Source organism: Kitasatospora sp. NPDC059577 (assembly GCF_042735475.1).
GTDB lineage: Bacteria > Actinomycetota > Actinomycetes > Streptomycetales > Streptomycetaceae > Kitasatospora.
Window position 1 is genome coordinate 173,518 of the sequence record NZ_JBHWBZ010000002.1, and the last position, 47,918, is coordinate 221,435.

General features: G+C 73.4%; 45 protein-coding genes and 2 pseudogenes. 19 read left to right on the forward strand and 28 right to left on the reverse strand.

Translation table 11 applies throughout. From position 1 onward, the window contains the following. Positions 1–129 precede the first annotated feature (129 nt). On the reverse strand, positions 130–762 hold the full coding sequence (locus ACFV0O_RS03315) for a DUF4360 domain-containing protein (protein WP_380335667.1): 633 nt from the start codon (positions 760–762) through the stop codon (positions 130–132). Between the two features lie 419 nt (positions 763–1,181). Here ACFV0O_RS03315 and dnaE point away from each other — a divergent pair, with 419 nt between their 5' ends. Further along, on the forward strand, positions 1,182–4,745 hold the full coding sequence (dnaE, locus tag ACFV0O_RS03320) for a DNA polymerase III subunit alpha (protein ID WP_380335669.1): 3,564 nt from the start codon (positions 1,182–1,184) through the stop codon (positions 4,743–4,745). Between the two features lie 142 nt (positions 4,746–4,887). On the opposite strand, the gene ACFV0O_RS03325 is transcribed toward dnaE, so the two are convergent. The 9 genes from ACFV0O_RS03325 to ACFV0O_RS03365 form a co-directional block, all read right to left on the reverse strand. After that, positions 4,888–5,433, reverse strand: a complete 546-nt coding sequence (locus tag ACFV0O_RS03325) for a hypothetical protein (protein ID WP_380335671.1) — start codon at positions 5,431–5,433, stop codon at positions 4,888–4,890. Between the two features lie 4 nt (positions 5,434–5,437). Then, a complete protein-coding gene (locus tag ACFV0O_RS03330) occupies positions 5,438–6,301 on the reverse strand; it encodes a Crystal protein ET79 (RefSeq protein WP_380335673.1) in 864 nt (287 codons plus the stop codon). A gap of 183 nt (positions 6,302–6,484) precedes the next feature. Further along, on the reverse strand, positions 6,485–7,312 hold the full coding sequence (locus ACFV0O_RS03335) for a tyrosinase family protein (RefSeq protein ID WP_380335676.1): 828 nt from the start codon (positions 7,310–7,312) through the stop codon (positions 6,485–6,487). 53 nt (positions 7,313–7,365) lie between these two features. After that, positions 7,366–7,758: a tyrosinase cofactor gene (locus ACFV0O_RS03340; RefSeq protein ID WP_380335679.1), complete on the reverse strand. Its 393-nt coding sequence runs from the start codon at positions 7,756–7,758 to the stop codon at positions 7,366–7,368. A gap of 389 nt (positions 7,759–8,147) precedes the next feature. Then, complete coding sequence (locus ACFV0O_RS03345; protein WP_380335681.1) at positions 8,148–8,819, reverse strand: cysteine hydrolase family protein; 672 nt, start codon at positions 8,817–8,819, stop codon at positions 8,148–8,150. 98 nt (positions 8,820–8,917) lie between these two features. Then, on the reverse strand, positions 8,918–9,538 hold the full coding sequence (locus ACFV0O_RS03350) for a TetR family transcriptional regulator (protein ID WP_380335684.1): 621 nt from the start codon (positions 9,536–9,538) through the stop codon (positions 8,918–8,920). 278 nt (positions 9,539–9,816) lie between these two features. Next, on the reverse strand, positions 9,817–11,337 hold the full coding sequence (locus ACFV0O_RS03355; protein ID WP_380335686.1) for an FAD-dependent monooxygenase: 1,521 nt from the start codon (positions 11,335–11,337) through the stop codon (positions 9,817–9,819). Between the two features lie 54 nt (positions 11,338–11,391). Beyond that, a complete protein-coding gene (locus ACFV0O_RS03360) occupies positions 11,392–12,090 on the reverse strand; it encodes a TetR/AcrR family transcriptional regulator (RefSeq protein WP_380335689.1) in 699 nt (232 codons plus the stop codon). A gap of 563 nt (positions 12,091–12,653) precedes the next feature. Beyond that, positions 12,654–13,544, reverse strand: coding sequence for a LysR family transcriptional regulator (locus ACFV0O_RS03365; protein WP_380335691.1), 891 nt, complete (start codon positions 13,542–13,544; stop codon positions 12,654–12,656). Between the two features lie 121 nt (positions 13,545–13,665). Here ACFV0O_RS03365 and ACFV0O_RS03370 point away from each other — a divergent pair, with 121 nt between their 5' ends. The 5 genes from ACFV0O_RS03370 to ACFV0O_RS03390 all read left to right on the forward strand — a co-directional run bounded on the left by ACFV0O_RS03370 (position 13,666) and on the right by ACFV0O_RS03390 (position 17,578). Then, positions 13,666–14,859 carry an MFS transporter gene (locus tag ACFV0O_RS03370; RefSeq protein ID WP_380335693.1) on the forward strand — a complete coding sequence of 398 codons (1,194 nt, stop codon included), beginning with the start codon at positions 13,666–13,668 and terminating at the stop codon, positions 14,857–14,859. A gap of 55 nt (positions 14,860–14,914) precedes the next feature. Continuing rightward, on the forward strand, positions 14,915–15,769 hold the full coding sequence (locus ACFV0O_RS03375; RefSeq protein WP_380335696.1) for an SDR family NAD(P)-dependent oxidoreductase: 855 nt from the start codon (positions 14,915–14,917) through the stop codon (positions 15,767–15,769). A gap of 44 nt (positions 15,770–15,813) precedes the next feature. Continuing rightward, a complete protein-coding gene (locus tag ACFV0O_RS03380; protein ID WP_380335699.1) occupies positions 15,814–16,224 on the forward strand; it encodes a nuclear transport factor 2 family protein in 411 nt (136 codons plus the stop codon). 243 nt (positions 16,225–16,467) lie between these two features. Then, positions 16,468–16,602: a hypothetical protein gene (locus ACFV0O_RS03385; protein WP_380335701.1), complete on the forward strand. Its 135-nt coding sequence runs from the start codon at positions 16,468–16,470 to the stop codon at positions 16,600–16,602. 109 nt (positions 16,603–16,711) lie between these two features. Beyond that, a complete protein-coding gene (locus ACFV0O_RS03390) occupies positions 16,712–17,578 on the forward strand; it encodes an NAD-dependent epimerase/dehydratase family protein (RefSeq protein WP_380335704.1) in 867 nt (288 codons plus the stop codon). On the opposite strand, the gene ACFV0O_RS03395 is transcribed toward ACFV0O_RS03390, so the two are convergent. From ACFV0O_RS03395 to ACFV0O_RS03415, 5 genes and pseudogenes are all read right to left on the reverse strand, one after another. Next, the gene (locus tag ACFV0O_RS03395; protein ID WP_380335707.1) at positions 17,575–18,012 is read right to left on the reverse strand and encodes a MurR/RpiR family transcriptional regulator; all 438 of its coding nucleotides are present in this window, start codon (positions 18,010–18,012) and stop codon (positions 17,575–17,577) included. The genes ACFV0O_RS03390 and ACFV0O_RS03395 overlap by 4 nt on opposite strands. Positions 18,013–18,321: 309 nt before the next feature. Further along, a complete protein-coding gene (locus ACFV0O_RS03400; RefSeq protein ID WP_380335709.1) occupies positions 18,322–19,038 on the reverse strand; it encodes a flavodoxin family protein in 717 nt (238 codons plus the stop codon). A gap of 299 nt (positions 19,039–19,337) precedes the next feature. Further along, positions 19,338–19,931: pseudogene (locus ACFV0O_RS03405) on the reverse strand (cytochrome b/b6 domain-containing protein); the annotation flags it as partial. Further along, entirely contained in the window at positions 19,915–20,628 is a 714-nt protein-coding gene (locus ACFV0O_RS03410) for a molybdopterin-dependent oxidoreductase (protein ID WP_380335712.1), read from the reverse strand. The gene ACFV0O_RS03410 and the pseudogene ACFV0O_RS03405, both read right to left, overlap by 17 nt. A gap of 147 nt (positions 20,629–20,775) precedes the next feature. Continuing rightward, positions 20,776–21,573, reverse strand: a complete 798-nt coding sequence (locus ACFV0O_RS03415; protein WP_380335714.1) for a class I SAM-dependent methyltransferase — start codon at positions 21,571–21,573, stop codon at positions 20,776–20,778. A gap of 181 nt (positions 21,574–21,754) precedes the next feature. Here ACFV0O_RS03415 and ACFV0O_RS03420 point away from each other — a divergent pair, with 181 nt between their 5' ends. Then, positions 21,755–23,284 (forward strand): MFS transporter, encoded by a 1,530-nt coding sequence (locus ACFV0O_RS03420; protein WP_380335717.1) that lies wholly within the window; start codon positions 21,755–21,757, stop codon positions 23,282–23,284. On the opposite strand, the gene ACFV0O_RS03425 is transcribed toward ACFV0O_RS03420, so the two are convergent. Then, complete coding sequence (locus tag ACFV0O_RS03425; RefSeq protein WP_380335720.1) at positions 23,262–24,314, reverse strand: helix-turn-helix transcriptional regulator; 1,053 nt, start codon at positions 24,312–24,314, stop codon at positions 23,262–23,264. The genes ACFV0O_RS03420 and ACFV0O_RS03425 overlap by 23 nt on opposite strands. A gap of 234 nt (positions 24,315–24,548) precedes the next feature. Here ACFV0O_RS03425 and ACFV0O_RS03430 point away from each other — a divergent pair, with 234 nt between their 5' ends. Together ACFV0O_RS03430 and ACFV0O_RS03435 are read left to right on the forward strand one after the other, a co-directional pair. Beyond that, the gene (locus ACFV0O_RS03430; RefSeq protein WP_380335723.1) at positions 24,549–26,288 is read left to right on the forward strand and encodes an RNA ligase family protein; all 1,740 of its coding nucleotides are present in this window, start codon (positions 24,549–24,551) and stop codon (positions 26,286–26,288) included. Then, positions 26,288–29,128: an RNA repair domain-containing protein gene (locus ACFV0O_RS03435; RefSeq protein WP_380335725.1), complete on the forward strand. Its 2,841-nt coding sequence runs from the start codon at positions 26,288–26,290 to the stop codon at positions 29,126–29,128. The genes ACFV0O_RS03430 and ACFV0O_RS03435 overlap by 1 nt, the downstream gene beginning before the upstream one ends. Before the next feature lie 133 nt (positions 29,129–29,261). Here ACFV0O_RS03435 and ACFV0O_RS03440 read toward each other — a convergent pair whose 3' ends face one another. Beyond that, entirely contained in the window at positions 29,262–29,606 is a 345-nt protein-coding gene (locus ACFV0O_RS03440) for a hypothetical protein (protein ID WP_380335728.1), read from the reverse strand. A 133-nt stretch (positions 29,607–29,739) separates the two neighbouring features. On the opposite strand from ACFV0O_RS03440, the gene ACFV0O_RS03445 reads away from it, so the two are divergent. The 3 genes from ACFV0O_RS03445 to ACFV0O_RS03455 all read left to right on the forward strand — a co-directional run bounded on the left by ACFV0O_RS03445 (position 29,740) and on the right by ACFV0O_RS03455 (position 33,820). Then, complete coding sequence (locus ACFV0O_RS03445) at positions 29,740–30,333, forward strand: ArsR/SmtB family transcription factor (protein WP_380335731.1); 594 nt, start codon at positions 29,740–29,742, stop codon at positions 30,331–30,333. Between the two features lie 194 nt (positions 30,334–30,527). After that, on the forward strand, positions 30,528–31,832 hold the full coding sequence (locus tag ACFV0O_RS03450) for an MFS transporter (RefSeq protein ID WP_380335733.1): 1,305 nt from the start codon (positions 30,528–30,530) through the stop codon (positions 31,830–31,832). A 542-nt stretch (positions 31,833–32,374) separates the two neighbouring features. Beyond that, positions 32,375–33,820, forward strand: a complete 1,446-nt coding sequence (locus ACFV0O_RS03455) for a pyridoxal phosphate-dependent decarboxylase family protein (protein WP_380335736.1) — start codon at positions 32,375–32,377, stop codon at positions 33,818–33,820. Positions 33,821–33,896: 76 nt separating this feature from the next. Here ACFV0O_RS03455 and ACFV0O_RS03460 read toward each other — a convergent pair whose 3' ends face one another. Beyond that, positions 33,897–34,400 (reverse strand): DinB family protein, encoded by a 504-nt coding sequence (locus ACFV0O_RS03460; protein ID WP_380335739.1) that lies wholly within the window; start codon positions 34,398–34,400, stop codon positions 33,897–33,899. 167 nt (positions 34,401–34,567) lie between these two features. On the opposite strand from ACFV0O_RS03460, the gene ACFV0O_RS03465 reads away from it, so the two are divergent. After that, on the forward strand, positions 34,568–34,996 hold the full coding sequence (locus ACFV0O_RS03465) for a PPOX class F420-dependent oxidoreductase (RefSeq protein WP_380335741.1): 429 nt from the start codon (positions 34,568–34,570) through the stop codon (positions 34,994–34,996). Between the two features lie 156 nt (positions 34,997–35,152). Here the strand turns inward: ACFV0O_RS03465 and ACFV0O_RS03470 are convergent, their stop codons facing one another. From ACFV0O_RS03470 to ACFV0O_RS03505, 8 genes and pseudogenes are all read right to left on the reverse strand, one after another. Then, positions 35,153–35,956, reverse strand: a complete 804-nt coding sequence (locus tag ACFV0O_RS03470; RefSeq protein WP_380335743.1) for a putative protein N(5)-glutamine methyltransferase — start codon at positions 35,954–35,956, stop codon at positions 35,153–35,155. A 575-nt stretch (positions 35,957–36,531) separates the two neighbouring features. After that, positions 36,532–37,332 (reverse strand): TetR family transcriptional regulator, encoded by an 801-nt coding sequence (locus ACFV0O_RS03475; RefSeq protein WP_380335746.1) that lies wholly within the window; start codon positions 37,330–37,332, stop codon positions 36,532–36,534. A gap of 88 nt (positions 37,333–37,420) precedes the next feature. Further along, positions 37,421–38,284 carry a BTAD domain-containing putative transcriptional regulator gene (locus ACFV0O_RS03480; protein WP_380335748.1) on the reverse strand — a complete coding sequence of 288 codons (864 nt, stop codon included), beginning with the start codon at positions 38,282–38,284 and terminating at the stop codon, positions 37,421–37,423. Between the two features lie 303 nt (positions 38,285–38,587). Next, a complete protein-coding gene (locus ACFV0O_RS03485) occupies positions 38,588–39,304 on the reverse strand; it encodes a ScbR family autoregulator-binding transcription factor (protein WP_380336025.1) in 717 nt (238 codons plus the stop codon). Positions 39,305–39,943: 639 nt separating this feature from the next. Then, positions 39,944–40,195, reverse strand: a pseudogene (locus ACFV0O_RS03490) (transposase); the annotation flags it as partial. A gap of 51 nt (positions 40,196–40,246) precedes the next feature. Continuing rightward, the gene (locus ACFV0O_RS03495) at positions 40,247–40,438 is read right to left on the reverse strand and encodes an e9imm peptide (RefSeq protein ID WP_380335750.1); all 192 of its coding nucleotides are present in this window, start codon (positions 40,436–40,438) and stop codon (positions 40,247–40,249) included. Between the two features lie 279 nt (positions 40,439–40,717). Then, the gene (locus ACFV0O_RS03500) at positions 40,718–41,578 is read right to left on the reverse strand and encodes a hypothetical protein (protein WP_380335753.1); all 861 of its coding nucleotides are present in this window, start codon (positions 41,576–41,578) and stop codon (positions 40,718–40,720) included. A 51-nt stretch (positions 41,579–41,629) separates the two neighbouring features. Continuing rightward, complete coding sequence (locus ACFV0O_RS03505) at positions 41,630–42,655, reverse strand: DMT family transporter (RefSeq protein ID WP_380335755.1); 1,026 nt, start codon at positions 42,653–42,655, stop codon at positions 41,630–41,632. Between the two features lie 68 nt (positions 42,656–42,723). On the opposite strand from ACFV0O_RS03505, the gene ACFV0O_RS03510 reads away from it, so the two are divergent. The 3 genes from ACFV0O_RS03510 (at position 42,724) to ACFV0O_RS03520 (ending at position 44,662) form a co-directional block, all read left to right on the forward strand. Beyond that, on the forward strand, positions 42,724–43,584 hold the full coding sequence (locus tag ACFV0O_RS03510; protein WP_380335758.1) for a LysR family transcriptional regulator: 861 nt from the start codon (positions 42,724–42,726) through the stop codon (positions 43,582–43,584). Positions 43,585–43,709: 125 nt separating this feature from the next. Continuing rightward, positions 43,710–44,177, forward strand: coding sequence for an ArsR/SmtB family transcription factor (locus ACFV0O_RS03515; RefSeq protein WP_380335761.1), 468 nt, complete (start codon positions 43,710–43,712; stop codon positions 44,175–44,177). Then, positions 44,174–44,662 (forward strand): SRPBCC family protein, encoded by a 489-nt coding sequence (locus ACFV0O_RS03520; protein ID WP_380335763.1) that lies wholly within the window; start codon positions 44,174–44,176, stop codon positions 44,660–44,662. Before ACFV0O_RS03515 ends, ACFV0O_RS03520 begins: the two co-directional genes overlap by 4 nt. Before the next feature lie 17 nt (positions 44,663–44,679). On the opposite strand, the gene ACFV0O_RS03525 is transcribed toward ACFV0O_RS03520, so the two are convergent. Then, on the reverse strand, positions 44,680–45,084 hold the full coding sequence (locus ACFV0O_RS03525; RefSeq protein WP_360263481.1) for a RidA family protein: 405 nt from the start codon (positions 45,082–45,084) through the stop codon (positions 44,680–44,682). 209 nt (positions 45,085–45,293) lie between these two features. Between ACFV0O_RS03525 and ACFV0O_RS03530 the strand changes: the two genes are divergently transcribed. Continuing rightward, complete coding sequence (locus ACFV0O_RS03530) at positions 45,294–45,944, forward strand: NlpC/P60 family protein (RefSeq protein ID WP_360263483.1); 651 nt, start codon at positions 45,294–45,296, stop codon at positions 45,942–45,944. Between the two features lie 13 nt (positions 45,945–45,957). Here the strand turns inward: ACFV0O_RS03530 and ACFV0O_RS03535 are convergent, their stop codons facing one another. Continuing rightward, positions 45,958–46,437: a MarR family winged helix-turn-helix transcriptional regulator gene (locus tag ACFV0O_RS03535; protein ID WP_360263486.1), complete on the reverse strand. Its 480-nt coding sequence runs from the start codon at positions 46,435–46,437 to the stop codon at positions 45,958–45,960. Between the two features lie 184 nt (positions 46,438–46,621). Here ACFV0O_RS03535 and ACFV0O_RS03540 point away from each other — a divergent pair, with 184 nt between their 5' ends. Both ACFV0O_RS03540 and ACFV0O_RS03545 read left to right on the forward strand, forming a co-directional pair. Continuing rightward, entirely contained in the window at positions 46,622–47,032 is a 411-nt protein-coding gene (locus tag ACFV0O_RS03540) for a VOC family protein (protein WP_380335769.1), read from the forward strand. 178 nt (positions 47,033–47,210) lie between these two features. Next, positions 47,211–47,789, forward strand: coding sequence for a hypothetical protein (locus tag ACFV0O_RS03545; protein WP_380335772.1), 579 nt, complete (start codon positions 47,211–47,213; stop codon positions 47,787–47,789). Positions 47,790–47,918: the final 129 nt, after the last annotated feature.

Here is a 47,918-nt window from a genome sequence, read left to right on the forward strand (position 1 = left end):
GGGGCGCGGGGCGCGCGCCCCCCCCCCCCCCCCGCGCGCGCGCCCGCCCGCCCCCCCCCCCCCCCCCCCCCGCCCGCCCCCCCCCCCCCCCCTCGCCCGGTCACCCCCGCCGATCGCGGCGCCGGGAGGTCAGTGACACCGCTTCCAGGCGAGGCGGTACACGGTCTTGATGCTGCCGTCCGTCGAGTCCATCTCCAGGAAGCTGGTGGCGCCCGGGCTCGACGTTCCGGCCTCGACCCGCAGTTCCGTGTCGATGTCGAGGTTGCGCGCCTGCCCGCAGGGGGCGAAGACCCGGGCGGCGACGTCCACGGTGTCCGTCTCCTGCCAGTCGTTGGTGAAGCCGCCCTCGAAGTGATGGATCGATTCGGTGGTGCGGGCGCTGCCCTGGAAGTGGTAGCTGGCCCGCTGGGTCCCGGACGCACCGGGTGCCAGCGACGCGAAGCCGCGGTAGGTGGCGGACACGACCGCGTAGGTGTAGCCACCGGGGACGTGCACGAGAAGGCCGAGCTGACAGTTCTTCCGGGAGTCGGTCGGCGCCGTCCCGGGCCCCACCTTGGCGGTGTAGTTGCTGTAGGTGACGGTGAAGGCGGTGTTGTCCGGGGAGACGGACACGGCGGCCGTCCCCGCCGGGCAGCCGGACCCGTTGACCGCCACGCTGTCGATGACGATCGGGGTCGGCGGCGGGCCCGGATGGCCGCCGAGGCCCGATGAGCCGAACAACGATGCGGCGACACCAGTCGCGGCCAGCGCGCGGAGCACCATGGGATTCCCTTCCGTCGTCCACGGACCCGGGGCGGGCGTCGCGTTCCGGCCCGACCCCGGATTTCACGGGGGCATCGCATCACACGTTGCGCCCCCGCACACAGAAGGTGACGCCCCGGTCACTCGGACGGCCTTCGGGATTGCAGCCCGGCCGTACCCACGCGTCCCGGCCGTCCGCTCCGGCCCGACGGTGGCCCGCCGACCAGCCGGTACACGTGTGTCACCACCGGCGGTTCAGCGATGTGCGGGTCGCCCTCCCGGTCGCGGGTGGTCGGGCCCGCCCGGTCAACGCCCCGGCCAGGAGGTGGGAGAGAATCGTCAAGGTCCCGGCCCCGAAGGCCCGGCACCGGCGTGTCGTCCGGGCCGACCCACTAACCTGGGCCGCTTGCCAGCCCGAGCCCCCCGAGGAGCACAGCGCCGTGTCCGACAGCTTCGCGCACCTGCACGTCCACACCGAGTACTCGATGCTGGACGGGGCGGCGAAGAACGGCAAGCTGTTCGCCGAGGCGCAGAGACAGGGCATGCCCGCCATCGCGATGAGCGACCACGGCAACATGTTCGGCGCGTACGAGTTCTTCCACGCGGCGGCGAAGACCGGGGTGAAGCCGATCATCGGCATCGAGGCGTACGTCGCGCCGGCCTCGCGCTTCCTGAAGAAGCAGGTGTTCTGGTCGCCCGGCGGCCAGCGCCCGAGCGGCGCCGACGGCGAGGGCGGCAAGGACGTCTCCGGCGGCGGCCGCTACACCCACATGACCATGTGGGCGCAGAACGCCACCGGTCTGCGGAACCTCTTCAAGCTCTCCTCGCTCGCGTCGATGGAGGGCTACTACATGAAGCCCCGGATGGACCGCGAGCTGATCGCCGCCAACGCGACCGGCATCATCGCCACCACCGGCTGCCCCTCCGGCGAGGTGCAGACCCGGCTGCGGCTGGGGCAGTACGACGAGGCGGTCAGGGCGGCCGGCGCCTACCAGGACATCTTCGGCAGGGAGAACTACTTCCTGGAGCTGATGGACCACGGCCTCTCCATCGAGAGGGACGTCCGCGAGGACCTCCTCCGGCTGGCCAAGCAGCTGAACATCCCGCTGCTGGCCACCAACGACTCGCACTACGTGACCGCCGACCAGGCGGACGCCCACGACAGCCTGCTCTGCGTCGGCGTGGGCAAGAACAAGGACGACCCGAACCGCTTCAAGTTCAACGGCTCCGGTTACTACGTGAAGACCGCCGAGGAGATGCGCGAGCTCTTCCGCGAACTGCCGGAGGCCTGCGACAACACGCTGGCGATCGCCGAGCGGGTCGAGTCGTACGAGGAGGTCTTCACCTACGTCGACCGGATGCCGCAGTTCGACGTGCCCGAGGGAGAGACCCAGGCCTCGTACCTGCGCAAGAAGATCGAGGTCGGGCTGCAGCACCGCTACGGGGACAGCCCGAGCCAGGAGGTGCTGGACCGGATCGAGCTGGAGATGGGCGTGATCACCCCGATGGGGTTCGACGCCTACTTCCTCGTGGTCGCCGACATCTGCCAGTACGGGCGGGACAACGGCATCCCGGTCGGGCCGGGCCGTGGTTCGGCGGCCGGCTCGATGGTCGCCTACCTGACCGGCATCACCCAGCTGGACCCGCTGGAACACGACCTGCTGTTCGAGCGCTTCCTCAACCCGGAGCGCATCAACCCCCCGGACGTCGACATCGACTTCGACGACCGCCAGCGCGACCAGATGGTCCGCTACGTGACCGAGAAGTACGGCGCCGCGTACACGGCCCAGGTGAACACCTTCGGCACGATCAAGGCCAAGGCCGCCGTGAAGGACGCCAACCGCATCCTCGGCTACCCGTTCTCGATGGGCGACCGGATCACCAAGGCGATGCCCCCGGACGTCATGGGCAAGGGCGTCCCGCTCGCCGACCTCTTCGACGAGAAGCACGCCCGCTACAACGAGGGCACCGAGATCCGGGCGCTCTACCAGAACGAGCCCGACGTCAAGAAGATCATCGACACCGGGCGGGGCATCGAGGGCCTGATCCGCGGCACCGGTGTGCACGCCGCCGCCGTCATCCTGTCCTCCACCCCACTGCTCGACCTGATCCCGCTGCACATGCGGGACAAGGACGGCGTGATCATCACCGGCTTCGACTACCCGTCCTGCGAAGCCATGGGCCTGATCAAGATGGACTTCCTGGGTCTGCGGAACCTGGGCATCATCGACCACTGCATCAAGATCGTGAAGGCCAACCGGGGCATCGACGTCGACATCGAGAAGATCCCGATCGACGACCCCACCACCTACCAGCTGCTGGCCCGCGGCGACACCCTGGGCGTGTTCCAGCTCGACGGCGGCCCCATGCGCGCCCTGCTCAAGCTGATGAAGCCCACCGAGTTCGCCGACATCTCCGCCGTCTCCGCGCTGTACCGGCCCGGCCCGATGGGCATGAACTCGCACACCAACTACGCGCTGCGCAAGAACGCCCAGCAGGAGATCGTCCCGATCCACCCCGAGCTGGAGGAACCGCTCAAGGACGTCCTCGGCCCCACCTACGGCCTGATCGTCTACCAGGAGCAGGTCCAGCGAGCCGCCCAGGTGCTGGCCGGCTACTCGCTCGGCCAGGCCGACCTGCTGCGCCGCGCGATGGGCAAGAAGAAGAAGGAGGTGCTGGAGAAGGAGTTCGTGCCCTTCCACGCGGGCTGCAAGGAGCGCGGCTACTCCGACGCGGCGATCCAGGCGGTGTGGGACGTCCTGGTCCCGTTCGCCGGCTACGCGTTCAACAAGTCGCACTCCGCCGCGTACGGCCTGGTCTCGTACCAGACCGCCTACCTCAAGGCCAACTACCCGGCCGAGTACATGGCCGCGCTGCTCACCTCCGTCGCCGACGACAAGGACAAGATGGCCGTCTACCTGGCCGAGTGCCGGCAGATGGGCATCAAGATCCTCTCCCCCGACGTCAACGAGTCGGTGGTCGACTTCACCGCTGTCGGCAGTGACGTCCGCTTCGGCCTCAAGGCGGTGCGCAACGTGGGCGTGCCGGTGATCGAGTCCCTGGTGCGCACCCGCGGGGAACAGGGCAAGTACACCTCCTTCGCCGACTTCCTCGACAAGGTCGAGCTGGTGGTCTGCAACAAGCGCACCGTCGACTCCCTGGTCAAGGCGGGCGCCTTCGACTCGCTCGGCCACACCCGGCTCTCGCTCAGCACCGTCCACGAGAGCGCCATCGACGCCGTCACCGGGGTGAAGAAGCAACAGGCCATCGGCCAGGACGACCTGTTCGGCGCCCTCGACACCGGCGACGACGGACCGGGCATCGGACTGGACTTCCAGCTCAGCGAGAACGAGTGGCCCCGGCGCCAACTCCTCGCCCTGGAACGCGAGATGCTCGGCCTCTACGTCTCCAGCCACCCGCTCGACGGCGCCGAGCACATCCTCTCCCAGAACCGCGACACCTCGATCGCCGAACTCCTCGGCTCCGGCCGCTCCGAGGGCGAGGTCCGCCTCTCCGGCCTGATCACCGGCGTCGACCGGCGCATCAACAAGGCGGGCAACGCCTGGGCGATCATCACCCTCGCCGACCGCGACGGCTCGGTCGAGGTGCTGTTCTTCCCCGCCACCTACAACCTGATGGCCGAGCAGATGATCGAGGACAACGTGGTCTCGGTCCGCGGCCGCCTCAACGAGCGCGACGGCTCACTGAGCGTCTTCGGCCAGGAGATCACCACCCTCGACGTCTCCTCCGCCGAACTCGGCACCAAGCCACCCGTCCACATCACCGTCCCCGCCTCCCGGATCACCCCCGACGTCGTGGCCGAACTCAAGCTCGCCCTCCAGGCCCACCCCGGCGACGTGCCCATCCGGCTGCTCACCACCAACTGGGACAAGAACACCCTCTACGAGCTCGGCTTCCTGGTGAACCCCGACAACGGCCTGGCCTCGGACATCAAGACCCTCCTCGGCAACCGCGCCTGGGCGGGCGCGGCCATCAGGTCCTGAGCCCCGCCGCGGCGCCCGTAGCCGGCCCACCGGCGTTCGGCGTCGAGGGCCGGGGAACGGGCGTACGTGCTCCCGGAGGACGTCCCGGGAACGCACGGGTGCCCCCGACCGCGTGGCGCGGTCGGGGGCAGCGGGAGATCCGCTACGCGTGGGCGTTGACGAGGTACCAGTAGTAGATGCCGGTGGCCATGACGGCGGCGTTCGCGGCGTTCAGCGCGAGGTAGCGGCCGGTGGCCCGGTTCTGGAGCGCGACGGAGCCGCTGGGGCCGGCGACGGCCGTCCAGCCGAACGCGTCACCGTTGCCCCAGTTCGCCTCCACGGCCCCGTTGTCGTCCTGGAGGCTGCCGTGGAACTCGGCGTTCTCGAGCCCGACGACGCCGCCGCTGACCCGGGCGGTCCACAGGGCGTGGCTGTACTGCTGCGCCCCGTACCAGAGCCTGCTGGTCTGGGCGACGATGTCGTTCCAGCCGTTCTCGCCCAGCCACTGGTCGGGCGCCTGCTGCGGTGCGAGGACGTAGGACTGGCCGTCGTCGATGTTCGCCTGCGCGACGGCGGCCTGGACCCGGACGGCGGGCGGCGCAGGGGCGGCAACGGCCTCGGCCGTGGCCACCGGCACCAGGGTCAGGGCGGCGACGGCGGCCGCGGTCAGGGCCTTGAAGCCCGGGCGGGTACGGAGGAGACCTCGCATCGGATCAGCCCTTCTGCACGGTGAAGGTGACGAAGGCGTTGTCGCCGCTCCCGCCGTCCTGGCTGCAGGTGTAGCCCTGGGGGACGGTGCAGCTGTACTTGTTGCTGCCGACGTACGGGTTGTCCCACCAGATCTCGACGTTGCCCACGTTGAACATGTTGTAGACGGCCCTGCCCTCGGTCCCGGTCATGAGGCCGTTGGACTCCGACTGCCAGCGGCCGTTGTCCATCGGGAACACCCGGTCCTGCGGCAACAGGTTCTCGCTCCAGGTGCCGTGGTCGAGCACGGCGGAGGTGCGCTCCAGCACGCTCGGCGTGCGGTTCTGCAGCGTCACGAAGGTGCTCCTGACCGCCGAGGCGACGGCGGGGGCCTGCTCGGCCGGGCGGTCGGCGGCGACGCCGGCCGGGGCACCGCCGATGGTGAAGGCGACCGAGGCGTTGTCGCCCTTGCCACCGGTCCAGCTGCACGTGTAGCCACCGGGGACGGTGCAGCTGTAGCTGTTGCTGCCGGCGAACGGGTTGTCCCAGTGGATCACCGCCTCGCCGGTGCGCAGCTGGTACCGCACCTCGCCCTCGGTCCCGGTCATGAAGCCGGAGGACTCCGAGCTCCACGAGACCGTGTCGGCGGCCTTGATGGCGTCCGGCGGGGTCACGCTGCCCCAGACGCCGTGTGACAGCGAGGTGTAGTTCCGGTAGATCACGTCCTTGGTGCCGTTGTAGAGCGACACGTCGGTGCTGCGCGCCGCCTGCGCCACCGCCGGTCCCTGGGCCGCTTGCCGACCGTCGGCGGCCGAGGCCGCGGGGGCGGCGGAGAGCAGCAGCGCGCCGACGGCCACCGAGCCGAGCACTGCCTTCTTGATCGTGTTCACGGAGCGGATCCTCCTTGATCGGTGCTGCGCCGACCGGGTGGTCCGCGCTGAAGTCCACGGTGGCCGACCGTCATTGACGGTCCATAAGCATTCCGTTGAGCACCGCCGCCCGCTCCCGGCCGAGCCGGCACCGGGGGCCGGAGCGTCAACCACTGCTCCGGCCCCCGCCCCGCACCGGCCGGATCAGTACGCGCTGTCGTACGTGTAGAACTTGGTGTGGTCCAGCAGGTCGGCCGGGGTGACGTCGTTCCACGGCTTCATGGTGTCGTTCAGGGCGACCACGTTCCTGGTGCGGCGGACCGGCTGGTAGCCCTGGCCCGCGTGGCGGCTCTGCCAGCCGGCCCAGAGGCGGTCGATCATGCAGTGGTGCATCCAGAACACCGGGTCGTTGGGCGACATTCCGGTGCTCATGGTGCCGCCGACCCAGACGTGCACCCGGTTGTGCACGTTGACGCCCACCCAGCCCTCCAGGTTGTTGCGGAAACCGGTGCTGGAGCTGTTGAACGGCGCGGCGTCGTAGGTGTCGATCGCCAGCACGGCGTCCACGTCCGCCCTGGTCGGCAGGTCCTCTCCGCCCTGGCCCAGTTGGCGGACCAGGAAGTTGCGGGTGTCGGGCCTGACGGTGAGCGTCCAGTTGCCGGAGCCCTGCGCGAACGGGCCGGTGGTCACCCGGCCGTTGGTGCCGGTGCCGTCACCGCCGAGGAAGTCCGGGCCCCAGAGCGAGGAGTTCGGGGTGCGGTCGGTGGTCCAGTCCCAGTACGGGAGCGTGACGGTGGCGTCGATCGCCTGCAGTGCCCGCTCGAAGCGCAGCAGGAAACTGCGGTGCCAGGGCAGGAAGGACGGCGAGCGGTGGCCGGTGCGCTCGGTGGTGTCGTTGTCGCTCATGATGAAGTCGTTGTGCGTGCTGACGAACGCGTCGTACGCGCCGCGGCGCTTGAGTTCCAGGACCGCGTTGACGAAGGCGCGCTTCTCGGCGGCCGTCAGGGTCGCCTGGCTCTTGCGGACTGCCATGGGGATTCCTTTGAGGGTGGTCTGTGCGGAGGAGGCCGGAGTGCGGTCCGGAGTCAGGCGGCGAGCGGCGCCAGGTCGGCGCCGGCCAGGGAGTTGACGGCGGCCCGGACCAGCGCGCGCGGCGTGGTGAAGGTCTGGTAGTGGTTGATGACGCTGATCCAGGTGCCGTCCGCGTTGCGCATCACGTGCAGTTCGCGGCCGTCGATCAGCACCGCGTAGCCGCTCATCGCGTGGTGGCCCTCGCCGCGCATCGGCATGCCCTGGATGCGGCGGCCGCGGAAGACCTCGTCGAAGCTTTCGCCGCTCTGCGTGTCGGCGCCGCTGGCAGGTACCACGGCAGGGCCGGTGAGGCCCAGGACGACCGTGCCCGTGGCGACGGCCGTCGCGACGACGGCGCCTTGCAGCATCCGCCGGCGGGTGATTTCGGTGGTGGTGTCTTCGGACATGACTGTGCCCCCCAGATGGAGATGGTGAAGAACTTTCAGTGCCCCCCGTTCTTCGCGGACCGGTCGGCAACGGCGACTGCCGGACGCGTCGTCGGCGCTGGTCAGGGCGATCTACCGGCGATCGGCCCGCTCGAAATCATTCCTACCAGGCGTACGCGAACAACTCGGATGTGTGATCGGCCTGAGGGCCAGAAGTGATCATTTCAAGACGGTCGTGTGAAAGATGTTGCATCTTCTACAGAAGCCAGAGCTTCGGTTCGCTGTGAATCCTGCGCGCGGAAACCGAAGATCCTTCGCCCGGACGACCGCCGCACCGCAAGGCCTGCGGCCTTGACGCCCCTCTTGTGACGGTCGTTACACGAACAGGATGGCGCGATGCCGACAGCCGCTCACGCACCTGCTTCGAGGCGGTCGATCGCGAGGAACTGCTGCGCGGCTTCGAGTGCGGCGGCGAAGGAGGCGGCGTCGGTCTCGGCTCCGAAGTGGTGAATCACGTGTTCGCGGACGTGGTCCTGCTGGGCGCGGGTGAAGGCCGCGCAGGCGTCGTGGATGACGTGGGCGGTGTAGCCGCGGTCGTGCGCCTCGCGCAGGGTGGACTCGACGCACACGTGGGTGGCGAAGCCGCCCAGGTACAGGTCGGTGACGCCGAGGCGGCGCAGGATCAGGTCGAGGTCGGAGAACCCGGCGAAGGCGCTGGCGCCGGCGCGGCCACGCACGACCATCTCGCCGGGGGCGGGCCGGAACGCCGCGGCGAACTCGGTGCCGGGGTCACCCTCGATCCAGGTGCCGGCCTTCGGGATCGCCGCGCGCAGGCCCAGGCGGGCCGGTGTCCAGCCCGCGAGTTCCGGGGCGCCAGGGGTGAGGACGAGCGGCACGTGCACGACGGGGACACCGTGGGCGCGGGCGGCGGCCAGGGCGACGGCCGCGCCGCGGACGGCGGCGTCCAGCAGGTCGCGGTCCTCGACGAGGTGGTTGAGGCGGCCGTGCTCGGGGTCGAGCCACTCGCGCTGGAACTCGATCAGCACCAGGGCGGCGTTCGGGCGTGCGGAGGCGTGCGTCATGGGAGCTCCCGGTTCGGAAATTTCCAACTGGTGAGTTGGAGACTAGCGCGAAGAGACCCCATCTCCAACCAGCGAGTTGGAGATGGGGTTCGGGCGGATCAGGACTCCAGGCGGCGCACCAGCTCCACGACGACGGCCCGACGGCCGGCCGGGTCCTCACCAGCCGGGTCCTCACCGGTCGTCCCACCGAGGATCATGCGGGCGAGCTGCGGCACGGCGAACTGCCAGCCGGCCAGCGCCACGACCGCGAGCAGCAACTCCCCGGGCGGCAGCGGCACACCGACCCGCGCGGAGCCCTCCCCCTCCCGGCGCGCCCTGGCGACGGCGGCGACCTTCTCGGCGTAGTAGGCGGCACGCCGCTCCTCGCCCGCGACCGGAGCGTTCGCGTCGCCGTACAACGCCTCCCACTGCAGCAGGCGCAGCAGGTGCGGGTGGGCGAGGTGGTAGTCGAACACCCGGCCCGCGTACTCCGGGAGCTGCACCGGGCACCCATCCGCCCCCTCCATCGGCACGGCGGCGGCGAGCTGCTCCAGCTCGCGCTGGACCACGGCGTCGAAGAGCTGCCGCTTGCCGCCGAAGTACGGGTAGATGCGTTCCTTGTTGACCCCTGCCGCGGCCGCGATCCGGTCGATCCGCGCGCCCTCGGGCCCGTGCGCGGCGAACTCGTCCACGGCGGCCTCCAGCAGGAGCCTCCTGGTCTTCGTGGTGTCCCATGCCATGCGACCAGGATACGAAGCATCCAACCCGCCAGTTGGCCATCAGGGGCGCCGACCACGAGCGCGGTGCCGGCAGGAATCCTGAACGGCTCCGCCGGAACCGACGACGCCGTAACGGCTCGCACACCGCGGCCCCTCCGCACCGCCCGTACGGGGCGGGCGAAAGCGCCCTGGCCGGCCGGGAATCGGGGACGCGGCACACGGCACGCGGGAAGCGGCCCGGACGGTGGTCGACGACGCTGCCCGGACCGGACCAGGCCGGACCGGACCGGACAGGGCCTCTAGGTATGCGGGTGGCCGAGCCAGCGGGTCGCGGCCCGCCGGAACGCTTCGGTGTCGGCGTGGTCGTCCGCCCACGCCACGATGCCGTCCGGCCGGATGAGCAGGGCGGTGAATCCGAGGTCGTTGCGCACCGGTCCGGCCGCGTAGTGGATCCGGCCCGCCCAGCCCTCCGCCGCGGTCTGCAGCGCACGGTCGCGGCCGAAGTCCAGGAGCACGCCCCGGCCCCGGCGCAGCAGTTCACCGAGGCGGGCGCCTTCCTGGAAGCGGAAGTCGGGGGCGCTCAGGCCGACGAGCGGCTGCTCGCCGCCCAGGTCGTAGCGGTGGAACAGTCCCGACGTCTGCCGGTACACGTGGGTGACCCCGCCGGGGGTGCTCAGCAGGTCGAGGACCAGCTTGCGCAGGGCGGGGGCGTTGGGGCCCGGCTTCATGGTGGCGACCTGGGCGCGGGACCAGTCGAGGACGGCGGCGCCGATGGGATGGCGCTCGTCGGTGTAGGTGTCGAGCAGGCCCTCGGGCGCGGTGCCGTGGACGGTGGCGGCGAGCTTCCAACCGAGGTTGACGGCGTCGCCCATGCCGAGGTTGAGGCCCTGGCCGCCAAGCGGTGAGTGGATGTGCGCGGCGTCACCGGCGAGCAGGACGCGGCCCTTCCGGTACCTGGTGGCCTGCATGGCACGGTCGGTGAAGCTGGAGGCCAGCTCGACGTCGGTCAGCGTCACGTCGGTGCCGGAGATGCGACGCAGGACCGCCTGGAGGTGTTCGCGGGTCAGCGGCTGGGAGCGGTCGAAGGTGCCGCCGTCGAAGTCGTTCATGCCCAGATGGCCCTCGAAGGACGTGCGCAGGTACATGCCGGTCGGCGTCAGGTTGAAGCCGAGCGGCAGCTGCCGGGGGTCGGCGAAGGTGACCTTGGCGACGTAGCCGGTGAACAGCGGGTCGGTGCCGACGAAGTCGAAGCCCACGAGTTCGCGCACCGCGCTGCGCCCGCCGTCGCAGCCCACCAGCCAGCGCCCCCGGTGCTCCTGTCCGCCGGCGGTGGCGGTGACACCGTCGGCGTCCTGCGTCACGGCGGTGACGGGAGCACCCCGGACGATCTCCACGCCGAGCGAGGCGGCCCACCGGGTGAGCACCGTCGAGACGGCCTCCAGGCTCGTCATGAACCCTGCCATCGCCGGACCGGGCAGCCGGAACGGCAGAGCGGACGCGTCGATGCCACCCGCGTCCAGGCCCATGCCCGCGAAGTGGGACACGTCGCGGGGAGCGGGCGCTTCACCGGCGTCGGGGTCCGCACCGACCTCCATCCGGTCGGCGCCGGAGGCCTCCACCATCGCTTCCAGCAGGCCGCGGCGGTGGAACGTCTCGGCCGAGCCGGCGTTCAGGCCCCGCATGCCGAACGGCAGCGCCTTCAGCGGCGAGGTGAGGTCCCGGTCCCGTTCGAGGATCAGGACCGAGCAGCCGGACAGGGCCAGTTCGCCGGCCAGGAACAGGCCGACCGGGCCGCCACCCGCGATGACCACGTCATGCATGAGAGATTTCCCTTCACAGAAGTCCGGTTGGCTGCCCGGCCCGGTGCAGCGGGGTCAGCGCAGGCGGGTGAGGCCGTCGAGGACGACGGCGACACCGGTGAGGAACTGCTCGCGGTCGTCGTGCTCCCTGATCTGGCCGACGATGGCGTGCAGGAACGGGTGGGACTCGGCGTCGAGTTCCTGCCACGCCCGCGAGGTCGCGTCGAAGAGCTCCTCGCGGTCGGCTTCGGGGTCGATGCCCGAGGTGTCCCCCTCGACGCGGGCGTTCTGACTGATCGCGCCGAGGATGTAGTGCACGAGCGTCGAGGCGGCGTCGAACCATCGGGCCTGCGGGACGCCCAGGGCGCCCACCTGCCGGCCGAGCCTTTCGAAGATGCCCACCGTCACCGGGCCGACGGGGTTGCGGACGATCTGGAGGATCAACCGCGTGGCGAGCCAGTGGTGTTCGGCGATGGCATCGAACAAGGCCAGGGCGACGACGCGGATCTCGTCCGCGGGCGTGGCCTGTGCCCCGGCGGGCCTGGTCGCCAGAGCCGCGGTGATGACGGTCTCCGTCGCCGCGTCCAGCAGTTCGTCCCGGTTGCCGACGTGGTAGTAGATCGCCCCTGACCCGGTGGCCAGGCGATCGGTCATCGCCCGGACGGTCAGGGCGCCCTCGCCACCGGCATCGAGAAGGCCGATCGCGGCGTCGATGATCTGCTCCCGGGAGAGCACCTGGTTACGCCGTTGGGTCCGGCGCGCTCGTGTTGGCATGGTCCGAATATGACACAGTTGGAGCGATGCTCCAACTTGGAGCATTGAACCAATGTGGCGCGCCGCCCCATCATGGAGCCGCACCAAGTCCCGGACACGGTAGGCGGATTCACCCGTCGACCCGGTCCGTTACCAGGTGACGGGCAGGCCGAACGTGTTGGACACCGTGACGTGACCGGCGAGCAGCAACAACTCGCAGACACTTCGCGAACAGTTCCCGACCACGAGAGGTGACACCGTGCCGGAGCACTACGTACAGCGGCCTGTTGCGCCGAGGAGGATCCTCGGCGCACTGGTCCTGACCCTCCTCGCCCTGGTGGGCGCGACGAGCACCGCCACCGCCCAGGCCCCCGCGACTTCCAGCTTCACCGCCCGGGCTCGCGCGCTCGGGCTCACCCCCATGTCGGGGCGGTGGCGGACGGGGACGCCGGCACGCAGCGGCGCAGCGGTATTCGGGGGTTCCCTCAGCCCCCGAAGGACGGCCCGGTGCACCGTCCTCCGGTGCCGTGACCGTATTCGCTCAGAGTGCTGCCGGAGCGCCGGCGATCCGCGCACGGGTGCGCTCAGAAGTGCAGCGCGCCGATGTCGCGGACGGTCCGGGCGAGGGCCCGGACGAGCTCGTTCTCGGTGTCGCGGCGCCACACCAGGGCGTAGGGAATCGTCCCCATCTCGGGAAGGGGGACGAACTGCACGTGGGACATGGACCAGTAGCGGGTGACGTGGGACGGGAAGGGGTGGACGATCTCGCCGGTGATGACGAGATTGATCAGCTCATCGGCGTTGGTGGCCGACTCGACGCGTTCGATCACCTTGCCGCGGGGCGTGTAGAACGACAGGTAGCTGTCCTCCCACTGGTCGGGCATCGCGGGGGGCATGGCATGGCCGAAGTCGCCCAGCGCCTCGACCGGGATCTCGGATCGTCCGGCGAGTGCGTGGTCCGCGGCGACGGCGAGCACGCGGGGGTCGTGGAAGAGGACCGGGCCGATGGTGAGATCGGGCTCGTCCACCGGTAGCCAGGTCACGAAGACGTCCATGTCGCCGTCGCGGAGCCGCTCGAACGGTTCGACGTAGGGCGCCCTGCGTATCTGCAGCTCCCACTCGGGGTGGCGGGAGCGGAACCCCTCCCAGTAGTGGTGCAGGTCGGGCACGTTGAAGGGCATCATGCCGACCCGCAGACGGGCGGTCCTGCCGCGGGCGGCCAACCGGGCACGTTCGAGGCTGTCCCGCAGGTCCGCATGGACCGGCCGCAGATCGGCGCACAGCTGTCGGCCGAGCGGGGTCAGGCGGATCTGGCGGCGGTTGGAGCGGTCGAACAGCAGACCGCCGATCTGCCGCTCCTGACGGGCGATCACCTGGCTGACCCGCGCCTGGGTGAGGTGCAGCCGGGCGGCCGCCCGGCCGAAGTGCAGCTCCTCCGCCAAGGTCAGAAACAACTCGATGTCGCGTATGTCCATCCGCCGCCGAACCCCCGCCATAAGCCTGATTTATCGGATCCTACTGATCTTGGGCGTTGATGGCTTCCGCGATCGGCTGAAGGATCGTCAACAGACCCACCCCCCAACGGACCGGAGTGCCATGACCGTCGTCGACACCGAGAAGTCACCCACCACATCGGACAGCGACCGGGTGCCTCTCACGAGCTGGCTCGCCGTCGCCACCATGGCGGTCGGGACGTTCGCACTGGTGACGGTCGAATCACTGCCGGTGGGACTGCTTCCCCTCGTCGGAGGATCGCTCCACGTCTCCGAGGGCACCGCAGGCCTGATGGTCACCGTCCCCGGCCTGGTCGCCTCCGTCACGGCGCCGCTGCTTCCGGTGGCCATCGGACGGCTCGACCGGCGGGTCGCGCTGATCGGCCTGATCACCCTGATGGTCCTGGCCAACGGACTGTCCGCCGTGGCACCCGACTTCACCGTCCTGCTGGGCGCGCGCTTCCTCGTCGGGATCAGCATCGGCGGCTTCTGGTCGCTCGCCGCCGGGCTCGCCGTACGGCTGGTCCCGGACCGGTTCGTCCCCCGGGCCGTCTCGCTGGTCTTCGGCGGCGCGACGGCGGCCAACGTCCTCGGCGTACCGGCCGGAACGCTGATCGGCGGTCTCGCGGACTGGCGCACCGCGTTCCTGGCCGCGGGCGCACTGGGCCTCCTCGTGCTGGTGGGCCTGCTCCTCCTGCTGCCTTCGATGCCCGCCCGGCAGGTCGTCCAACTGCGCACACTGCCGGAGCAGTTCCGCCACCCCGTGGTACGCGCCGGCGTCATCGCCACGTTCCTCCTGGTCGGCGGTCACTTCGCGGCCTTCACCTTCGTCAGCCCGATCCTGCGGACCGTCTCGGGGATCGACGAGGGCGCGATCGGCCCGCTCCTGCTCGGCTTCGGCGTCGCCGGCATCCTCGGCAACTTCCTCGCCGGTGCGGCTGCGGAGCGGAACGTCCGTGCGACCATCGTCACCGTCAGCGTCCTGCTCACCGCGGTCCTCGCGGTCTTTCCCCTCGCCGGCCGCACCCCGGTCGGCGGGACCCTGCTGCTGATGGGATGGGGACTGGCCTTCGGCGGCGTGCCCGTCGGCGTCCAGACGTGGATCCTCAAGGCCGCGCCCGACTCGGCCGAGGCGGCCACCGCCCTGAACACCTCCGTCTACAACCTGGCCATCGCCCTCGGGGCCCTGCTCGGAGGAATCGTCGCCACCGACCTCAGCACGAGCGGTGTCCTGACGACCGGGGCCCTCCTCACCCTCCTCACCACCCTCGCCGTGCGGAGCGCACGCCGAGCCTGACCAGCGTGCCGGGTCCGCCCGACACTCCGCCATCTCCCGGACAGGAGCACCGCCCGTGCCCGCCCCAGCCAAACCCACCAGCCGCGTCTGGTTCATCACCGGCGCCAGCCGCGGTCTCGGCCGCGCCTTCGCCCGGGCAGCCCTGACGGCCGGCGACCGCATCGTGGTCGCCGCCCGCACCACGACCGCGCTGCACGAGCTCGCGAGCACCCACCCCGGCCAGGTCCTGCCCCTGACGCTGGACGTGACCGACCGGGACGCCGTGTTCGCCGCCGTCGCCGAGGCCGTCGGCCACTTCGGGCGGCTCGACATCGTCGTCAACAACGCCGGCATGCTCTCGATGGGAATGGTCGAGGAGTTCACCGAAGCCGAGGCACGCGCCCAGCTGGACGTCAACTTCTTCGGCGCCCTCTGGGTGAGCCAGGCCGTCATGCCCGTGCTGCGCGAACAGGGATCCGGCCACCTCGTGCAGGTCTCCAGCATCGCCGCCCTGGGCGGCTTCCCCGGCACCGGCCTCTACAGCGCCAGCAAGTTCGCCCTGGAAGGCCTCAGCGAGGCCATCGCCGCGGAGGCCGCCGCCTTCGGGGCCAAGGTGAGCATCCTCCAGCCCGGCGGCTACTGGACCGACCTCTACACCGCGATGCGCAGCACCAGCCCCCTGGAGGCGTACGCGCCGCTGCGGGAGAAGCTGGCCGAGCAGTTCGCCGAAGGTTCCGTCGACAGCGACCCGCAACTCGCCGCGACCGCGCTTCTCACCCTGGTCGACAGCGACGAGCCGCCGCTGCGCCTCATCCTCGGCAGCATGGTCTACGACCTCGCCTTCGACATCGCCCGCACCCGCATGGACACCTGGGCGGCCTGGGAACACGTCAGCCGCGCCGCGGAACACGCGATCAACGGTCCGGTCTGACGGACCGGGCAGAGGCCCGGCCTGACGGGCCGGGAAGAGGAAGCATGTCGTTCCGCACCACGGCCGAGGTCGTCCACCGCTTCAATCGCGCCTTCCTCCATCACGACGCCTCGCTGCTCGCCGACCTACTCGCCGACGACTGCGTGATGGAGGCGAAACAGCCGGCCCCCGACGGGGCCCGCTACGAAGGCCGCGCCGCGTGCCTGGAGTTGTGCCGGGCACTCGCCGAGGACCGCACCAGGCAGTACGAGCCGGAGGCCGTCGTCATCACCGGTGAGCGGGCGACGGTCCGCTGGCGGTGCCGCTTCGGCGACGGCCCGGCCGACACGGTCCGCGGCGTGACGCTCACACTCGTCCGGGACGGCTTGATCGTCGAGTCCCTCGGCTACGGCAAGACCTCGGACGGCAGTCGACCGGTCGAGGCCGGAATCCATGAACACCATCGGGAGTCATGACGTGCGTGTGTTGTTGGTGGCGTACGGTTCGCGCGGGGACGTCGAGCCGATGCCCGGACTCGGCACGGCCCTTGGCCCCCGGCACCCGGTCACGGGCGAGGGACCTGGCCGCCACGATCCGCACCGACGGGGCAACGGTGGCCGCGAGGCTGCTGCTCGACGTCGCCGGCCCGCAGGAGCCGCCCGTCGCCGGGTGAACCGTGCGCCCGGCCGGATCCCCGCTGACCGACGCCTCGTCCGGCCGTGACACCGGCCGCCACCCGGGCCCCGCCCGTCCGGAGGTACGCGCAGCCCGTCCAGGCGATCGCCGCCCGCCGGGGCTCCTCCGGCGTCACCGTGCTGCGCACCGGCGAAGCGGCGGGCCGTACGGCTCGCTGATGTCGCCTGGTCGCCCCTGCGGGTGCCCCTGTTGCTCTCCCTGTTGCTGTCCCTGTTGTTGCCCTTGTTGTCGTCCCCGTTGTCGAGGACTCGAAGAAAAGGAACAGACGTGAAGGTACTGGTGCTGGGTTCCACCGGTTACATCGGGTCCGCCGTGACGCGGCGGCTCACGGCGGAGGGCCACCAGGTGGTCCACTTCGTCAAGGACGCCGGACGACTGGGGCCCGACGTGGCGTCGCGCGTGGGCGACCTGGCCGACCCGGCCTCGCTGCGAGCCGCCGTCACCGACGACATCGACGCCGTGCTGAACCTCGCCACGCCGACCGGCGACGAGACGGTGGACGCGGCGGCCGTGGACGCGCTGACCGAGCGGCTGCGCGGCACGGGAAGGGCTTTCGTGTACACCAGCGGTGTGTGGGTGCTCGGCGCCACCGGGGACACCGCGGTCGGCGAGGACGCCGCCACGGACGCGATCGCCATCGTCGGCTACCGCCCGCACATCGAGCAGCGCGTCCTGGCGAGCGCCGCCGAGGACGTGCGCGCCGTAGTGCTGCGGCCCGGCATCGTGTACGGCCACGGCGGCGGCATCCCCGGCCTGATGACCGGCTGGGCGAAGGAGCACGGCACCGGCCGGTACGTCGGCTCGCCGGCCACCCGCTGGCCGATGGTCCACGTCGACGACCTCGCCGAACTGTTCGTGCTGGCCCTGACCAAGGCCGAGGAGGGAAGCGTGCTGCACGGCGTGGCCCACGAGGGGGTGCCGGTCGCCGCGCTCGCCGCGGCCGTCGACATCGCCGCCGGTGGCACCGGCCGGGCCGAGCCGTGGCCGCTGGAGCAGGCCGCCGAGGCCGTGGGCGCCCCGTTCGCCGAGGCCCTGGCGCTGAACCAGGTCGTGTCCGGGCGCCGCGCCGTCACCGACCTGGGCTGGCGGCCCCGCCACCCGTACGTCCTGACCGAGCTGGCGGAGCCGGCCTAGCCGGCCGGGGGCGATCGGCTGATCGGCCGGGGAGTCCACCGGCAGGCCGAGCGCGCGCAGCCGGTAGGCGAAGTCCAGCGCCACGGCGCCGGACAGCCCAGTGCCGACCAGAAGTACCGGGAGGCGTCGTTCAGCAGCTCGGCGGCTGCACGCAGGTCGTCGGGGCCGAGCGTGGCGGTGAGGCCTTCCAGGGCCGCCCGGGCGGCGCGCAGGGTGTCGACGAGCGCCCCGGCAGCCGGGTCGTCAGGGTCCGCGGCCGGCTGCTCGGGGGGAGAGGCCGGGGCGTGCAGGACGGCGGCGATCTTCAGCTCCTGGAAGCCGCGGAAACCGAGCCGCCGGCAGGCCCGCACCACCGAGGAGGGCGCCGCCCCGGCCGGCGACGCCACGTCGCTGACGCTCAGGTGCACCAGTTCGGTGCCCCGGTCCAGCACCACTTGGGCAACCCTCGCCTCGGTGCCGCCAGCTCGCCGAGCCTGGCCCGGATCTGCTAACGGCGGCGTTCACCGTCCTCGGCGGGATCGCCGTCCTGGAACTCGCCCGGCCCTGAACCCCGGCACCCGAGCCGGGGCGCAGGTCGCAGGGGCCCGGACCAGGGACCTCAGACGGCGTCGCCCACCACGTACTCGCGGGCGCGTGCGCCCACACGACTGTTCCGCCCCGTCCCGCTGACCACCCGAATGAGGCTCCACCGGACGATGGGAGGGGCAGCCAGAACGCCGTCCACTGCCTGCTTCACACAGCCTTCAGCGGTGTTCGGGGTTGTCGGAGTCGAAGCGGCAGCCGGCGTCCCACTCGGAGCGCTGGTTGCCGTGGGCGGGGATGCCGCCGGCGTCCTTGAGCATCCGGGCGAGGTGGAGCTGGTTCCAGGTCATGAAGGTGGTGTTGCGGTTGGTGAAGTCGTTGCCCGGACCGCCCGAGCCCTCGTCCAGGTAGGACGGGCCGGGGCCGGCCTCCCCCACCCAGCCTGCGTCGGCCTGCGGCGGGACGGTGTAGCCCAGGTGCTGCAGGCTGTAGAGGACGTTCATCGCGCAGTGCTTGGCGCCGTCCTCGTTGCCGGTGATGAGACAGCCCCCGACCCGGCCGTAGTAGGCGTACTGGCCTTGGGAGTTGAGGATCGAGGAGCACGCGTAGAGCCGCTCGATGACCTTCTTCATCACGGAGGAGTTGTCTCCCAGCCACACGGGTCCGGCCAGCGTGAGGATGTCGGCGGACATGACCTGGGAGTAGATGACCGGCCACTCGTCGGTCTCCCAGCCGTGTTCGGTCATGTCGGGCCAGACACCGGTCGCGATGTCGAGATCCACTGCCCGCAGCACCTCGACCTCGACGCCCTGGCGTTTCAGGATGCCGGTGCTGACGTCGATGAGGCCCTGGGTGTGGCTGCGTTCCGGGGAGCGCTTGAGGGTGCAGTTGATGACCAGGGCACGCAGGTCGGCGTACGACGTCGATGGGTCCGGCACGGATTTCTCCCGGGGTTCGGCGGGGAGGCCGGGCGGGTCACGGCTCCCGGCCCAGCTCACCAGGGCGGCGTGGCGGGCGCACGTGGGGATGGGCCGGTCGGGGCGGGACGCCGTCGTTCGCCGGCGGATCAGACGGGCCGGGCTCGTTCGGGTGGCTCCGATGACGTCGGTGGTTGCGGTGACGTCGGTGGTTCCGGTGTTCCCGGCGGTTCCGGTGTTCCCGGCGGTTCCGGTGTTCCCGGCGGTGCGGGCGTTCCCGGCGGTGCCGGCGACCCGGCGGGTTCTGCCGGGGCGGGCTCGGGCTGCCAGTGCGGGTGCTCGCGTTCGGCCCACTGGCGGTCGACCAGGCCGGTGCGCATGCCCAGCCGTGACTCACGGTCCCCCATCGCCATCCGGATGTGCCCGGCGGTCACGGTGGCGATGGCCAGCGCGAACCAGTCGTGGACGAAGGTGGCTCCGGTCCGCCAGGCCGGGGGTGAGAGGTGGGTGAGCCACATCAGCAGGCCGGTGCCCAGGATGACCAGCATCGATCCGAGCGTCCACTGCGCGTACAACTTCTGGCCGGCGTTGAACTTGCCTGCGGGGCGGACCGCCAGGCGGGTGCGGACGGCGCGCAGCCAGGTCCGGTCCGCGGGGGTGAAGCGGCTCAGGCGGGACGCGTCCGCCCGGAGGGCCCGGGTGGTGAGGCCGAGCAGCAGCGGGACGGGCAGCGCCAGGCCGCACCAGACGTGGACGGTGGCCAGGAGGCGTCGGCGTCCGATCAGTTCGGCGAGCGGCGCGAGGTAGAGGCAGGCCGCGGTGGCCAGGCACACGAGCATCAGGGTGGCGGTGGTGCGGTGGACCCAGCGCTCGGCGCGGGTGAACCGGAGGACGAGGTCAGCCGGTCGGCGCATCGTCCCTCCCGTTGGAGCGGCCGACCCACGCGTCGATGTCGTAGCCGTTCCCCTCCCAGTAGCCGGGGCGGACGGCGTCGGTGACGGTGATGCCGGACAGCCACTTCGCCGACTTGTAGAAGTACATCGGCGCGACGTAGAGCCGCACCGGGCCGCCGTGGGCGTGCGTGATCGGGGCGTCCTGCAGTTTCAGTGCGATCAGGACGTCGTCACGCCGGGCCTGTTCCAGGGTGAGGCTCTCGGTGTACGCACCGTCGAAGCAGCTGAACTGCACCGCCCGCGCCCCGGGCCGGACTCCGGCTTCGTCCAGCAGGTGCACGAGCGGCACGCCTTCGAACGGCGTGTCCGGGACGCGCCAGCCGGTCACGCACTGGACGTCCCGGACCAGCCGCCGCTGCGGCATCGTCCGGAGGTCGGCGAGCCGGTGGGTGGTCGGGCGCTCCACCAGGCCGTCGACCGTCAACGCGTAGGTGTCCGCGGTGCGGTCGGGCACCGAGGCGGCCACGGAGTAGTACCGGAAGCCGCCACCGCCGGGCAGCAGGCCGGTCAGCCCGGTCGGGTCACCGGCGGTGACGGCGTCCTGTGCCCGTTGGAGGTAGGGGCCGACGGCCACGCCGGCGGCGCCGAGCCCGAGCAGGCCGAGCACGACCCGCCGTCCCACCGGGGTGCCCCCTGGGGGTTCCGCAGTTCTGTCCACGTCCCCGATGAGACCAGCTCGGACGGGGTCGTGGCCAGTGCCGGGGGATTTTCGTCAGGTATCGGCGACCCCGGGGCCCGGAACGGCGACCACAGCCGCCACCGGGCCCGGCCGCCACCGGGCCCGGCCGCCACCCGCAGGCAGCCGTCAGCGGACGGCCCCGGCAGCCGGGGCGCGGCGGACGATCAGCATGTCCTGGGTGTGGCCGATGGCGTAGCCGCCGTCGGGGCGGGCGAAGTGGTCCTGGACGTAGGCGGCGAGGGCGGCGCGGGACGGGCGGGGGTCGAGGGTGGCGAGGTCGGCGACGTTGACCATGAACTCGGCGACGTCGACGGCCTCGGCGAGGTGGGGCGTGCGGTAGTGGAGGCCGAGGGTCTCCAGGGCGACGGCGTCCGTCGGGCGCCGCGCGCGCAGGTCGGCGGCGAGGGGGCTCAGGTCGTAGCGAACGCCGGTGAAGTGGGCGGCCATCCGCATGCAGGGGCTCTCCGGGTTCTGCAGGACGACCAGGAGGGTGCCGCCGGGCGCCGTCCAGTCCAGGGCGCGGTCGACGGTGGCGGGCCAGTCCGCTTCGGGCACGTAGTAGAGCACGTGCGAGAGGTGGACGAGGTCGGCGGGCTCGGGCGGCCGCACCCGGTCGAGCCGGTCCGGGAGAACGAGGGCGTCCGGGCAGGTGGTGCGGAGCTTCTCGCGCATGGCCTCGCTGGGCTCGACGGCGATCGTACGGTCGAAGGACCGGGCCAGGTGGACGGTGGTGCGGCCGTCGCCGGCACCGAGGTCGAGCAGGACCCGGCGCCGCGGCAGGGCGTCGACGAGTTCGCTCAGCCGGGCGTGGGTGAGGGGCTTCTCGTCCGTGCCGGCGAGGAACAGTTCGAACGCCCGGCGGTAGTCGGCGCTCGCCACGTCCAGGACGCGGACCGGTTCGGCGTCCTTCGTCGTCGTCTCCACCGGGCGGCCTCCTCTGGCGTCGGGCTGGGCGCGCCCATTGCACCCGGTCCGGCGGCCGACCACATGCAGGGACGTTCCTGCCCGCGTGTCGCGGAGCGGCCGGGGCCGGAGGGTGGGTCTGCGGTTCCCTGGGAACGGCGTTCCCTTCCCCGGCCCGGCGCGCTCGCGAACGATCGACGGCATGACCACCACCTCCCCGGCCCCCGCGCCGCCCGCTCCTCCGGCACCGCGGACCGACGATCAGCGCTTCCGGTACACCGTCGCCGCCGTCGCCACCGCCGCCCTGATGCTGCCGTTCTCGGTGACGGGGGCCGCGGTGGCCCTGCCGAGCATGGCCTCCCGGCTGGGCGCGTCGGTCGGCAGCGCCCAGTGGATGCTCAACGCGTTCAACATCGGTTTCGCCGCGCTGCCGCTCGCGGCGGGCGGGCTCGCCGACCGGTACGGGCGGCGTCGGGTGCTGCTGGCCGGGACCACCCTGGTCGGCACGATGTCGCTGCTGGTCGCGCTGGCGCCGTCGATGGCGCTGGTGGACGCCGCCCGGGCCGTCCAGGGCTGCGGGGCCGCGGCGGTGCTGGCGTCGGGTGCGGCGGTGCTGGCCCACGGCACCTCGGGAGCGCGCCGACGGCTGGCCTTCGGGATCCTCGGCACCTCCTTCGGCACCGGGCTGGCGGTCGGGCCGCCGCTCGCCGGGGCCCTGGTGGAGGGGCCGGGCTGGCGGTCGGTGTTCCTGCTGGTCGCGGCGGTGTCGCTGCCCTCCGCGTTCCTCACGAGCCGCGTGCCCGAGTCCCGTACGCCCCGATCCCCCGGCACCGACCGGCCACCGCTGGACCTGGCCGGACCGGTCCTGTTCACCGCCGGGCTCGCCGCCCTCGCGTTCGGCTTCGCCCGGGCGACCACCGACGGCTGGGCGGCGCCCGTCCCGCTGGGCCTGTTCGCGGCCGCCGTCCTGCTGGTCCTGCTGTTCGCCGTGGTGGAACTCCGCCGGGCCGACCGGGCCCTGTTCGACGTCCGCCTCTTCGCCCGGCCGGAGTTCCTCGCCGTGGTCTGCCAGCCCTTCACCGTCACCCTCGGCTTCGTCGTCCTGCTCGTCTACCTGCCCACCTACCTGCAGGGCACGGCGGGCCACGGCACCCTGGACAGCGGCCTGCTCCTGCTGCCGATGACCGCCCCCGTGCTGCTGCTGCCGCTGGTCGCCGGGCGGCTGGCCCAGCACACCTCGGTGCGGGCCGTCCTCACCGCCGCGTCGACGCTCATCGCGCTCGGTGCGCTGCTGCTCACCACCCTGGACGGCGACGGCTCGTGGGCCGGTCTCGCCGTGCCGCTGCTGCCGTTCGGCGCGGGTGTCGGACTGGCCTTCGGGGTGATGGACGACGCGGCCGTCGGCACCGTCCCGGTGGAACGCGCCGGGGCCGCGGCGGGCATCTTCAACACCCTGCGGATCACCGGGGAGTCCGTGGCCGTCGCCGGCGCCGCGGCCCTGCTCACCTCGCTCACCGCCGCCCGGCTGCGGGCGGGCGGTCTCGGCGGCGGCCCGGCGGCCGACCTCGCCGGGCAGGCCGTCGTCCAGGGGCGGGTGGCGCCGGGGCAGCGGGCCGCGGTGGCCGAGGCCTTCACCGGCGCCTTCCACACGGCCGGGCTGCTGCTCGCCGCGCTGTCCGCCACGGGCGCGCTGCTCACCTGGCGTGCGCTCAGGCCGGGTTCGGGGCGGTGACGGCGGACGTGCGGGCGGCGGCACCGGCACCGGCGGCACTGGCACCGGCACCGGCACCGGTGGCCGTTCCCGCGGCGGTGCCACCGGCAGTGACACCGTCGGCGGCTCCGGCGGCGGCTCCCGCGGTGACACCCGCAGTCGCTGCGGCCGCGACACCGGACAGCCGCCGCAGGGCCCGCTCCGCCGGGCTGTCGGGGGCGGCCGTGTAGACCACCAGGAGATGGTGGTCGGCACCGGGGGCCTGGAAGGTCTCGTAGGCCAACTCCACCTCGCCGACCGCCGGATGGTGGAAGCGCTTGGCGCCGTGGGACTTCTCGTGCACGTGGTGGCTCGCCCACAGCGTGCGGAACTCGCCGCTGCCCAGGGAGAGTTCGCCGACCAGCCGGACCAGCCCCGGGTCGTGCGGCCGGCGTCCGGCGGCCATCCGCAGGATCCCGACCGTGGTGCGCGCGGCCTCGTCCCAGTCGAGGTGGACCTCCCGGGCGCGCGGGTCGAGGAAGATCCGCCGCGCCATGTTGCGGTCGCGCGGCGGGAGTCGGGGGAAGTCGGCGAGCAGCGCGGCGGCGAGCGCGTTCCACGCCAGGACGTCGTTGCGGTCGTTCATGATGACGGCCGGGGTCAGCGGCATCGCTTCGACGACCATCCGCAGGGCCGGGCGCAGCGTCTCCGCCCCGCCCCTCGCGCCCCTCTCCGCCCCGCCCTTCGCGCCCGTCTCCTTCCCGGCCCCGGCCGCCGCCCGGCGGGGTGGTCGCGCCAGGTCGCGCAGGTGGGCGCGTTCGGCGGGGCCGAGGAGCAGTGCCCGCCCGAGGGCGTCGAGGACCTCGTCGGACGGGCGGTCGGCGCGGCCCTGTTCCAGGCGCACGTAGTAGTCGGTGCTCAGCCCGACCAGTTCGGCGACCTCCTCGCGGCGCAGCCCGGGCACCCGTCGGCGTCCGGTCGGGGGCAGTCCCGCGTCCGTGGGCGAGACCAGCGCCCGTCGGGCCCGCAGGTAGTCGCCGAGGCTGTTCGGGGTCATGATCGGGTCGGCCATGGGTGTCAGTATCGCCGCACGTCGCTGGGGTGCGGGCGCCGGAGGGTGGCCCCGTCGTACCCACCTTCGCGGTGCCTCCGCACCCGCCTTCGCCGGGCCGCCGCACCCCTTCACTCCGGTGCCGTCGTACCCGCCCTCTCCGATGCCGCCGCGCCGGCGCTTATTCGCTGGCCCGCACCCGACCGTCGCTCCTACAGTGTCCGCCGGATCGACAATCTCCACGGGAGCCCGGACATGCGCGTGCACTACCCCCGGACTCCGCACCTGCCCTGGTCACCGGGGGCAGCGGCGGACGACGTACGGACTGGGGACCTCGGTGCGCTGGCCGGCGCGGAGGTCGTCGTCACCGAGAAGCTCGACGGCGAGAACACCACCCTCTACGCCGACGGTCTGCACGCCCGGTCGCTGGACTCGGCCCACCACCCGTCCCGCGCCTGGGTGAAGGGCCTGCAGGGCCGGGTCGGCGGGCGGATCCCGGACGGCTGGCGGATCTGCGGCGAGAACCTGTTCGCCCGGCACTCGATCCCGTACACCGACCTGGAGAGCTGGTTCTACGGCTTCTCGGTCTGGACGGACCGCGACCACTGCCTCGACTGGGACGACACGGTCCGCTTCCTGCGCCGCCTCGGTGTGCCGTCGCCCCGGGTGCTGTGGCGCGGCCGCTTCGACGAACGGGCCCTGCGCACCCTGAAGTTGGACCTGGACCGGCAGGAGGGCTACGTGGTCCGGACGGTCCGGGGCTTCTCCCGGGCGGAGTTCGGCGCGCGGGTCGCCAAGTGGGTCCGCCCGCACCACGTGCGCACCGACACCCACTGGATGCACGCCGCCGTGGTGGAGAACGGGCTCGGCCCGGCTGCCGCGCTGTGGGCCGTGCGGTCCGGGGCGCTGCCCGAGCCGGCCGCCCTGGCCACCGCCCTGAACCTTCCCGAACTTCCCTGCGAGCCGCAGCAGTTGTCGGATGTGTCGGCCCGGCTGGACGAGCTCGGCCGCGGCGGGGACGCCCGACTGGCCGGGGTGCTCGCCACCGCACTGCGCGCCGGGCACCGGCAGTCCCTGGCGCCGCGGCTGGCCGGGCCGCTCGGCCTGCCGCTGGCCCGGCGGGTCGCCGACCTGGTCGGGCTGCACCCCGGCCTGCACCGGCCGTACCCGGACGAGGACCGCCGCGCCGGGCTGGCCCGGCTCTCCTGCGCCGCCGACCTCGGGGTACTGCACGCCGTCGCCGCGGCCGCCGCTCCCGGGGCGGAGGAACGCGAGCAGGTCGCCTGGTCCGCACTCCACGCCGAGGACGCCGGGCTGCTCGACGGCGCGCCGCTCGCCCGGCTGCGCAGCGGCCTGCGCGAGGCGCTCGCCGGCCTCGACCGGGACGCCGCCGACCGCTGCTGGGCGCAGGCCCGCGAGGCGTTCGCGCTCGGCCGGATCTCCGGCGTCGAGGAGGCGGTCGCCGCGACCTGGCGCCGGCGGGACGGCGGCTTCCCCCGACTGGTGCACCTGTGCGGCCCGTCCGGCAGCGGCAAGAGCAGTTTCGCCGCCGGGCTCACCGGCGTCACCGCCCGGATCAGCCTGGACGACCTGCGCGCCGCCCGGGGCTCGCGCTCCGACCAGCGCGACAACGCCGTGGTGCTGCGCGAGGGCCTGGCCCGGCTGGACGCCGCCCTCGCCGCCCCGGGCACCGACGGCGCGGGCCCCACCGTCGTCTGGGACGCCACCTCCCTCAACCGGCAGCAGCGCTCGCACGTCCACGCCGTCGCACAGCGCCGCGACGCCCTGCTCACCCAGGTGGTGCTGGTCGTCGACGAGGACGAACTGCTGCGCCGCAACGCCGTGCGACCGCACCCGGTGCCGGCCGACGTCCTCACGGCGCAGCTGTACCGCTTCAGCCCGCCCTACCCCGGCCAGGCGCACCGCACCTGGTACGTCGGCGCCGGTGGCACCGTGGAAGACACGGCGGGCACACTCGACGCCGAGGAGGACTGATGCGTCCCATCGAACAGATCTGCCAGCGCATCCGCTGGGACGCCCGCTTCGACCCGGCCCGGTTCACCCTGGGCGTGCGCCAGCGCGACGACCGCACCGAGCGGGTGCCGCTGGAGGCCTTCGCCGCGGCAGGCGACATCCCCTGGCACCGGGTCCACTGGGTCGAGGCCGACGGCGTGGTGGTCTGGGACCGCGCGTCCGGCGTGGACCTGCTCGACCGCACCGAGGCCGGACGCCGCACCGACCCGCGCCGCCTGCGCTCGCCGTTCTTCGTGGCGACGACCCCGTACGCCTGGCGGCCGGACGGTCACTGGCAGGCCGTCGCTGCGGAGAGCGACCGGCCCGGGGCTCCGGCGGTCACGGGCCTGCGCGTGGTCACCTGGAACACCCTGTGGGACCGCTACGACGCCGACCGCATCGCGACCGCCCGCCGGCGCCCGCTGCTGCTCGCCGCACTGGAGGCCGCCGACGCCGACGTCATCGCCCTGCAGGAGGTGGAGCCGGCCCTGGTCACCCTGCTGCTGGCGGCACCCTGGGTGCGCGCCGGGTACACGCTCAACGCCGACCCGCTCGGGCGGGACGTCGACGAGCACGGCCTGCTGCTGCTCAGCCGGCTGCCCGTCCTGGAGGCCGGCCGGCACGCCCTGGGCCCGCACAAGGCCGTCACCGCGATCACCGTGGGGCCCGCGGGCGACCCACTGACCGTCGCCGCCGTCCATCTGAGCAGCGACCACTCACCGGACGGCGCGGCCCGCCGTGCAGCCGAACTCGCCCGGATCGCCGAGGGCTTGGGCGGCGTCGAGGGTGAACTGCTCCTGCTCGGGGACTTCAACGACGCCCGTTCCGGCGCCTCGGGCCCGGCCGCCGCACTCGGCCTCCGGGACGCCTGGACGCAGGTGCACGGACCGTCCGACGACACCCCCACCTTCGACCCGACGGCCAACCCGCTCGCCGCGGTCTCCTCCCTCACCGGCCGGCCGGGCCGCATCGACCGCGTCCTGCACCGCGCCGACAGCACCCGCGCCACCGCCGCCACACTGCTCGGCAACCACCCGACCAGCGACGGACTGCACCCGTCCGACCACTACGGCGTGGCCGTGGACCTCGGCCTCGGCGGAGCCGACGGAGCGGCCGGGGCCGCCGGCGGAGCGCCGGACTTCCTCGACGCCGCGCCCGTCGCGCGCACCGCCGTCGCCTGGCTGCCGCCCGAGGAGCTGTGGCCGCCGATCCAGCGGCTGCGCGCCGCCCACGACCCGCAGCTGCACCGCTGGCCACCGCACGTCAACCTGCTGTTCGGCTTCGTCCCGGAGGCCGAGTTCGACCGCGCCCTGCCGCTCCTGGGCGCCGCAGCCGCCGAAGCGGCCCCGTTCACGGCACGGCTGGACGGGGTGCACACCTTCGGCCACCGCGAGGACGCCACCGTCTGGCTCGACCCGGCCGCCGCCTCCGCCGAGCCCTGGGCGGCGCTGCGGCACGCGCTGGAGCGCCGCTTCCCGCGCTGCCACGGCCGCGCGGAGGGTTACACCCCGCACCTGACCCTCGGGCGCAGCACCGACCCGCAGCGGGTGGCCTCCGACTGCGCGGCCCGGCTCCCCGGGGTCACGGCCCGGGTCGGCGAGCTGGTGGTGCTCTCCCGCCGGGGCTCCGAGCCGATGCGACCGCGCGCCGTGGTCACGCTGGGGACGGGTGAGGTGCGGCCGGTGCCCGCGGAGCAGGCCGTCCGGCTGCAGCCGGAGTCTCCCCAACGGACCTCTGCGGCAAGGATATTGGCCCGGCGCATCACGGAGGCACTACCGGACGGCGCGGTCCGTCTGGTCGGCTCGCGACGGCTGGACTGCCACCTGGACGGCGCCGACCTCGACCTCGTGGCGGCGCTGCCCGGCCCGGCCGACCTGCCCGCCATCCGCACCCGGGTGGCGGCCGCACTGCCGGACGCCCGACGGCTGCGCGAGGTGGTCGGCGCCCGGGTGCCGGGACTGCGGCTGGAGGCGGACGGCCTGTCCGTCGACCTCGTCGTGGTCTTCACCGGCTCCCTCGACCCGGCCCAAGCCGTCGCCCGCCGTGCGGAACTGGGCGAGGCGGAGGCCGTCGCACTGAGCGCGGTCACGGACGCCGAGGCGATCCTCGCGGCGGTCGGCGACCGGCACGACTGCTTCGTCCGGCTGGCCCGTCAGGTCAAGGCCTGGGCCCGGGCCCGCGGACTGGACTCGGCGCCCTTCGGCCAACTTCCCTCGCTCGCCTGGTCGGTGCTCGCCGCACGCACCGTCCTCGACCACGAGGACCCGGACTGCGACCTGTTCCGGCAGTTCACCGAGACCTGGGCGGGCTGGGACTGGCGGCAACCCATTGCGTTGTCAGGCGCCCTGACGGATCGCCAGGTCAGTGCGGTCACCGTCCTCACCCCCTCCTCCCCCGTGCGCAGCTGCACCACCCAGGTCGGCGCGGACACCCGCGACCTGCTCACCGAGGAGCTCTACCGCGCCTGGGAGCTCAGCACGGAGAGCGCCGACCCGTGGCCCGCCCTGCTCACCCCGCCCCCACTCCACCGGCGCCACGCCGCCTGGGCGGTGGTCACCGCCCCGGAGGAGTCCGTCGGGCTGGTCCGCGGCCGCCTCCGCGCACTGCTGACCGCCCTGGAGGAGGCGGGCGGCACCCACCTGCACGCCTGGCCGCACCCCTACCGGACCGCCGACGGCCTCACCCACCACCCCGTCGGCCTCGGCCCCGAGCCGCTCGCCGCCGACCGGCTCACGGCGGTCGCCGACTCCTGGGGCCGCCACCTCCCCGGCGTCCACGTCCGGCATGTCGAGGGCGGCGCGGTCCCCACCCTCACCCGCTGACACCCGCCCAGCCGTGCACCGACCCCCGGCCCGCCCTCGCGGGTCGGCCTCACAGGCCGGCCTAACGCCCCGGCCTCTCGGTCGGCCTCTCCGTCGGCCTCGCGGGTCGGAACCCTTTGCGGCGGGGCCGCGGTCAGCCCGCCTCCAGCACGTCGGCCCGCTCGTCCAGGGCGGCCGCGATGTCGTCCCAGTCCGGCCCGTGCGACCACAGGCTCCGGGCCGCCTCCCGCATCAGCTCCGGCTCGTCCGGCCGCTGCAGGAGCAGCAGCCGGTAGGCCAGGTTCCGGATCCGGACCGGCAGGTACCCGTCGACGACGTGCGGGCAGAGCTCGCGCAGCATCGCGAGGATCGCGTCCGCGTCGGCGAAGGTCAGCTCCTCGACGAAGTCGTGCTCGTCGTGCTCCCGGCCGCATTCCGGCACGGGTCCGTACTCGTCGCCGTACAGGCAGCGGGCGTGCTCCGTCAGGGTGCTGTGCATGGACGGGAGCCTACGGCCTTCGGGCCGGACAGGGCCTGACCGCAACCCGGGAGGCAGGCCGGCCCTCGGATCACCGGCGCCCGGATCCGAAATTTTTATTGCGAAACTTTTCTTTCGGACCTACCGTGGACGCATGCCCCAGAAGCCCGAGCCCGACCGGATCACCGACCTGTCCCGCCTGAAGGCCTTCACCAACCCGCTCCGGATGCAGCTCTACCGCCTGCTCTACGCCGCGGGCAGCGCGACCGCCTCCCAGCTCGCCGCGCAGGTCGACCAGGCCCCGTCGCTGGTCAGCTACCACCTGCGCAAGCTCGCCGAGCACGGCTTCGTGGCCGAGGCCGACGGCCGGAGCAGCGACGGGCGGGAGCGGTGGTGGCAGGTCGCCTCCGAGGAGGGCTGGGGATTCCGGGAGTCCGACCTCGCCGACACGCCCGAGGGGGCCGCCGTCGTCGGCGCGGTGACCCGCGGACTCGTCGACTCCCGCGCCGCCCAGTACCGCGCCTACCTGGACCAGGGAGCGGCCTGGGGCAGGGAGTGGACCGACGCGGCGTTCGGCGCCGAATGGCTGCTCGATCTGAACGCGGCCGAACTCGCCGAGCTGGGCGAGGAGTTGCAGGACCTCTCCCGGCGCTGGCGGGAGCGCGGCAAGGCCGCCAGGGCGGCCGGTGACGTCGAGGGCCGCGAGCACGTCTCCGTCCACCTGTACGGGTTCCCGTTCCGCCCCTGAGGCCGCCTGGCCCCGGCCGACCCGTACCCGACCTGCCCGGTCCGCCCGGTCCGCCCGGCCTGACCTGCCCAAGCCCGACGCGCCGGGCCCGCCCGAACGACCTGCCCGGCCGCACCCGGAACCGGCCCCCGCCGTCGCGGACGCCCACTCCCGGCACCGCGCCGGCCGTCGTCCCCCACGAAACGGAGCCCGCCATGGCCCTCGCGGAGCCGCCCCTCCACCTGCACGCCGCCACGCCGCCCGCCCACCGCGACCCCAACGTGCTGCGCTGGCTCGCCGCCTACACCGCCTCCCTGATCGGCGACGGCGTCTACTTCGTCGCCCTCGCCTGGTCCGCCCAACGGGCCGCCGGCCCCACCGAGGTCGGCTTGGTCATGGCCGCCGGGGCGCTGCCCCGCGCCGTGCTCATGCTCGGCGGCGGCGTGCTGGCCGACCGGCTGGACCCCCGGCGGGTGATCCTCGGCAGCGACGCCCTGCGCTGCCTGCTCATCCTCTCCGTGGCCGCCGCCATCGCCCTGACCACGCCCGCGCTGTGGCTGCTGGTCGCGGTGGCACTGGTCTTCGGCGCCGTGGACGCGCTGTTCGTCCCCGCCGTCGGCGCACTCCCGCCCCGGATCACCGGCCCCGACCAGCTGGCCCGGGTCACCGGCATGCGCTCGCTGTCGATGCGCCTCGGCCAGATCGCGGGCCCGCCGCTCGGCGGCCTGGCCATGGGCCTGGGCGGCCCGGCCGCCGCGTTCGGCGTGGCCGGACTGCTCTTCGCGCTCTCCCTGCCGCTCCTGCTGGGCGTACGCCTCCGGAGCCTCGACGCACCGGCCCGGGAGGGTTCGCCCCGCCCCGGCACCGCGCGAGAGGACCTGCTCGACGGTCTGCGCTACCTCGGGCGCCACCGTCTGATCGGCCCGCTGGTCGCCGTCGGGACCGTCTGCGAACTCGGCCTCGCCGGCACCCTCAACGTCGGCATGGTGCTCCTCAACGCCGAGCGCGGCTGGGGCCCGTCCGGCTACGGCTGGATCGTCGCCTGCTTCGGCGCCGGGGCCACTGCCGGGGCCGCGCTGCTCACCGTCGGCCGGCTGCCCCGGGCAGGTCTGACCACGGTGGGCACGCTGCTCGTGGCCAGTGCGGGCGCTGCGGCCATGGGCCTGGTCCCGAGCCTGTGGACCGCGACCGCGCTGGCCGCGCTCGTCGGCCTGACGGCGGGCGTCTCCGGCAGCCTGACCCACGCCCTCGTCCAGACCGCGACGGATCCCGCCTACCTCGGCCGGGTCACCTCCGTCATGATGCTGGCCCTGATCGGCCTCGCCCCGCTCAGCTACCCGGTGGTCGGCGCGGCCGTCGGCGCCTGGGGAGCGGCCCCGGTCTTCGTCGCCTGCGGAGCCTTCTCCTTCCTGGGCGCGACCCTGGCCCTGCTCTCCGAGCCGGTCCGGCGCGCCGAACTGCCCGTGGTCACCGCCGCAACGCCCCGGCCGGCGGACGCAGCCGACGCCCGTACCCGGTGAGGGCGGGCACGCCGGCGCCGCGCAGCGACGTGCCCGGCCCGAGCGCGCGCTCGGCGTCACCCGGATCGCACCGGTCAGGCGCCGACCACCAGCGGCCGTCGGCCGGCTCGGGGGGTGACGAACACCCGGCGGAAACGCCGTGCGGACGCTCGGCGAAACCCCGGTGGCTGCCGCAGTCGGCCACGTCCACGCCCGTGACACAGGGCACCGGACGCGGCGCGGACACACCGAGCAGGTCCGGCACCCCGGCCTGGCCGGCGGTGGCGACCGCGATCCGGGACAAGAAGCAGCAGGCCGGCCGCACGCGCCGGTCGTCGGGCTCCTTCACCCGCCCGAGGCGCTCCGACGCCGCCATGTTCCGGGCCGGGATCACCGCCTCGCCACCGATCTCCGCCGACCCCGCCGGCGCACCCGCCCGCGCACCCGCCCGCGCGCTCGACCGTCGGGCGGGCCCTGACCGGGCCACCCGCACCGGATTGGCCCGGGACGACGCCCCGCGCCGCTCGTTACGCTCGGGCGCAGTCGATCAACGGAGAACCGCCATGCACCCCGAACTCGCCGCCGACCTGGCCCGGTTGCCCGACCTCCTGGAGGAGACCCGGCGGCGGGCCCTGGCCTTCCTCGACGGTCTCGACGAGCGGCCCGTCGTCCCCCGGGCGGCCCCGCCCGGCGCCGGATCCGGCGCCCCGGTGGAGCTCTCCGAGGCGGGCGGCGGGCTGCCCGCGGCGCTGGCGGAGTTCGCGCAGCGGTGGGAGCCCCGGCTGTCGGCGAGTGCCGGGCCGCGGTACTTCGGCTTCGTGACCGGCGGAGCGACCCCGGCGGCGCTGGCCGGCGACTGGCTGACCTCCACCGTCGACCAGAACTCCAACTCCTCGCTGGACCCGGCCGGTCAGCACCTGGAGCGGGAGACGGTCGGCTGGCTGCGCGCGCTGTTCGGGCTGTCGGAGGCGCACCACGGAACGTTCGTCAGCGGCGCGACCATGTCCAACACGGTCGGGCTGGCGATCGCCCGCGAGTGGCTGGGCGAGCGGCTCGGGGTGGACGTCGCCGAGGACGGGGTCGGTGCGCTCGGCCCGGTCCGGGTGCTGTCGGGCGGCGCGCATTCCTCCGTGTCCAAGGCGCTGTCGGTGCTGGGCCTGGGCCGGTCGGCGCTGCGGCGCGTGCCCCTGCTGCCGGGCCGGGAGGCGGTGGACGTGGCCGCGCTGGAACGGGCGCTGGCCGGGACGGACGGGCCGTGCGTCGTGGTGGCCAACGCGGGCACGGTCAACACCGTCGACTTCGACGACCTGCGGGCGATCGCGGGCCTCCGCGAGCGCCACCGCTTCTGGCTGCACGTGGACGCCGCGTTCGGCGCCTTCGCCGCACTGTCGCCGGAGCACGCGGAGCTGGTGGCCGGCCTGGACCTCGCCGACTCGGTCTGTGTCGACCTGCACAAGTGGCTGAACGTGCCGTACGACAGCGCCGTGCAGTTCACCCGCCGCCCGGACCTGCAGACCCGGGTCTTCCGCAACGCCGCCGCCTACCTCGGCCCCGCCCCGGTCTCCGGCCGGGCGGGCGGCCACGGCGAGCACCCCGATCTGGTCCACCTCACCCCGGAGAACTCGCACCGGCTGCGCGCCCTCGCGGCCTGGTTCACGCTGCGCGCATACGGGCGTTCGGGCCACCGGGAGATCGTGGAGCGCAACATCGCGGGCGCCCGGGTGCTCGGCGAGGCGGTCGAGCGGATCGACGGGCTGGAACTGCTCGCCCCGGTCCGGCTGAACGTCGTCTGCTTCACCCTGACGACGGACCCCACCCCCGAGCGCCTCGCCGCCCTCGCGGCCGCTCTGGCCGGGGAGGCCTTCCTGACCCCCACCCACTACGCCGACCGGCCCGCCCTGCGCGCGGCCTTCAGCAACTGGCGCACCACGGAGGCGGACGTCCGGCGGACGGCGGAGGCGCTGGCACGGGCTGTCCGGACGCAGGCCGCCGACCGGGACGGGGACTGACCGGGGACGAACCCGGGCGGCCCCGGTGACGCCCCTCACGCGCGGGACGGCACCGGGTGCGGCACCGGTGACGAGTTCAGCTCCGGTTGTGGTCCCCGGTCCCGCCGTCGATCAACTCCCGCAGGATGTCGAGGTGTCCGGCGTGCCGCGCGGTCTCCGTCGTCATGTGGATCAGCACCCAGCGCAGCGTGACGCTGTTCCCCGACCAGGACGTCCCGAGCTCTTCCAGGGCGAGTTCCCGGATCACCTCGTCCGCATCGGCCCGGGCCCGTGCGTAGAACTCAAGGATGTCGGCCGTCGACTCGTGCGGCTCCACCCGCATGTCGGAGGTCTCGTCGGCGTCGATGTCGAACGGCAGCGGCCCGGTGTCCCGTCCGAACGTCTCGCGGAACCAGCCGAGTTCGGCACCGCCGAGGTGCTTCACCAGGCCCAGGAGGTTCGTGCCGGACGGCGTCATCGGACGGCGCAGCTGCTCGTCGTCCAGGCCCTCCGTCTTCCACAGCACCGCGTCGCGGTGCCGGTCCAGCGCCGCGTGAAGGCTTTCCTTCTCCCCACCCGTGAAGGGCACTCGTATGCTCATGCCCGGACCGTACCAGCCGCCTCCGACACCCGGCCGCGCACGCCACGGTCCGGGCACGCAGCCCGGACGCGCGACCCCGGCGCACGCCCCGGGCCCGGCCCGCCGACCGCGCAACACGCCTGGCCCGCCTTGACCTTCACACCGGTGTCAGGGTCGATGATGCTCCCATGACCGTCACACCCTTCGACCCGTACGCGCTCCTCGCGCAGAGCCGCCTCGGCGTCCTCGCCACCATCAAGGCGGACGGCCGGCCCCAGCTCTCCCCGGTCCTGCCGTTCTACGACCGGGAGGCGAACAGCATCCTGGTCTCCACCCGGGACGGCCTGGCCAAGACCGCCAACCTGCGCCGGGACCCCCGGGTGAGCCTGGAGGTGACCGGGCCGGACGGGCGCTCCTGGGTCACCGCCGAGGGCGTCGCCGCCCTCACCGGTCCGGGCACCGATCCCGACGGGCCGGAGGTCGAGGCGCTGGTCGACTACTACCGCCGCGCCGCCGGCGAGCACCCCGACTGGGCGGAGTACCGCCGGGTGATGGTGTCCGACCGCCGGGTGCTCCTCACCATTCCCGTCGACCACGTGTACGGCACCCACCTCTGAGCGTGCCCCACGGCACCCACCTCTGAGCGTGCCCGGTACGGCACCTCCGGACGTGCCCGGTACGGCACGTACGGCACCTCCGAGCGCGTCCGGTGCGGCACCTCCGAGCAGTCCCGGCCACCGTCACAGGGGTACGGTGGCCGGGACACCCGGAGGTCAGGCCGACGTGGCGGTGACCACCGTGGCGTCCAGGTCCTCGTGCCGGCTCTCCACCGCCGCCAGTCCGGCCGCCCTGGTCACCGCGAGGGCCGCCGCGACCTGCCGCTCACTGGTCTCGAACAGCAGCGCGCCGCCCGCCGCCAGCCACCGGGGCGCCTCCGCGACCACCCTGCGCAGCACGTCCAGGCCGTCCGCACCGCCGTCGAGCGCCGGCCTGGCCTCGTGCAGCCGCGCCTCGGGCGGCAGCAGCCCGAGGTCACCGGTCGGAACGTAGGGGACGTTGGCGATCAGCACGTCCACCCGGCCGCGCAACTCGTCGGGCAGGGCAGCGAACAGGTCGCCCTCGTGGATCCGCGCTCCCGTCCCGGCCAGGTTGCGGCGGGCGCAACGGACCGCGTCCGGGGCGATGTCGGCGGCGTACAGCTCGACCGGGTGCGCGGCCCCGGCCGCCACGGCGGCGCCGAGCGCACCGCTGCCGCAGCACAGGTCGAGCACCACCGCCCCGGGGCCCCGGGGCGGTCCGGTCAGCGCGGTGGCGGCGGCGGCCAGGAACTCGCTGCGGCGGCGCGGGACGAAGACGCCCGGGTCGACGGCGATCCGCAGACCGGCGAACTCGGCCCAGCCGACGACGTGTTCGAGCGGCCGCCCCTCGGCGCGGGCCCGGACCATCACGGCGAGTTCGGCGGGCGAGGCGGCGGCGGTGAGCAGGATCCGCGCCTCGTCCTCGGCGAACACGCAACCGGCGGCGCGCAGCCGGGAGACCACCGAGGAACGGAGGGAGGCGGAGGAGAAGACCGGCAAGACAACCCCTTGGGGAAGACGGGAGGAAGGCGAACGGAGGGAAAGGACTCCGTCAGGGCTCCCGCAAGGGCCGACACCGCGCCGGTGCGCCACCCGCGCTAGACGCGTGCGGCGCCCGCACGGCCGCGCTCCGGGAGCACCCGCTCGGACGTTCCGGTAATGGGTCTCACCTCCCTGAGTCGCGGTCATACTCGGCGCCGAACACCCTACCGCACCACCCGCCGTGGATGATCAGTCGCCGGCCGGGAGCGGCGCGACCGGGCCGACCGGGCCGCTCGCCCGCAGGTCGTGCCAGAAGGCTGCCGGGGCCTCCTCGCGCAGGGCGCCTAGGTCCTCGGCGATGCGGGAGGGCCGGCCGGCAGGAACGCGTCGGGCGCGGTCCGTCCAGGGCGAGGGGGGCGAGGGTCGGCCCGACCGAGCGGGCCGGGCAGCAGGTCGGTGAGGCTCGTCGGAGTTCCCCTTCGGGTGGCGGTCGGCCGCTCGACGCCTCCCCATCGCCCCCCGCGGCCTTGCTCGCCTACGGTGCGACCTTCGGACGCGCACTCGCACAAGGACCCGATCGGGACGCCCGCCGGTCAGGCGGGCTGCGGCGCCGGCGGCCTGGTGCGGTACTCACCGGCCGCCCCCGGGGGAACCAGACAGGGCAGCAGCCAGTCCCACAGCGCGCCGACCCGCCGCGCACGCTCCTCGGCCGGGAATCCCTCCGCGAACACGACCTCCAGGCCGCAGGCGGCCGTCACCACCAGGGTCTCCGGACCGAGCGCTCCCGAGCGGTCCCGCAGCTCGCCCGCGCGACCGGCCTCGGCCAACAGGCCCCGGACGACCCCGGCCCAGACGCTGTGGAAGCCGCGCAGGCCCGCGAAGGCCGACCGTGGGTCCGCCGCTCCGGAGCCGTCCGACCCGGGCCCGCCCCGGACGAACCCGCCCGACGCGTACCCGCCCGACGCGTACCCGTCCGACGCCGGCCGGCCCGCGGTGGCCCTTGTCGGCCGGAGGTCACCCGGCGCACCCCCTCCCGACCGCGGCTGGACCTGCCAGCCGCCGTCCTCACGGCCGAGCCGGAACGCCGCCCGGACCACCGGGTCCGCCCCCAGGGCGTCGACCAGCCAGTACCCGGCGTCGATCAGCCCCTGGAGCGGTGAGGAGGAGGCGCCCCGGTCGCCGCAGGCCGACCGCAGCGAACACTCGGCCTGCTCGAACACCGCTCTGGCCAGCTCCTCCTTGGAGGCGAAGTGGAAGTAGAGCGCCCCCTTCGTCACCCCCGCGGCCGCGGCGATCTCGCCGAGGGTGGCACCGGCGTAACCACGACGGTCGAACAGCCCCGCCCCCGCCTCCACCAGTCGCCCGCGCGTCCGTTCCGACCTCTCCTGGACCACCCGTCCCACAACCCCTCACGACGACAAGCACGTTCCGACCAGACCCCGGCAGCTCCCGGGCGGGAGCCGGCCCTCCGATCCGACCTCCTCAGCCGACCCGGCTGAGCCGGGCCGCCCCCGCACCCTCCGGCAGCGCGGCAGCGACAGCGGGCTCCCGCTCCGGCCCGGCAAGGCGCTCGGGCCCGGCGAGCAGGATGGAGCGTTGCAGGCGGCGCAGTCCGGCGGACGGCTCCATGCCCAACTCCCGTACCAGGGTGTTCCGCAGGCGCTGGTAGGCCTCCAGGGCCTCGCCGCGCCGTCCGGAGCGGTGCAGGGCGACCATGTACTGGCCGTGCAGGCTCTCGTGGGTGCGGTAGCGGTCGACCAGGACGGTGAGTTCGGCGAGCAGGACGCGGTGCCGGCCCAGGCGCAGGTCGGCGTCGATCCGCTGGTCCAGCGCGCAGAGCCTGGTCTCCTCCAGCCTCCGCGCCTCGACGGCGAGTTGGCCGCCGACCGGCACGTCGGCGAAGGCCGGACCGCGCCACAGCGCGAGCGCCTCGCCGAGCATCCGGGCGGCCAGCGGGTGGTCGTCGGCGTCGATCGCCCGGTAGCCCATGCCGGCCAGCCGCTCGAACTCCCGGACGTCCGCCAGCCCGCCGCCGCTGTTCAGCATGTATCCGCCGGGCGAGGTGACCAGGACGTCCTTGGCGCAGGACACCCCGGCCTCCGCGCCGACCCGGGCGAGCGCCCGGTCTATCAGGTCGCGCAGCTGGAGGACGTACGTCTGCACGGTGGTGCGCGCACTGCGCGGGGGACGGCCGGACCACAGTTCGTCGGCCAGCACCCCCGCCGGTACGACCTGGTCCGCACGGAGCGCCAGCAGTCCCAGCACCTGGCGCGGCTTCGGTGCCGACGGCACCACCGACACCCCGCACACCCGGACGTCCAACGCCCCGAGCACCCGAATTTCCACGATGACCACCCCAATCACACGGAACGCCGCAGGCTCTTGCGCCGCGGCCGGCACCCGGGTCGACACCCCTGGGGGCAACTGTCACCAGTGAAAAACAGGACGAGCGGTTTGTCAATACAAAACCGAACGTGCTGTTTGTTTCTGAGTCGAACGATCCCACCACCGCGCGGAGTCACTCGACTACCCCCGGTGTCGATCGCAGGGCAAACCGAAGGCGGCGCAGGACCTCCGTGGTCCCGTCGCCGCCCGTGCGCGCCCGCCGTCGCCCCACCTCCCGCGGAGGGGAGGCCGGTTGAGTTCCCGTCAGCCCGTGCCGGCGCCCGCCCGCACCTCGACCGGCACGCCGTCGCCCTCGTCCTCTTCCCCGTCGTCCTCCCCCGCACGGGCCGCCGCGATCTCGGCGACCACCTGGGCACCCCGGTCCGGCCCCAGCCGCAGGGAACCGAGGACGCCCGGCACGGCAATGCTCGGCATCAGGTGCTGGAACAGCGCGGACACCCGAAGTTCCAGGTCAGCGCGCCCGGAGAGCTTCTGGGACTGGATCTGCACACCCGTCCACGCCGCGATGATCAGCCACGCGGTGTCCGCCGGGACGACGTGCGGCAGCAGCTCGCCGCGCTCGCCGGCCGCGAGCAGGATCGTCTCCATCCGGCCGATCCACCCGGGGATGGCACCCCCACCGAGGTCGTCGAACACGTCCTGCCCGAGCGACAGCCGAGCACCCGCGCTCAGCAGCGGATCACGCGGCATCAGGTGCGCCACCACCATCCCGGTGTCCACGAACTCCTGCAGCTTGCAGCTCCGTTCGGGAACTCCGTCCTGGGAGAACTGCTCCTCGACCACACCCTGCGCGAGATCCCGCTTCGACGCGAAATGGAAATACACCGCACCACGCGTCACACCGGCCCGGGAGACCACCTCGCCGATGGTCGCGCCCTCGTACCCGAACTCGTCGAAGACCGACGCCGCCGCCTCCAGGATCAGCCGACGCGTCCGGAGCGCCCGCTCCTGCCGTACCACCGCAACCACCCCGCCCTGAGAGCCCGGAAAACAAAACCAAACACCCCGTATCTTAGCTACGCCCCACCCGCAACCGACAAGACGATGTCGGTCAATCCCCCAACCGTTCCCCTTTCTCCACAACCCGACGAGCCCCGTCCGACGGGCCGTCACCACACGCCCCACCCAACCCGGCAGCCCGCGACGGCCTTGAGGGCCTTGCCGACCTTCGTCGGCGAAGCTGTCGGAAACGTCGCGCCGTCCGAAAAACCGAACGATTGGTTTCTTTGAGTGCCCACCGGCCCGGCCGACGCACACGGCGACGGCCGGTGGGTACGCCGCGCGACGGCGCGCCTCCGCGCCACGGATCGGAACAGGGATCGGGACACGGAGCTTCGCCGGCACCGCCCGCGTGATGACGGGGGAAAGCGGCGGCAGCGGCCGTCCGTACTCATCAGACGGACCTTGGTGGTGAAGCCGCCGCGCGGGCCTGGTGCCCTCCCGGCCCGGCCCCCTTCGAATCACGGGCTGGTGGCGGATCGGTACGAGCGCGGGCCGTGCGCTGATGAGCCCGGACGATGGTGGAGTCGACGGGGATGCCCCCGTCGATGTCCCCGGCCGCGCCGCTTCCGCCCGGACCCGCTGGACCAGACGCTCCCGGGTGCCGTCGGCCGACCACGGCCGATGGCGTCCGTAGACCGCCTTCCACGGACCGAACCGCTCGGGCAGGTCACACCGGTGCGCTCCGGCCCGGAGCCGGTACCGAATCCCGTCGATCACCTGCCGGTGGTCCCGCCACCGGGCACAACGCCCGCCGCTGACCGGCAGGAACGGCCGCAGCCGTGCCCCGCTCGGCACCCGTGAGACCTCCCCGCCCAGGTCCGATCCAACGACCAGGCGGGCGACAGTCACATGATCAACCGGACGGGTCCTGGCTGAAGAACGCCCGAGCGGTTGTCACTCTCACAGCCCGAACGGTCGGTGGGCCAGGGCCAGTTCGACCACCTCGACCGCTGTCCGCTCCGGCCCGTCGGGCCAGTAGATCAAGTCGCTGACATGGCCACTCGGACAGCCGAGGCCCCTGTCCAGCGCGTCCAGCGCGCGGTCGACCTCGGCGTCGTCGACGCAGTCCCCGTCCATGATCTTCTGCACCATCGCAACAGCCGACTCACGAGTCATCACTGCTTCGGCCACCGCCTTCCCGGACAAGGTGAGCCTAGTGAGTCACCTGATCGACCGGACAGGCCCCGTCCCGGTTCAGGGCGTCGGGGGACGGATTCGGAACCACCGCCCGGCCCCGGAGCACCCGGGGGCGCACCGTTCCGGGCGGCTTTCGGACCCGATCGGGTTCAGGACCCGAGCGGGTTCAGGAACCGGGCGGGTTCAGGAACCGGGCGGGTTCAGGAACCGGGCGGATTTCGGACCCGCCGGGCGTCAGGCCGCCCAGGGCAGCCGCAGGGCCTCGATCTCCGGGTCGGTCAGCAGGGCCTCGATGAGGGCCGGGGGTCCGGCGACCTTGGTGGCCCAGAGGTCGTAGTCGGTGCAGAGCAGCCAGGAGTGGTCGGCGGCCCAGAAGTTGGACGGGCTGAAGTCGGCGTCGTCGGTGTCGTAGAGGAGTTCGGCGTCCCCGAGGCGGCCCGCGCGCACGTGGAGGTTGTCGAAGTCGTAGTCCCCGGTCATCAGCGGGTTGTAGTAGGCGAGGCAGGGGGTGTCCGGGCCGGCCGGGCTGTGCTCGGTGAGGACGGCGACCAGGCGGTTCCAGGTCTCCCGGTCCAGGCTCCCTTCGGTGGGCGGGACGATGCCGACCGGCCAGCTGCCGTCCTTCTTCACCGACGGGAAGCAGCGGTAGCAGGGGAGCATTCCCTCGGGCACCACCGCGTCGCCGATCCGCACGGCCAGTTCCACCCAGCGCAGTCGGCGCCAGCCCGGGCCCGGGTGCTCGGCCCGGCCCAGGTCGCCGCCCGTGACGACGCCGACGGCGTCGAGGTCCACGCCCGCGATCACGCGGCGCTGCGCGGTGCCGTCCGCCAGCCTGGCGTGGTGCCGGTCGTCGTACGAGAGTTCGCTCGGCCCGTGCTCGTGCTCGTACATGGCGTTGAGCACCCAGGCGGCGTCGGGCATCAGGGGCGGCATGAAGCCGGTCGTGCCGTCGCCGCACAGCTCCGCCAGCCAGTCGGTCGTGCCGGACGGCGCGAGCGGCCACAGGCCCGACAGCGGATCAGCCGACGACGCGGGCGGCGACGCGGACGACGACGTGGGTGACGGCGCGGTCGGCGGGGCGGGTTCCTCGGGCATTCGATCATGCTCCCACACCGGCTGACCAGCGCCTCCGGGCGGGCGGCGCCGTCATCGCCGCCCCGCTCCGCCGGTCCACACCGCCCCGGCGCCGGCTCCCACCACGATGAGGATCGCCAGGCACTGCGGCGCCGACAGTGCCTGCCCCAGGACCAGGAATCCGGCCAGTGCCCCGACCGCCGGGGCCAGGCTCGTCAGGACGGCGAAGGTCGGGGCGGGCAGACGGCGCAGCGCCAGCAGTTCCAGCGTGTAGGGCAGCCCCGAGGACAGCAGCGCCACGGCGAGGCCGAGCCCCAGCACCCCCGGATCCAGCAGCGCGCCGCCCGCCGAGCCGATGCCGAGGGGCAGGCTCACCAGTGCGGCCACGGCCATCGCGACCGCGAGTCCGTCCAGCCGCGGAAAGCGCGCCCCGGCCCGGGAGTTGAGCAGGATGTACGCGGCGAGCATGGCACCCGCACCGAGCGCGAAGGCCGCGCCCGCCGGGTCGAGCCGGCCGAAACCGTCGCGGCCGAGCAGGAAGACCCCCGTGAACGCCAGGCCGGCCCACACCAGGCTCATCGCGCGCCGTGCGGTGACGACCGACAGCAGCAGCGGGCCGAGCACCTCCAGCGTCACCGCCGGGCCGAGCGGGATCCGGTCGATCGCCTGGTAGAAGAGGATGTTCATGCCGCCGAGGGCGAGTCCGAAGCCGCCGGCGACGGCCCAGTCCGTACGGCTGTGCCCGCGCAGCCGGGGGCGGCAGACGTCGAGCAGCAGGACGGCCGTGATCGTCACCCGCAGCATCACCGTCCCCAGCGCCCCGACCCGCGGGAACAGCAGGGCGGCGACGGCGGAGCCGAACTGCACCGAGAGGGTGCCGGCCAGCACCATCCCGACGCCGCCCAGGCTGCCGACGCCGCCGGGCGCGATTGCCGTGCGGACGCGGCCGAGGGCCGATGTACCGCCCGGCATGCCCGCTGCACCCGCTGCCGTGTTGGTGGCCGTGCCCGTGGCGGTCGCCCTGCCCGTCGAGGTGGGCACGGCCGTGGCGGTCGGCGCGGCCGTGGCGGTCGCCGACGGTGAACCCGTGTTCGTCATGTCCCCACGCTAGGGAGCCGCCCGGTTCGCGTGAAATGCCGATCGTGCAGCAATTATGCTTCCCAGGCATGACCATCGAGCTGCGCCACCTGCGGGCCTTCCTCGCCATCGCCGAGGAGGGAACCATCACCCGCGCCGCCGCCTGGCTGCACATCGGCCAGCCCGCGCTGTCCCGGACGCTGCGCCAGCTCGAAAGCCACCTCGGCGTCCGCCTGGTCGACCGCTCCACGCACCACCTGGAGCTCACCGCAGCGGGCCGGACCTTCCGCGACCGGGCCGCCGCCGCGCTGGCCGCCGTGGACACGGCGCTCGACCCGCGCGCCCTGCCCGCCCTGCCACTGCGCCTCGGTCACCCCTGGGCCGCGCTCGGGGAGCACACCGTCCCCCTGCTGCGGCGCTGGGACCACGAGCACCCGGACGTGCCGCTGGAGCTGCGCCGGATCGACGACCGAACGGCGGGGCTCACCCGGGGCAAGGTCGACGTCGCGCTGCTGCGCGGCGACGTGACGGACTCCGACCTGGTCACGCGGCTGCTGCTGGAGGAGGAGCGGGTCGCGGTCGTGCCCGCGGACAGCGACCTGGCCGACCGGTCGAGCCTCACGCTGGCGGACCTCGCGGCCTGGCCGATCGCCCTGAACACGGTGGCCGGCACCACCACCCTGGACCTCTGGCCCGCCTGCGCCCGTCCCGGGACGACGATCGAGGTCACCAACACGGACGAATGGCTGACCGCCATCGCGGTGGGCCGGGCGGTGGGCATCTCGACCTCGGCGACGCCGCGCCTGCACCGGCACCCCATGATCGCCTACCTCCCGCTGACCGACGCCCCACCGGTGCCCCTGCTCCTGGCCTGGCGCCGCGGCACCCCGACCCACCCGGCAATCCCGGCCCTGGTCCGGCTGACCCGGGAACTGGTGGCGGGGCACTGACCCCGACCGGCCGGCACCTCCCCCGCCGACCGCTCCGGGGATCCACAACCAAACGGTTGAATACGAAGGCCAGGCGGCGTAGCGTTGTCCTCAACCAATCGGTTGAGAATGAACAGGGGTACGTGGTGGCTGTCGACCAGCTCTCCCGGGCGTTCGTCGCCCTGGCGGATCCGACCCGGCGGGACATCGTGGCCCGACTGTCCACCCGGGACGCAACCGTCGGCGAGTTGGCCGAGTCCTACGCGATGTCCATGCAGGCCGTCTCCAAACACCTGAAGGTGCTGGAGGAGGCCGGGCTGGTGAGCCGCAGCCGGGACGGGCAGCGCCGACCGTGCCACCTGGAGCCGCAGGTGTTCGACTTGATGACGAGCTGGATCGAGCAGTACCGGCGCCAGGCCGAGGAGCGGTTCAGCCGCCTGGACGCCCTCCTCGCGGGCATGTCCGACGACACCACCGCCCACGCCGCCTCGCACACCCCGACCCGCGGCGCCACCCACGGCGCCCGGAACGATCACCACACCGATCACACCGGCAACACCGATCACACCGACGACACCGACCCACCCCAGCAGAGCGAAGGAGTCCCGTCATGACCTCCACCACCGGCCCCGAAACCCGTATCGAGGCGGACCCGAAGCTGCCCACCATCCGGATCGTCCGCGAGTTCGACGCCCCGCAGGAGCGGGTGTTCCGGGCCTGGATCGAGCCCGAGCTGGTCGCCCAGTGGCTCGGCCCGAAGGACCTCGACATGAAGATCGACACCTGGGAGGGGCGCACGGGCGGGCGGTACCGCTACTCGATGCATCGCGAGGGCCAGGAGATCGCGGCCTTCTACGGCTCCTTCCACGAGGTCCGGCCGGCCACCCGGCTCGTCCAGACCTTCACGTTCGAGGGCGTGCCCGACGGCGTCTCGCTGGACACCGCGACCTTCGAGCCCGCCGGAGAGGGCCGCACCCGCGTCACCGTGCTGTCGGTGGTCGACAGCCTGGAGGCCCGGGACGCCATCCTGGCCAGCGGCATGGAGCACGGCGTGGTCGAGGGCTACCAGCAGCTGGACGCCCTGCTCGCCGCGGGCTGATCCGGGAACCCGGACGGTCAGGGCAGCACGGCCACCGCCTCCACCTCGACCAGCTGGTCGTCGTAGCCCAGCACCGAGACACCGAGCAGGGTGCTGGGCGCGTCGTGCTCCCCCATGTACGCGCGGTACACGTTCCACACCTTCACCAGGTCCGCCTGGTCGGCGGAGGCCACGTACACGGTGGTCCGGGCGACGTCGGTGAGACCGGCACCCGCGTCCTCCAGCGCCGTCACCAGATTGCGCATCACCTGGTGGGCCTGCCCCTCGTAGTCGCCGACGGCGACCGTCCGACCCTCCTCGTCGAGCGGGCAGGCCCCGGCCAGCCACAGCGAGCGCGCCGGGGCGTCGACCACCGCGCCGTAGGCATAGTCGACGGCGGGCGTCAGCCGCGTGCTACGGATCAACTTGACGGCGCTGCTCACGAGTTCCTCCGACCGGCCGACCGAACGTTCGAGCCCATCGTTGGCTCCGCCCGAACGACCGTCAAACCATTTACCGGCGAACTCCCCACCGCCACCGGGCCGCTCGCCCACGATTCACCGTTGCGGGTGATGGCGCACCGCCCCACCGGCGCGAAATGCTGGTGACCGTACCCACACCCCCACCGCAACCGCCGCCCGGGAGCCGCCCCATGGAAGCCCAGCCGTCCGACCGCGACCAGGACCCCGGCGTCGGGCGGCGCCGCATGCTCGGCCTCGCGCTCGGGGCGGGCCTGGCCCCCGCGCTCGGCCCGGCGGCGCAGGCCGCGCACGCGGCGACCGCGGCACCGCACGGCTCGGCCGGCGGGCCGGGCGTGGCGGCGGTGGCCGCCGACGCGCTGGGCCTGCGGGTCGCCGCCGTGGCCGAGGCCCAGATCGGCGTGCCGTACGCCTGGGGCGGCGGCGACCGCCTCGGCGCCGGTCTCGGCTTCTGCGACGACGAGAACGGCTACCTCGACGGCGTGTGCATGGGCGAGAAGACGGTCGGCTTCGACTGCAGCGGCCTGTCGCTGTACTGCTGGTACCGGGCCAGCCAGGGCACGGTCGAGCTGGGCCACTACACCGTCGCCCAGTTCCACCGCGGCGCCCCGGTGGAGCGGGACGCGATCGCCCCGGGCGACCTGCTGTTCTTCTCCCGCCCCGACGCACCCCTGCACCACGTCGGGATCCACGTCGGCGACGGCGCGATGATCCACGCCGAGCGCACCGGGACGCTGGTCGCGCGCGTCGAGAACGTGCTCGACGTCCCGCGCTGGGCGGGCGAGTTCGCCGGTGCCCGCCGCCCCGGGCAGCCCGTCGGCTGACCGTCCGCGCCGGTCACGGACCGCTGCGCCGCTCCCCCAGCCCCCGGTGGACCCGCAGCAGCAGCGACTGCAGCACCTCCCGTTCACCCACGTCCAGCGGCGCGAGCACCTCGTCCTGCACCACCCGCGCCTGGGCGTCGAGTTCGGCGAGCAGCGCCCGCCCCGCCCCGGTGACCGAGACCGAGACCCGCCGCCGGTCGGCCGGGTCCCTGGCGCGCTCGACGTACCCGGCGACCGCGAGCTGCTCGACGACCTTGGCGAGGTCGCTCGGGTCGAGACCCAGCCGCCGGACCAGGTCCCGCTGGGCCTGCGGTCCGAAGTCGGCGAGCGAGGCCAGCACCGCCATGTCCCAGAGCCGCAGGCCGCGTTCGGCCAGCCGGTCGGCGAGCCGGCCGCGCGCCGCCTTGCCGATCCGGGAGAGCAGGTAGCTGCTCAGGTCCAGCAGGGTCGGGGGGAGTTCGGGCGGCGGGTCGATCGGGGTCTCGGAGGCCATGGCGGAAGTCTAGGGTGTCTTCCTATAGTGGGTCCCGACCCACTAATTCTCGACCCACCGGTTCCGCCCACCCCTTCCCGACCCGCCATTCCCGACCCGCCATTCCCGGGCCGCCGATGCCGCGCCGCCATACCCGGGCCGCCGGTTCCGTGCCGACCCGGGACCGGATCCCAGGAGTTCGACCGTGGATGCCCTGTACCCCCGACTGCTCGTCACCCGCTTCGCCGACTGCTTCGCCTTCTACCGCGCGACACTCCCGCCGCTCACTGGCGCCACCCTGGTCAAGGGCACGCCCGAGGGCCCGTACGCCAACTGGGACGTCGCCGACCAGGCCGTCCTCGTCCTCTTCGACCGCGCCGCGATGGCCGCCACCCTCGGCACCGTCGACCTGCCCGCCCGGCACGCCGCGCCCGCCCAGGACGCCGCGATGCTGGTGTTCCGGGTGGACGACGTGGACGCCGCCCTCGACCTCTGCCTGCGCCACGGCGGCACCCCGGTCGCCGCAGCGACCGACCGCCCGGAGTGGGGCCCGAACCTCCGCAGCGCGCATCTGCGCGACCCGGACGGCCACCTGATCGAGCTGCAGTCCTACTGACACGGTTGCCGCCGACGACGGCCCGGCAGGCCCCCGCCAATCTGCCGGTGAAGCTGCCGCAGGCTCCCGCCCGGCCGCCATAACCTTCACTCGGCGCCCACCGGAACACCACACTGACGGACCGTCAGAAAACGGGCGCCGCAGGCCCATCACCTTCGAGAGGACCCGAAGACCGCCCATGACCAGTCTCCGTCTACGAGCCGCAGCCCTGACGGCCGTCGCCGCGATCGGGTTCGCCACCCTGAGCGCCGGCGCCGCCCAGGCCGCCCCCGCCCGGACCTCGGCCCCGGCGGCCGCCCAGGCGGCCCCGGCCGCCACGGCAGCCGCGCTGTCCGCCCCCACGCACATCCCGATGAACAGCGTCATCTCCAGGAACCAGGCCTGGTACTCGCCCGACCACCACATCATGCTGGCCATGCAGGGCGACGGCAACGTGGTCCTCTACCGCGACACCACCCCGATCTGGGTGGCCAAGGGCGCCATACCCAACGGCAACATCCTGGCCATGCAGGGCGACGGCAACCTCGTCGTCTACGCCGCCGACAACACCCCGCTCTGGTGGAGCGGGACGGCCGGTCACCCCGGCGCCGAGCTGACCGTCTACAACGAGGGCGTCATCGCGGTCGAGCTGAACGGCACCGTCCTCTGGACCTCGGCCCCGCCCGCTCCCCACCTCCCGCCCTGCCCGGTGTGGGGCCCGCCCTACCCCGGCCAGTGGATCCCGCCGTGGTGCCCGACCTGGCCGTTCCCCAGCTAGGTCTGTCCGCCCCCGGGCGCTCGGACCCCGGGCGCTCGGACCCCGGGCGCTCGGACCCCGGGCGCGCAAGGCTCGCCCGCACGCCCGGGGTGAGGCGGTCCGGGTCGGTCGTCACGCCCGACCCGGACC

Excerpts from the sequence above, each read along its gene's own strand:
- ACFV0O_RS03315 (WP_380335667.1), bottom strand. The coding sequence starts at position 762 with ATGGTGCTCCGCGCGCTGGCCGCGACTGGTGTCGCCGCATCGTTGTTC.
- ACFV0O_RS03325 (WP_380335671.1), bottom strand. The coding sequence starts at position 5,433 with ATGCGAGGTCTCCTCCGTACCCGCCCGGGCTTCAAGGCCCTGACCGCG.
- ACFV0O_RS03335 (WP_380335676.1), bottom strand. The coding sequence starts at position 7,312 with ATGGCAGTCCGCAAGAGCCAGGCGACCCTGACGGCCGCCGAGAAGCGC.
- ACFV0O_RS03340 (WP_380335679.1), bottom strand. The coding sequence starts at position 7,758 with ATGTCCGAAGACACCACCACCGAAATCACCCGCCGGCGGATGCTGCAA.
- ACFV0O_RS03345 (WP_380335681.1), bottom strand. The coding sequence starts at position 8,819 with ATGACGCACGCCTCCGCACGCCCGAACGCCGCCCTGGTGCTGATCGAG.
- ACFV0O_RS03350 (WP_380335684.1), bottom strand. The coding sequence starts at position 9,538 with ATGGCATGGGACACCACGAAGACCAGGAGGCTCCTGCTGGAGGCCGCC.
- ACFV0O_RS03355 (WP_380335686.1), bottom strand. The coding sequence starts at position 11,337 with ATGCATGACGTGGTCATCGCGGGTGGCGGCCCGGTCGGCCTGTTCCTG.
- ACFV0O_RS03360 (WP_380335689.1), bottom strand. The coding sequence starts at position 12,090 with ATGCCAACACGAGCGCGCCGGACCCAACGGCGTAACCAGGTGCTCTCC.
- ACFV0O_RS03365 (WP_380335691.1), bottom strand. The coding sequence starts at position 13,544 with ATGGACATACGCGACATCGAGTTGTTTCTGACCTTGGCGGAGGAGCTG.
- ACFV0O_RS03370 (WP_380335693.1), top strand. The coding sequence starts at position 13,666 with ATGACCGTCGTCGACACCGAGAAGTCACCCACCACATCGGACAGCGAC.
- ACFV0O_RS03380 (WP_380335699.1), top strand. The coding sequence starts at position 15,814 with ATGTCGTTCCGCACCACGGCCGAGGTCGTCCACCGCTTCAATCGCGCC.
- ACFV0O_RS03420 (WP_380335717.1), top strand. The coding sequence starts at position 21,755 with ATGACCACCACCTCCCCGGCCCCCGCGCCGCCCGCTCCTCCGGCACCG.
- ACFV0O_RS03425 (WP_380335720.1), bottom strand. The coding sequence starts at position 24,314 with ATGGCCGACCCGATCATGACCCCGAACAGCCTCGGCGACTACCTGCGG.
- ACFV0O_RS03430 (WP_380335723.1), top strand. The coding sequence starts at position 24,549 with ATGCGCGTGCACTACCCCCGGACTCCGCACCTGCCCTGGTCACCGGGG.
- ACFV0O_RS03435 (WP_380335725.1), top strand. The coding sequence starts at position 26,288 with ATGCGTCCCATCGAACAGATCTGCCAGCGCATCCGCTGGGACGCCCGC.
- ACFV0O_RS03440 (WP_380335728.1), bottom strand. The coding sequence starts at position 29,606 with ATGCACAGCACCCTGACGGAGCACGCCCGCTGCCTGTACGGCGACGAG.
- ACFV0O_RS03445 (WP_380335731.1), top strand. The coding sequence starts at position 29,740 with ATGCCCCAGAAGCCCGAGCCCGACCGGATCACCGACCTGTCCCGCCTG.
- ACFV0O_RS03450 (WP_380335733.1), top strand. The coding sequence starts at position 30,528 with ATGGCCCTCGCGGAGCCGCCCCTCCACCTGCACGCCGCCACGCCGCCC.
- ACFV0O_RS03455 (WP_380335736.1), top strand. The coding sequence starts at position 32,375 with ATGCACCCCGAACTCGCCGCCGACCTGGCCCGGTTGCCCGACCTCCTG.
- ACFV0O_RS03460 (WP_380335739.1), bottom strand. The coding sequence starts at position 34,400 with ATGAGCATACGAGTGCCCTTCACGGGTGGGGAGAAGGAAAGCCTTCAC.
- ACFV0O_RS03465 (WP_380335741.1), top strand. The coding sequence starts at position 34,568 with ATGACCGTCACACCCTTCGACCCGTACGCGCTCCTCGCGCAGAGCCGC.
- ACFV0O_RS03495 (WP_380335750.1), bottom strand. The coding sequence starts at position 40,438 with ATGGTGCAGAAGATCATGGACGGGGACTGCGTCGACGACGCCGAGGTC.
- ACFV0O_RS03500 (WP_380335753.1), bottom strand. The coding sequence starts at position 41,578 with ATGCCCGAGGAACCCGCCCCGCCGACCGCGCCGTCACCCACGTCGTCG.
- ACFV0O_RS03505 (WP_380335755.1), bottom strand. The coding sequence starts at position 42,655 with ATGACGAACACGGGTTCACCGTCGGCGACCGCCACGGCCGCGCCGACC.
- ACFV0O_RS03510 (WP_380335758.1), top strand. The coding sequence starts at position 42,724 with ATGACCATCGAGCTGCGCCACCTGCGGGCCTTCCTCGCCATCGCCGAG.
- ACFV0O_RS03520 (WP_380335763.1), top strand. The coding sequence starts at position 44,174 with ATGACCTCCACCACCGGCCCCGAAACCCGTATCGAGGCGGACCCGAAG.
- ACFV0O_RS03530 (WP_360263483.1), top strand. The coding sequence starts at position 45,294 with ATGGAAGCCCAGCCGTCCGACCGCGACCAGGACCCCGGCGTCGGGCGG.
- ACFV0O_RS03535 (WP_360263486.1), bottom strand. The coding sequence starts at position 46,437 with ATGGCCTCCGAGACCCCGATCGACCCGCCGCCCGAACTCCCCCCGACC.
- ACFV0O_RS03545 (WP_380335772.1), top strand. The coding sequence starts at position 47,211 with ATGACCAGTCTCCGTCTACGAGCCGCAGCCCTGACGGCCGTCGCCGCG.